The sequence below is a fragment of the Acinetobacter sp. AS167 genome (assembly GCF_037152175.1).
In the GTDB taxonomy this organism is placed as follows: domain Bacteria; phylum Pseudomonadota; class Gammaproteobacteria; order Pseudomonadales; family Moraxellaceae; genus Acinetobacter.
The window spans coordinates 1-57,671 of record NZ_JBBCMP010000001.1 but is presented as its reverse complement, the minus strand read 5'-3'; the positions used below and the strand labels follow the sequence as shown (position 1 = coordinate 57,671).

The 57,671-nt window shown below is 36.3% G+C and carries 52 protein-coding genes, 2 rRNA genes and 1 pseudogene (1 of these 55 running past the window's edge); 23 read left to right on the top strand and 32 right to left on the bottom strand.

Annotated elements, in window-relative coordinates; genetic code table 11:
* A protein-coding gene (locus tag WFN33_RS00280; protein ID WP_336950768.1) for a cyd operon YbgE family protein crosses the window boundary here: on the top strand, positions 1–44 show its final stretch. Its footprint begins 253 nt before the window's first position; 44 of the gene's 297 nt are visible here — the last part of the coding sequence; its start codon lies beyond the left edge, outside the window; its stop codon occupies positions 42–44.
* A 47-nt stretch (positions 45–91) separates the two neighbouring features.
* Here WFN33_RS00280 and WFN33_RS00275 read toward each other — a convergent pair whose 3' ends face one another.
* Positions 92–649 carry a GNAT family N-acetyltransferase gene (locus WFN33_RS00275; protein WP_336950767.1) on the bottom strand — a complete coding sequence of 186 codons (558 nt, stop codon included), beginning with the start codon at positions 647–649 and terminating at the stop codon, positions 92–94.
* A 469-nt stretch (positions 650–1,118) separates the two neighbouring features.
* Positions 1,119–1,784, bottom strand: a complete 666-nt coding sequence (locus tag WFN33_RS00270) for a YccT family protein (protein WP_336950766.1) — start codon at positions 1,782–1,784, stop codon at positions 1,119–1,121.
* A 1,438-nt stretch (positions 1,785–3,222) separates the two neighbouring features.
* On the opposite strand from WFN33_RS00270, the gene WFN33_RS00265 reads away from it, so the two are divergent.
* The 4 genes from WFN33_RS00265 (at position 3,223) to WFN33_RS00250 (ending at position 6,705) form a co-directional block, all read left to right on the top strand.
* Entirely contained in the window at positions 3,223–3,486 is a 264-nt protein-coding gene (locus tag WFN33_RS00265) for a hypothetical protein (RefSeq protein ID WP_336950765.1), read from the top strand.
* A gap of 552 nt (positions 3,487–4,038) precedes the next feature.
* Positions 4,039–5,193 carry a hypothetical protein gene (locus tag WFN33_RS00260; RefSeq protein WP_336950764.1) on the top strand — a complete coding sequence of 385 codons (1,155 nt, stop codon included), beginning with the start codon at positions 4,039–4,041 and terminating at the stop codon, positions 5,191–5,193.
* A gap of 9 nt (positions 5,194–5,202) precedes the next feature.
* Entirely contained in the window at positions 5,203–6,069 is an 867-nt protein-coding gene (gene thiM, locus WFN33_RS00255; protein ID WP_336950763.1) for a hydroxyethylthiazole kinase, read from the top strand.
* A 63-nt stretch (positions 6,070–6,132) separates the two neighbouring features.
* The gene (locus WFN33_RS00250; protein ID WP_336950762.1) at positions 6,133–6,705 is read left to right on the top strand and encodes a DUF4240 domain-containing protein; all 573 of its coding nucleotides are present in this window, start codon (positions 6,133–6,135) and stop codon (positions 6,703–6,705) included.
* A gap of 83 nt (positions 6,706–6,788) precedes the next feature.
* Here the strand turns inward: WFN33_RS00250 and WFN33_RS00245 are convergent, their stop codons facing one another.
* From WFN33_RS00245 to aceI, 6 genes are all read right to left on the bottom strand, one after another.
* On the bottom strand, positions 6,789–7,172 hold the full coding sequence (locus WFN33_RS00245; protein ID WP_336950761.1) for a 5-carboxymethyl-2-hydroxymuconate Delta-isomerase: 384 nt from the start codon (positions 7,170–7,172) through the stop codon (positions 6,789–6,791).
* Between the two features lie 535 nt (positions 7,173–7,707).
* Positions 7,708–9,162 (bottom strand): SulP family inorganic anion transporter, encoded by a 1,455-nt coding sequence (locus tag WFN33_RS00240; RefSeq protein WP_336950760.1) that lies wholly within the window; start codon positions 9,160–9,162, stop codon positions 7,708–7,710.
* A gap of 397 nt (positions 9,163–9,559) precedes the next feature.
* Positions 9,560–9,973 (bottom strand): hypothetical protein, encoded by a 414-nt coding sequence (locus WFN33_RS00235; protein ID WP_262086329.1) that lies wholly within the window; start codon positions 9,971–9,973, stop codon positions 9,560–9,562.
* Between the two features lie 23 nt (positions 9,974–9,996).
* On the bottom strand, positions 9,997–11,712 hold the full coding sequence (locus WFN33_RS00230) for an AAA family ATPase (protein ID WP_336950759.1): 1,716 nt from the start codon (positions 11,710–11,712) through the stop codon (positions 9,997–9,999).
* Positions 11,713–11,843: 131 nt separating this feature from the next.
* Positions 11,844–13,913: a hypothetical protein gene (locus WFN33_RS00225; protein ID WP_336950758.1), complete on the bottom strand. Its 2,070-nt coding sequence runs from the start codon at positions 13,911–13,913 to the stop codon at positions 11,844–11,846.
* 584 nt (positions 13,914–14,497) lie between these two features.
* Positions 14,498–14,923: a chlorhexidine efflux PACE transporter AceI gene (aceI, locus tag WFN33_RS00220; RefSeq protein ID WP_336950757.1), complete on the bottom strand. Its 426-nt coding sequence runs from the start codon at positions 14,921–14,923 to the stop codon at positions 14,498–14,500.
* 147 nt (positions 14,924–15,070) lie between these two features.
* Here aceI and WFN33_RS00215 point away from each other — a divergent pair, with 147 nt between their 5' ends.
* From WFN33_RS00215 to WFN33_RS00200, 4 genes are all read left to right on the top strand, one after another.
* On the top strand, positions 15,071–15,961 hold the full coding sequence (locus WFN33_RS00215; protein WP_034618362.1) for a LysR family transcriptional regulator: 891 nt from the start codon (positions 15,071–15,073) through the stop codon (positions 15,959–15,961).
* 88 nt (positions 15,962–16,049) lie between these two features.
* On the top strand, positions 16,050–17,033 hold the full coding sequence (gene tal, locus WFN33_RS00210) for a transaldolase (protein WP_336950756.1): 984 nt from the start codon (positions 16,050–16,052) through the stop codon (positions 17,031–17,033).
* 153 nt (positions 17,034–17,186) lie between these two features.
* Positions 17,187–17,840, top strand: coding sequence for a leucine efflux protein LeuE (gene leuE, locus WFN33_RS00205; RefSeq protein ID WP_336950755.1), 654 nt, complete (start codon positions 17,187–17,189; stop codon positions 17,838–17,840).
* A gap of 630 nt (positions 17,841–18,470) precedes the next feature.
* Complete coding sequence (locus WFN33_RS00200; protein ID WP_336950754.1) at positions 18,471–19,643, top strand: benzoate/H(+) symporter BenE family transporter; 1,173 nt, start codon at positions 18,471–18,473, stop codon at positions 19,641–19,643.
* Positions 19,644–19,992: 349 nt separating this feature from the next.
* Here the strand turns inward: WFN33_RS00200 and map are convergent, their stop codons facing one another.
* On the bottom strand, positions 19,993–20,787 hold the full coding sequence (map, locus tag WFN33_RS00195; RefSeq protein WP_151802897.1) for a type I methionyl aminopeptidase: 795 nt from the start codon (positions 20,785–20,787) through the stop codon (positions 19,993–19,995).
* Between the two features lie 326 nt (positions 20,788–21,113).
* On the opposite strand from map, the gene brnQ reads away from it, so the two are divergent.
* Both brnQ and WFN33_RS00185 read left to right on the top strand, forming a co-directional pair.
* Positions 21,114–22,406 carry a branched-chain amino acid transport system II carrier protein gene (gene brnQ / locus WFN33_RS00190; protein WP_336950753.1) on the top strand — a complete coding sequence of 431 codons (1,293 nt, stop codon included), beginning with the start codon at positions 21,114–21,116 and terminating at the stop codon, positions 22,404–22,406.
* A gap of 647 nt (positions 22,407–23,053) precedes the next feature.
* Entirely contained in the window at positions 23,054–23,290 is a 237-nt protein-coding gene (locus WFN33_RS00185; protein WP_336950752.1) for a hypothetical protein, read from the top strand.
* Between the two features lie 52 nt (positions 23,291–23,342).
* Here the strand turns inward: WFN33_RS00185 and WFN33_RS00180 are convergent, their stop codons facing one another.
* The gene (locus tag WFN33_RS00180) at positions 23,343–23,801 is read right to left on the bottom strand and encodes a hypothetical protein (protein ID WP_336950751.1); all 459 of its coding nucleotides are present in this window, start codon (positions 23,799–23,801) and stop codon (positions 23,343–23,345) included.
* Between the two features lie 127 nt (positions 23,802–23,928).
* Here WFN33_RS00180 and WFN33_RS00175 point away from each other — a divergent pair, with 127 nt between their 5' ends.
* The gene (locus WFN33_RS00175) at positions 23,929–24,786 is read left to right on the top strand and encodes an alpha/beta hydrolase family protein (protein ID WP_336950750.1); all 858 of its coding nucleotides are present in this window, start codon (positions 23,929–23,931) and stop codon (positions 24,784–24,786) included.
* A 123-nt stretch (positions 24,787–24,909) separates the two neighbouring features.
* On the opposite strand, the gene WFN33_RS00170 is transcribed toward WFN33_RS00175, so the two are convergent.
* Complete coding sequence (locus tag WFN33_RS00170; RefSeq protein WP_336950749.1) at positions 24,910–26,451, bottom strand: TerC family protein; 1,542 nt, start codon at positions 26,449–26,451, stop codon at positions 24,910–24,912.
* Between the two features lie 962 nt (positions 26,452–27,413).
* Here WFN33_RS00170 and WFN33_RS00165 point away from each other — a divergent pair.
* A complete protein-coding gene (locus WFN33_RS00165; RefSeq protein WP_336950748.1) occupies positions 27,414–27,878 on the top strand; it encodes a MarR family winged helix-turn-helix transcriptional regulator in 465 nt (154 codons plus the stop codon).
* Positions 27,879–27,887: 9 nt separating this feature from the next.
* Here WFN33_RS00165 and WFN33_RS00160 read toward each other — a convergent pair whose 3' ends face one another.
* The 5 genes from WFN33_RS00160 to ftsY form a co-directional block, all read right to left on the bottom strand.
* Positions 27,888–28,553 carry an SOS response-associated peptidase family protein gene (locus WFN33_RS00160; protein WP_336950747.1) on the bottom strand — a complete coding sequence of 222 codons (666 nt, stop codon included), beginning with the start codon at positions 28,551–28,553 and terminating at the stop codon, positions 27,888–27,890.
* 143 nt (positions 28,554–28,696) lie between these two features.
* Positions 28,697–29,317, bottom strand: a complete 621-nt coding sequence (locus WFN33_RS00155) for a 2OG-Fe(II) oxygenase (RefSeq protein WP_004719624.1) — start codon at positions 29,315–29,317, stop codon at positions 28,697–28,699.
* A 190-nt stretch (positions 29,318–29,507) separates the two neighbouring features.
* Positions 29,508–31,670: a malate synthase G gene (locus WFN33_RS00150; protein ID WP_336950745.1), complete on the bottom strand. Its 2,163-nt coding sequence runs from the start codon at positions 31,668–31,670 to the stop codon at positions 29,508–29,510.
* Positions 31,671–32,399: 729 nt separating this feature from the next.
* On the bottom strand, positions 32,400–32,993 hold the full coding sequence (locus WFN33_RS00145; protein WP_004719619.1) for a nitroreductase family protein: 594 nt from the start codon (positions 32,991–32,993) through the stop codon (positions 32,400–32,402).
* A gap of 412 nt (positions 32,994–33,405) precedes the next feature.
* Positions 33,406–34,512, bottom strand: a complete 1,107-nt coding sequence (gene ftsY / locus WFN33_RS00140) for a signal recognition particle-docking protein FtsY (RefSeq protein WP_336950744.1) — start codon at positions 34,510–34,512, stop codon at positions 33,406–33,408.
* Between the two features lie 176 nt (positions 34,513–34,688).
* Here ftsY and WFN33_RS00135 point away from each other — a divergent pair, with 176 nt between their 5' ends.
* Complete coding sequence (locus WFN33_RS00135; RefSeq protein WP_419359963.1) at positions 34,689–36,083, top strand: M16 family metallopeptidase; 1,395 nt, start codon at positions 34,689–34,691, stop codon at positions 36,081–36,083.
* A gap of 13 nt (positions 36,084–36,096) precedes the next feature.
* Positions 36,097–37,707 carry a M16 family metallopeptidase gene (locus WFN33_RS00130; RefSeq protein WP_336950743.1) on the top strand — a complete coding sequence of 537 codons (1,611 nt, stop codon included), beginning with the start codon at positions 36,097–36,099 and terminating at the stop codon, positions 37,705–37,707.
* A 10-nt stretch (positions 37,708–37,717) separates the two neighbouring features.
* On the opposite strand, the gene WFN33_RS00125 is transcribed toward WFN33_RS00130, so the two are convergent.
* Positions 37,718–38,044: a hypothetical protein gene (locus WFN33_RS00125; RefSeq protein ID WP_336950742.1), complete on the bottom strand. Its 327-nt coding sequence runs from the start codon at positions 38,042–38,044 to the stop codon at positions 37,718–37,720.
* A 249-nt stretch (positions 38,045–38,293) separates the two neighbouring features.
* Positions 38,294–38,653, bottom strand: a complete 360-nt coding sequence (locus WFN33_RS00120; protein ID WP_004822225.1) for a hypothetical protein — start codon at positions 38,651–38,653, stop codon at positions 38,294–38,296.
* A 222-nt stretch (positions 38,654–38,875) separates the two neighbouring features.
* Between WFN33_RS00120 and WFN33_RS00115 the strand changes: the two genes are divergently transcribed.
* The 3 genes from WFN33_RS00115 to WFN33_RS00105 all read left to right on the top strand — a co-directional run bounded on the left by WFN33_RS00115 (position 38,876) and on the right by WFN33_RS00105 (position 40,244).
* Positions 38,876–39,109 (top strand): hypothetical protein, encoded by a 234-nt coding sequence (locus WFN33_RS00115; RefSeq protein ID WP_004719607.1) that lies wholly within the window; start codon positions 38,876–38,878, stop codon positions 39,107–39,109.
* A 179-nt stretch (positions 39,110–39,288) separates the two neighbouring features.
* Positions 39,289–39,666, top strand: coding sequence for a DUF2750 domain-containing protein (locus WFN33_RS00110; RefSeq protein ID WP_336950740.1), 378 nt, complete (start codon positions 39,289–39,291; stop codon positions 39,664–39,666).
* 146 nt (positions 39,667–39,812) lie between these two features.
* Positions 39,813–40,244, top strand: coding sequence for a CBS domain-containing protein (locus tag WFN33_RS00105; RefSeq protein WP_004822228.1), 432 nt, complete (start codon positions 39,813–39,815; stop codon positions 40,242–40,244).
* Positions 40,245–40,930: 686 nt separating this feature from the next.
* Here the strand turns inward: WFN33_RS00105 and trpB are convergent.
* The 9 genes from trpB to WFN33_RS00060 form a co-directional block, all read right to left on the bottom strand.
* A complete protein-coding gene (gene trpB / locus WFN33_RS00100) occupies positions 40,931–42,139 on the bottom strand; it encodes a tryptophan synthase subunit beta (protein ID WP_336950739.1) in 1,209 nt (402 codons plus the stop codon).
* A gap of 63 nt (positions 42,140–42,202) precedes the next feature.
* Complete coding sequence (locus tag WFN33_RS00095; protein WP_336950738.1) at positions 42,203–43,390, bottom strand: vWA domain-containing protein; 1,188 nt, start codon at positions 43,388–43,390, stop codon at positions 42,203–42,205.
* Between the two features lie 15 nt (positions 43,391–43,405).
* Positions 43,406–44,257, bottom strand: a complete 852-nt coding sequence (locus WFN33_RS00090; RefSeq protein ID WP_336950737.1) for an AAA family ATPase — start codon at positions 44,255–44,257, stop codon at positions 43,406–43,408.
* A 20-nt stretch (positions 44,258–44,277) separates the two neighbouring features.
* A complete protein-coding gene (locus WFN33_RS00085) occupies positions 44,278–44,691 on the bottom strand; it encodes a hypothetical protein (RefSeq protein ID WP_419359960.1) in 414 nt (137 codons plus the stop codon).
* Positions 44,684–44,989: a YcgL domain-containing protein gene (locus WFN33_RS00080; protein ID WP_336950735.1), complete on the bottom strand. Its 306-nt coding sequence runs from the start codon at positions 44,987–44,989 to the stop codon at positions 44,684–44,686. Before WFN33_RS00080 ends, WFN33_RS00085 begins: the two co-directional genes overlap by 8 nt.
* 181 nt (positions 44,990–45,170) lie before the next feature.
* Positions 45,171–46,313, bottom strand: coding sequence for a ribonuclease D (locus tag WFN33_RS00075; protein ID WP_336950734.1), 1,143 nt, complete (start codon positions 46,311–46,313; stop codon positions 45,171–45,173).
* Between the two features lie 347 nt (positions 46,314–46,660).
* On the bottom strand, positions 46,661–47,257 hold the full coding sequence (gene recR, locus WFN33_RS00070; protein ID WP_004822240.1) for a recombination mediator RecR: 597 nt from the start codon (positions 47,255–47,257) through the stop codon (positions 46,661–46,663).
* Positions 47,258–47,267: 10 nt separating this feature from the next.
* A complete protein-coding gene (locus tag WFN33_RS00065) occupies positions 47,268–47,597 on the bottom strand; it encodes a YbaB/EbfC family nucleoid-associated protein (protein WP_004719585.1) in 330 nt (109 codons plus the stop codon).
* 113 nt (positions 47,598–47,710) lie between these two features.
* Complete coding sequence (locus WFN33_RS00060; protein WP_336950732.1) at positions 47,711–48,898, bottom strand: O-succinylhomoserine sulfhydrylase; 1,188 nt, start codon at positions 48,896–48,898, stop codon at positions 47,711–47,713.
* A gap of 141 nt (positions 48,899–49,039) precedes the next feature.
* Between WFN33_RS00060 and WFN33_RS00055 the strand changes: the two genes are divergently transcribed.
* The 5 genes from WFN33_RS00055 (at position 49,040) to WFN33_RS00035 (ending at position 53,134) form a co-directional block, all read left to right on the top strand.
* Positions 49,040–50,131 carry an alpha/beta fold hydrolase gene (locus WFN33_RS00055; RefSeq protein ID WP_336950731.1) on the top strand — a complete coding sequence of 364 codons (1,092 nt, stop codon included), beginning with the start codon at positions 49,040–49,042 and terminating at the stop codon, positions 50,129–50,131.
* Between the two features lie 9 nt (positions 50,132–50,140).
* A complete protein-coding gene (locus tag WFN33_RS00050) occupies positions 50,141–51,013 on the top strand; it encodes an NAD(P)-dependent oxidoreductase (RefSeq protein ID WP_336950730.1) in 873 nt (290 codons plus the stop codon).
* Between the two features lie 81 nt (positions 51,014–51,094).
* Positions 51,095–51,361, top strand: coding sequence for a YARHG domain-containing protein (locus WFN33_RS00045; protein WP_004719576.1), 267 nt, complete (start codon positions 51,095–51,097; stop codon positions 51,359–51,361).
* A 28-nt stretch (positions 51,362–51,389) separates the two neighbouring features.
* Positions 51,390–51,806, top strand: a complete 417-nt coding sequence (locus WFN33_RS00040; protein WP_336950729.1) for an HIT family protein — start codon at positions 51,390–51,392, stop codon at positions 51,804–51,806.
* Between the two features lie 221 nt (positions 51,807–52,027).
* Positions 52,028–53,134 (top strand): porin, encoded by a 1,107-nt coding sequence (locus WFN33_RS00035; protein ID WP_336950728.1) that lies wholly within the window; start codon positions 52,028–52,030, stop codon positions 53,132–53,134.
* Between the two features lie 679 nt (positions 53,135–53,813).
* Here the strand turns inward: WFN33_RS00035 and WFN33_RS00030 are convergent.
* The 5 genes and pseudogenes from WFN33_RS00030 to WFN33_RS00005 all read right to left on the bottom strand — a co-directional run.
* Positions 53,814–54,377: a DUF4256 domain-containing protein gene (locus WFN33_RS00030; protein ID WP_336950727.1), complete on the bottom strand. Its 564-nt coding sequence runs from the start codon at positions 54,375–54,377 to the stop codon at positions 53,814–53,816.
* Between the two features lie 408 nt (positions 54,378–54,785).
* Complete coding sequence (locus WFN33_RS00025) at positions 54,786–55,985, bottom strand: hypothetical protein (RefSeq protein ID WP_336950726.1); 1,200 nt, start codon at positions 55,983–55,985, stop codon at positions 54,786–54,788.
* Between the two features lie 520 nt (positions 55,986–56,505).
* Positions 56,506–56,898 (bottom strand): annotated as a pseudogene (locus WFN33_RS00015) (putative signal transducing protein).
* Positions 56,899–57,304: 406 nt separating this feature from the next.
* Positions 57,305–57,419: ribosomal RNA gene (rrf, locus tag WFN33_RS00010) — 5S ribosomal RNA — on the bottom strand.
* Between the two features lie 167 nt (positions 57,420–57,586).
* Positions 57,587–57,671: ribosomal RNA gene (locus tag WFN33_RS00005) — 23S ribosomal RNA — on the bottom strand; the annotation flags it as partial.

The following is a 57,671-nucleotide window of genomic DNA, read 5'->3' as shown; positions in this document are numbered from 1 at the left end:
GGCCACTCATGCTATGGGGCTATTACACTTGGTTCTTGAGCTAAATCCAAAATTTGAAACAATAAAACCCTGATTTATTTAGGGTTTTATTTTAATTAGATGAAACGCTACTTTTAACACTCTTTCTCATTTCGATTAAATGCAAATCTACAATAGGTAGGCCTACATTTGCAGTTAAAGGATAATCCGCCACTTCACCCGTTTGAACATAGCCACGGCGCTGATAATAAGCAATCAATTCATAACGTACACTTAAAACCCACATAACGAAATGCGTAAAATGGCAAGGGTTGGATAGAACTTTGTCATGCACATACCGTTCAGCAAAATCTAAAACGTATTTGCCAATACCTTGATTCTGTAATTGAGCTGCAATACAAAATGTGCCGATTTCCACATCATGCTGGGTAAAAGTCAGACCAATACATGCGACAATTTGCTCCTCCAATTCAGCAACAAATAACTGAAAATTATCCTGAGTCAATGCTTGTTCTAATTGCTTGGCATTGATACGATCACCCGCGACAATTTCTGATTCACTTGTCCAACTACGACCTTCTTGCTGCCGATAGGCAGAATTAATCAGATCAACTAAATGTGTAATGTCAGATATTCGTACTGTTCTAAAATTAAGCTGATATTTTATCAAGTTTTATTTCTGTCATATTAAAGCTGAGTAAAGTACTTTATAAAACGAAAATGGTAGCGAGAAAAGCCTTATTCTCACTCCATTCCGTCTTACCCATAAAATAATTTATAATCATCAAGATGATGAATATTATATCAATCAAACCATTTATGCTTTTGCACTATTTAATCATATCTGGTGTGTCTATCATGTGGCGACATCAATGTCGCCCATTATCTGTGAAAATGCGGGGGTATTGCACGTCCCCCCTCGCCAAACAAACGCAAAACAAAGTACAGTTTTGTTTGTAGCACAAGATTGGTATTTCCCTACAAAAGTGAGACATTGCCTACACAAAGATATTTAAATTTTCAAGAAAAGATGGGGAAGTGCAAACTCCACAGAACTATAAACTAACTTTTATAAAATTGTATTATTCAGTTAAATACAAAAAAAGACCATCGAAATGGTCTTTCACATGTACTCAAAATTATTGCTCAGCTAACCAAGTCATAAACTTCTGACGTTCCGCCTTACTTGCATTTTGCCAGATTTGAATCAATTGGCGATCTGCTGAATTGGCATCACTTAAGGCTTGAGTGGTCTTAGTAACTGTGGTTGCTGCTGGTGACTGGCTTGTCGTTGTTGCATATACAGCCGCTGGTTGATTTACTGGCGCTTTCTTACTTGAAGTTAAATCAATCACTTTGCCAAATAACCCAGAACCTAACCAAGGCTTCGCTTCAGTATTTACACCAGTCTGTTGTACCACGAGGCGATTTTTATTGTCATAAATCGCAATCGTTGGTTGTTCTGAATACTTTTTTGCATCTTCAAAACGCTGAGGCGGATTCACTAAAGCAATTTTATAAGTTTGACCATCTTTTAAATCTGGCGCTGTCACTGTGACTACACCCGATTTTAAAATATCGTGTTCACCATTTAAATGTTCAAAATATTGCTGGTAACGAACACTTACTGCAACTTGACCTGCATCGACTTTATATTCATTCTTTTTACGGATTAAACCTGAATTCACTTCTTGATCGTTCACCGCCAATACTACAATTTCTTCTGGCGCAGATAAGGTGACTGCTGCAAAAACTGATCCGCTTAGCATTAAAGCTAATGCAGCAACGCCGTATTTAAATGCCATATTGCTCTACTCTTATGTCAAAAATATGTAAAATTTATTGCACTATGCAATGTCGTGATGACAGTTTTATGACAATGGTGATTTGTTCTAATTTTTATAATGAAAATATTTTCATTTTACTTATCACATAATTTCTCATTTACTGGAATAAAATCATTCATCTGCTTGTCCTGAAATCACATTTTAAAATTATTTCTTCTTATCTAAAACTAGATCCTTTGAATAGCACACATTCAGAATAAGCATAACTCTAAAAACAAATTAAAAGGATGTTCCCCATGAATAAGAAAACCATATCCTGATTTAAAGCAATAATAACGAGATATATCATTATTATTACAGCTGTTTGTCGTAGCTTATGCCACACAAACTATATATTGTAGCAACCGGTTACGCCACTCAAGCTAACCCTGTACAACGCTCAAAAAAATACCCGTAGCAAAATTGGCCACAGTTAGGCAATTAGCTATAAATACATATAGTCATCACTAATCAAAATAAAAAATAGTGCTAGCAACCAATGCCTTTATTTTGATGTATTACGATGCACTCAGTCATATAACCTAAAATTCTTCTGGTCAAATCTGAGTGTTTTTTAGTCAATAAGGTCCGTTCTACCTATGAATCAAACTCCTCATTGTCTAATGCTTTGACCCCTCTTTAAATGTCACCAATAGTCAAAACATCATTATTAGAGGGATGAATGTACCGACATTAAAGGCCACCATTGCCCAAGCCAATGATGAATGAATTTAATGGACAAGCCAATGTTATGGCAGATACTGGTGGACTCAGTATCATGCATCAACATTATGATGCGCACAATATCTGACTGGCTATAGACCTACCCTGACACAAGCGTTTCAATTACAAAAATTGCGGATGAAGAAACACTTCGATTAGGCATTTATTCATCAAAATTTAAAAAAATGGCTAAAAATACACCATCAGCTTTGGTATTCATGAACAAGAGAAAATCCTACAACCGATGTGGGATAAGTCATTAATACGCGATTTTGCTAAACTTAACGATTTTATAGTGTCACTCTGTTTAAAAAATTTAGGCTTACGTGGTGATATCCTTGTGGGCATCAATAAATTTAAATTAATGTTCACCCCTATCTCATTATTCCAGCACCACTCACCGCAACCAATCTGGCCAATGTGCAACATCGTATTGCGATTGTACGTAATGGTTTCAATGTACTGAATAAATGGAAACAAAAGATATTCTTTGTGTCATGGAATCCAACCATCAGTTGCATATTGGCAAGGGTAATGGCTTTTAACAACCCTTAGGTGCACGATAAATCCTAAACCGCCACAATGCAAAACATTACACTTTTTTCAAAGCGACTACATTTTGAGCACAGTTCTTGCTTGTTTAATATCGTGTATATCGCACAATAAAAATACTCAACAAAAAATGAGGTGCAACATGATTTTTAAAGACCATATAGTTCGTGTTGAAAACATTAAAACGATGCAAATGCTGGATAAAGCTAAGTTAGATCATCAAGTTATTGCGATGTTTATGACTTGCGAAGGCATTCCTTTAAAAAGCAGTGAAGTGACTGCGCTTTTAAAGGAATATGAAATGCTAGGACAGCACAGAGTTCCAGCTAAAAAAGCCAAGGCATTGCTTCAAGCTAAAATGGAGCATTTTGAGGATTCTGAATTACCGTGTCCTGCTGCTTACTAAGGCATATAACCATTAGGATTATTGTTTAAATCACCTTTTATCGGTAAATAGAATCAATAGATACGTTCTATTTACCGCATTTAAACCATATACAAGCTTCAGTTCTCCAAGGCCCCACATCGTTACTTTTGCAATGGGATTATAAATATTTGCTTTTCAAAATGATAATACAAGTCAGACTGCGCTATTTGTCCTGCAATAATTCTGAATGGTCAATATGTTTTGACGCAACGAAGCGACCAATATAACGGTTCTCAATCGGGTCATTTTGAATATTTTAAGTTCTTTGAGCAAGAAAATACCATAACAGCATTCTACATACGGACCAGAGGGAAAGATTAAAAAATGATCTCATTTAGAAACATCTAAACTTGCACTCAACTGGATTGAATCGTTGAGATTTAGTTTTTTGAATATCATTGAATAACAATACAATGGCTTCAATCATGATCGAATATGTATATTTTATAAAACATTCAATTTAAGCAATCAGCTTTCATCTATATAGATGTGTATAATGAAAAGTCCTTAATAATTTATACATTTATCTCTATGCTTCAAATTCTGCAAAAACAGCTGGATGAAAGTACATTTTGCCCGCTTTGTCAGGCAAGTATGTATTATGTTGAAGCTGAAGAATTTGAGAAAGAAGTCAGTTTTCACCAATGTAGCCATTGCAATCATCAAGTTTTTCAAAACAATCAACGTAACTGTCATTGTGAAACATGTCAAAGCAAACGGCGTAAACTGATTAAAGAAACTCGCTTGCAAGAAACCCGTAAGCTAAAGAAAAAAGATAACTTTGAATTAGGTTTAGACCAGCTCAGTTTTTTACATAAATTATTTTTACTGAGTATTTTAGACAATCAGGTGCATGAAAATACCAACCATCAAGAGTTTATTGATTGGGAAGTAATTAAATATCATCCCATTACACCCAATTACTATTTTCAAAGTCAACTTCTCAATCAGCTGATTAAAGATAATGTTTTTGTCGCCAAAGATTTTAGCGATGATGCCCACCAATACTATATCAACGTTCGTTTGGATGGTTATTCTGAACCGAGTATGTTTAGTATTGCAACACAACTACGCCATTGGTTCTATGAGAATCTAAGCCAAGGTATCCCATTTAAAACATCCGATGAAGTGAAAAATGCACTCTATGTTGTGCTGTATCAAGAAATTGTACAGTTTACCCAACATTATTGCCGCACGTGGGGTATCCAGATTTCGGGTAATAAAAACTTCCAAATCTTCTGTTATCACCTACTCGACACATTGGCCGTTGGGCAAATTTTCTATCTTATTCAAACTGCGCTTGAATATTTATATCAAAAAAAGGCGCTACAAGTTCGTAACGAAAACTTTATAAATACCAATATTCTCAAAAAAACAGTACAACAATATAGAGAACGTGCAATTGCAGAAAAATGGGAAACCTCAACCCTGCCACGCCCACCGAATATTCCATTGAGTAGAATGAGTGAAATACTGTTTTATCGGTTTTTAGGCTACGATGAAGGTATCTTCTTTCAACCTGTGTGGAAATCATGGAAAAAGATCGAACCCCGGTTAAATTTCTATTCACAAAAGCGCTGTATGTATTGTGGCTCAAACGAATTGACAGTTGAGTACGATGCACAAAATTATGTGACATTATTTTGTCGCAGTTGCAAACACCAAGACCACTACTTTACTCAGTAAGGAGCATCTATGAATCATCCTGAAAATATTACCCATTCTCAAACGGATCAACTTCATACACGCACTGATGTCATTTTACAAAAAGTTGTGAATGCTTGGACTGAGTTGCAAACTCAACAGCCCTTAGTCCAGTGTATTACCAATAGTGTCGCAGCAAATTATGCTGCCAACGTCTTGTTAGCTGCTGGGGCTTCACCGGCAATGATTGATAACCCATTTGAGGCTGAAAGCTTTGCGTCTATTGCTGCAGCATTAAGTATCAATGTGGGAACGCCTACGTCTGAACAAATGCAGGCCATGCAGATTTCAGCACAAACTGTAACAAGTAAAAATATACCGTGGGTTCTCGACCCTGTTGGTTATGGTGCATTTCTCAAATGGCGCAGTGAAATGGTCGATCAATTGGTTTTGCTTAAACCGAGTATTATTCGTGGCAATGCTTCAGAGATCAGTACACTTGCCGGTAATCAGGTTGAATCCAAAGGTGTAGACAGTACTGTTTCGAGTAATGAAGTCTATTTGCAAGCTTTAGCACTTTTAACCCATACTGAATGTGTTGCAATTTCTGGTGAATCTGACTTTATTCTTTCTAAACAGCTCAATAGCGTGATTCAGGTTAATGGCGGAAGTTTTTTACAGCCTAAAGTTACGGCAACAGGTTGCGCTTTAGGCGCATTAATTGCAGCGTATAGTGCGGTCACAACAGTCACGATCGCAGCAGTCTCTGCACATATCCATTTTGCGATTGCAGGAAAATTAGCTTTTGAAAAAGCCCAATCTGTTGGGAGCTTTAATGTCGCATTTCTAGATGAAATACATCAAATGAGTGCGGATAAAATTTGGCAATATGCTGATATAGAAGTCTTAAGTCTTTAGAGTACAAATATAAACTTGCTTTTAATCATTAAAATTAAGCTTAAACCGATTATGAAACCACATATGTCATTACAAGAAGAAAAATTGTTTTGGGACGCAATAGACCAGTCGAACCACAACAAAGATGCTCACTGGTCTGACTATGATATTGACCAGCATTTACAAGATCTTGTGCAATATTTATCTCAGTTGGATAAACAACAACTGATTATTTTTGAAAAAACACTTCAGCTCAAACTCTCACAACTCTATAGCGCTGAAATCGCAGAACTCTCGACAATTCTAGAATCTGAATTTACGGAAAAAGATGGTATTTTCAATTTCGATGCTTATCTATCAGATGATGGTTTTATTTATTTTAGATGTTGGTTAATCCTCAAAGGCAAGGATTTCTTTGATGACATACAAGAAGATATTCAAAACTTTGTTAGCAGAAAATATAGTTTTGATATAGGCGACACTTGGGCTGAGGGTCTACTCTATGTTGCTGATGAAGCATATAGCGTTCATTATAAAAATGAAGAAGAGTCTGAGATTCGTGATGCAGTATATTTACAACATCCAGAACATCACTATGATTTTGCAGCAGGCAAGATTGAAAGAGATTTACTCAATGGTGTTGAGTTACAAGCATGATATCCAAAACTGGTTAAAGCAATATGCGAACTTAGAAATAAATAAGTAAAAGATTGGGGCTTATCTTCTAAGCCCCAATCTGATTATTTTTGCACGAAAACTTTTTTATAAATTTCTCGTGGCATTTCAGCAAACTCTACACAGAGCTGAATTTCTAAACCCTGTGCAGAATAATCTTCAAATGACTGTAAAAATTGCGATAAATTTTCAGTCATTAAATCTTTTTGTGGTTCAGTACGACCACTTAGACCTTGTAAACGTACAAAAATAAATGCCTGCTTACTCTGCTCGCCACTTTCATCCCCAAAGCCAATCAAATAATCCGAAACTGATTGAATACGGGATTTAATATCATGTGCTTGCCCCACTAACCCTGTATCGAACAGTGCATGATTTAAGCCCAACATCAATTTCTTTTTATCTAAATTTTGAATATTGTCAGAATAATCAATAAACATTTGTGGCATGGTATTAACCGTTTGAAAGCACTAGATATTGATAAAAATTATAGCATTAATATATAAAAAAACTGTAAAATTAACGCTAAATTAGCATTTTAGCGCTTAGATTTATGAGAACTATAAAAGAAAAAGCAAGTCGTAAAGGTGTTATTTTTTAGCTTACCTTTAGCTCTACAAATTTACTTCCAAATACTAAATTTTCTAAATGATAGGGAATTCGAGATAAATCAAACACTAATCTATATTTCGTTGATTTTAATCTGTAAATATTACTTTAAGTTTGAATCTTTTTTAAAAGCTAGACATTGGGCTTAAGTTAGCATCTTAATTATTTCAAACATTTTTTACACTACATTGATTATATTTTTCAGCTGTATCAATATTCCACAAGCTAAAACCATTCTCACTTGCTGATTTTAGTTTTAGCATTTGTGGCATATATCCCATAAATGAATCTTAGCTAATTCATATTACGAAGTACTTGGATAATTAAGATTATACCGATTTTAGAGACTCTACATAAATATAGAGTCTCGTTAATTTAAATTCTGGCATGTGTACCATACTTATCGATCATAATTGAACTCGCTTCATTTAAACCACGTACTGTGACATTGATTCCATTCTTACGAAATTTGCTTACAACAGAATCCAACATCGCAACAGATGTGACATCCCAAATATGGGAGTGAGTCAAATCGATAATGACATTTGAAATTTTCTCATTGAAGTCAAAGCTTTGCATAAATTTTTCAGAAGAGCTAAAGAAAATCTGACCGCTTAAATCATATAAACGTGCTGATTCTTCAAAAGCAGACTTCACCTGAATATCATTTTCTAATTTAATGGCAAGAAATAGCGCTGAAAGCAAAACGCCACTGAGTACACCTAATGCGAGGTTATGAGTAGCCACGACCACTATGACAGTCATGATCATCACAACATTACTACTTTTAGGATTTGCTTTAAAGCTAGTTAGAGAACGCCATTCAAAGGTACTAATAGAGACCATAATCATTACAGCAACCAATGCAGCCATTGGAATCACTTTGAGCCAGTCACTAATAAACACAACAAGAATAAGAAGAAAAATACCTGCTGAGAATGTTGATAGGCGAGTTAAACCGCCAGATTTCACATTAATCATAGATTGACCGATCATTGCGCAACCCGCCATTCCGCCCATAAAACCAGATGCAATATTGGCGATTCCTTGCCCTTTGCATTCCTGATATTTATCACTTGGTGTATCCGTCATTTCATCCACGATCGTCGCTGTCATCATAGATTCAAGTAAACCAACTGCCGCTAATGCGAATGAATACGGCAAGATAATCTTCAATGTTTCAACATTCAAAGGGATGTCTGGAAGTAAAAATATTGGAAGCGTATCAGGCAAAGCCCCCATATCCCCAACTGTTCGCACATCAAATCCAAGACTCATTGCCAATATCGTAATTGCAATAATACACACAAGCGGTGAAGGCAGTATTTTTCCTAATTTTGGAATGAGCGGAAATAAATAAATGATTACCAAACCTAATGCAACCAAAGCATAAACATGCCACGTCACATTCACAAATTCAGGCAACTGAGCCATAAAAATTAAGATAGCTAAAGCATTCACAAAGCCAATCACTACAGATTTAGAAACAAACCGCATTAACTTCGCTAACTTCAAATAGCCTGCAAATATTTGAATCACACCCGTTAAAATTGTTGCAGCAAGTAAATATTCAAGGCCATGCTCTTTTACTAAAGTGACCATAAGCAATGCCATAGCGCCTGTTGCTGCCGAAATCATTGCTGGACGTCCCCCAACAAACGAAATCACGACGGCGATACAAAATGATGCATATAAACCCACTTTTGGATCTACACCAGCAATAATTGAAAAAGCAATAGCTTCGGGGATGAGTGCAAGCCCCACAACAAGTCCAGCAAGCACATCCCCACGGATGTTAGAGAACCATTGTTCTCGGATATTAGATAACATAAATAGCGCCTATTTTTTTGATTTTTTGATAGGCTAGTGATGTGATATACGACACACAAACGACTACACCACATCACTAGACAGTGATGAGTTATTTACAAATTAGAAGAGGTAAATAAACTTAAGGTGGCGTAAGTGTCATAAAAAAGCACTGGTTTTGAAGGAAGTTAAAGTGCGAGTATAGCATCCAAATTTACTACACAGCTATACGATGCTGAAATTCACTTTAATTTTAGAATAAGAATAACCATGAGATGAAACATTTCTGGACTAGGGCGCTTTATGGTTCTTTATCTCATTCAAAGCACGACATCTATTGTATTCTATTGATAGACCTTAACAAAATCATCAATAAACATCTGTGTTAATGCATTCTTTTTCACTTAAAACGATTGAATCATAAGATCTGAGATGCAACAGTAGCATTGATCACCAATTCTAGATTTTCAAAATCATCAAATTGCTCAAACTCAAAATCGATCTTGATTTTCGCAATCACTTTTAGATAACCGTCACGACTTTCAATAAATGCCAATTGGTATAAATCGACAGGATTATGGATACTTTTAATGGTAAAACACCCATTAAATGCATCACATTCATTTTCATCAAAAACCAACGTCAACCCAAGCAAATCTTTTAAAAATGGAGATGGTAGCTCCAACCCTTCAAAAGAAATATTTGAATCTATCAATTCATGCGCATAATAAAATGGGCACAACTGAAAGCTGAGATTATAACTATTAGAATATTTGCATTTAGACAAAATAGCTAAACGTGGACTTAATAACTTTTTCTCAAATTTAGCCATTAATTCATCACTAAAAACATCTATCACTCAACAAATAACAATGCCAAACGTACCTGATCATAGCCCATTTTGGGACTGGTTAAATCAACGATTGGACGCAATTTAATCGCACCATCATCATTAAAATGACTTGGATCTTGACGTTTCTTCAATTTTTTATAGATCACACGAATTTTTTCTACAACTTCTTCACCAGGATTTGCAATCGAGATATCTAAACCTTGCTCTCGATGTAAACGAGCCAAATGATTGATAATCGTCGCAGGAGTTAATCCACGTTCAACCGCAATATCCTGAATCTCATACCCACTCTCGAACAATTCACGTGTTTCATCAAGTGTTGCCGAGGCATAATTGGTTTTACCACTATTACGCGCCAGCTTCTTCTCATTACGTTCAATCTCAGTGGTATTTAAAGTCCCGCCACAATGACGAATAAAAGCATTGTGCTGTGAAGTTAAATCTGAATCTGCATAATGCACTTCGGCTTCATTAGATAACTCTTGAAAACGGCGATCTGCTTTAATTGCAAGACTATCCAGTTCCAATGCCTGATCATTAAAACCTAACAATCTTAAACCCTGAATCGATTTAAGCCGTGATAAAGCCACATAACCCTGACCTTTTTCAAAAGTATGGCTTAAGTTGATTTCCGCAGCTTCCAAGGTCATCCCTTGTGATTTATGAATAGTAATCGCCCAAGCTAATCGTAATGGTACTTGTTGTAGACTGGCGATGGTTTTACCACCTTCATTGTCAACAGACCATGTTTCTGGCGCAACCAATAAGGTTGTACCATCGGTCATTTTGACTTTAGGCAACATTCCCAGTTCATCGTCCTCTTCAAAACCAATAACTTCACCTAAACTACCGTTGATATAACCCATATCGAAGTTATTTTTAACGAACATGACTTTGGCATGTTTTTTAAGCGTCAACTCGTCAGGCGCACGTACAGAAGATTTCAATGTTTCGATCAGCTTTTCGTTACCATCTGTCACCGCTACAAATTGATGATCATCCCCTTCAATCGCATTGAGATGCTGAAAGTTGATGCTATCCACATCCATATTGTGGGTATACAAACGCGTGTAGGTATCACCAATGTCTTGATTACGGGTATCTTGTAGCGCTTGAATATGCTGTGGCTGAATATTCTGGGCACGAATCGCATTGAGTACGTCATTCAATGCCGAATCATCTTGACGATGCTGCTCTGTCAGGTAGCAAACACGAAATTTTGCTTCAACCCAAGCGGTTGACATAAAACAAAATTTATCTCGATTTAGTTCGCTGTTTTTACCTACAGGTGGCAACTGGAAAAAATCTCCGGCTGCAATCACTTGAATTCCACCGAAAGCATCATCAGATTCTTTAAAATATTTTAAAACTTGATTGACTAAATTTAGCTGTTTGGCATGTAACATTGAAATTTCATCAATGATCAAGACTTGGGCATTTTCTAAATGCTCTTTTAAGTATTTACGCTCTTTCATACGCTTCAAATCATCATCAGTCAGCGTATCTTTGATCCCAATACCTGCCCAAGTATGAATCGTCATACCATTCATATGTGTTGCTGCAATCCCCGTAGATGCTGTAATTGCAACAGGGACTTTGCGTGCTTTTAAATAATTGATGTACTGATTAAGCGTATAGGTTTTTCCTGCACCAGCAGATCCAGTCAAAAAGACATTTTCACCCGCTTTCATAAGTTTGAGTGCAGTTTCTTGTTTCATAACAGCCTTGAATTACCTAAACAGGATGGGACGGCTATAGCCTAACGATTTTTGTATAAAAAGTTAAGCCAAATGCATCACGAAAAGTGAATTAAAGCCAAACAGCCCACTTAAAAATGATCTGCGTCAAACTATAAGTTTCCCAATTCTTCATTGGGTTGAATACTGCTTTTCCATTTTAAATGCTGATTTACATCATCAATAAAAGCTTGAGCTTTCAATATATAGAACTCATCAGGAATAAGATTATTGGGTAAACGCAATTGATCAAAGACCAAACGTCCTAATTTATAATAACAACCCAAAGTCATTTCCTGCGTCGCATCATCAACTTTCGATACATGAAATGCTACATATTCTCGATCTACAATCCGCGCACAATAGGACAATGCCAAACAGTGTTTAAACACCAACGACTCTTGAATAATTCGTTTTAGGCTATTCAGTTCCTCATAGCACCACTCATCAAAATAAATCTTTTGCATTGGTGCAACGCGATCCCAATGATCTACATCTATTTTTTCTTTAAGTGTCGATAAGGTATCAACAAAATAATGATGTTGATGCCAACGCTGTGCTTGCTGATATAGACCAGACCAAGTGACATTTCGCTCTATATCGTGATGATCATTAAATAAATGCATCACATAGTCCAAAACAAAGCTGTCGTATATACTAGGGTTAGATGCACGACCGATCTGCATGTGTTTCAGTTTTTTACGAAAATCATCGACTGTTATATTGTGCTTTTGCAACTGAATAAAGAATTCAGCATGTTGTTGTCGTTGCGGATCAATAAATTTAATCAGTTGTTTGGGCAAGCCCTGAGCAATGTGTTGTACAAACAGCATAAATGCTTGAATGATTCGATTTATCTTAAGGTATATTTTTTTATACATCTGCGGTTGATCTGCCAACATCAACGCAGCAAAATCCAACCATTCTTCGATATATAAATAAGAATGAGAAATCGTTTTCTTATTCGATTTATTTTCAATCTCTGTTTTTAAAAAACTATAACGATTGTTCTTTGGGTTTTTTTGCCATTCATTTGTAATTGCAAAGGAATGGCATTCAATTAAAAATAGCCGTGCTGCAATATTTTTAAAATACTTTAAAACACTTACAGTGACTTCAGGATAAATCTTTGAAGTATCAATCAAACTTAATGCTGTGATTGTGATCCGGACATTGGGGTCCTTTATATGTCGGCTAATCCAATCATTGACCTGTTCATCTTGTTTAAATAGCCAATTTGCAGTGCGCTTAAGACTACAAATTGGAATTTGTGGAACTTGATCCTGTTCCCAATATTCAGCATCTTTTTGTAAAAAGTGCTGCTTGCTCAATAAATCCTGATATTGCCAAAAACCGCGTTTCATATATTTTGCATAAGCAAGCATTTGCGGTTGTTGTTGAGCATGTACCGCCAGCAATTGATAACTTGCAAAATACTGGCTGAGTTCTTTTAAGCGTAATGATTCTGGGTGAAAAATCTTTAAAATACGCAAATAATGCGCTGGAATAAACTGATCTAAAGAAAAAATGGCCTGTTGAAATTTGGGTACCAATGACTGAATCGGTAAAAACTCTTGACCCAATACAGAATTAATCAGCACTAAATGCTTAATGTTAATTTCAACACTTAAAGGAATCGCTTTACCATATTTGGCAAAATCAGAAACATAGGCATAATCAAAATATTCATAGTGCAGCAAAATTTGATCAATACGCTCTGCATCTGCTTCACTAATATTATATAAATACTGCTCTACCCGATTTTCACCATCAACCCACTCAAAAACCTGCTCAATCAGCGTTTGGCGGATGATTTGGGCTTTGGTCTTTAAATCAGTTGGATGTATCTCATGATATTTTGTTGTATAAAAATAAATATTTTCTGAGAAATATTGAACAAAACGATTGATATTAATTTTATTTTCTAAACAACGCGGTAACTTTTCAAAATTTAAATCAAAAATTAAACCCTTTTCTTCATCAAAGTAGATATTGAGTAACTGATTTGCCAGACTGAATTGATGCTGCTGTGGATCAAACTGGAAAAAGTTGTGCGCAGTAATCTCGGACAAATAGTCAAATTGATCAAGATAAATCTTATTTAAATTTGCTGAAACCTGAAGTAATTCTTGAGCAGCAAGCTGGTGTCTATCTGGCAGCTGCTCCTGAACTGTCTGCACCATATTTGCCTCAATCCATCTCTTACATATATTGAATTTATTAGGGTCTGTTGACACTTCTTCTATGTTTGCGACAACGAGTTTTTTTAGACGATTCGAGGCACGAAATATGAAATTTAGTCAGCTAAATGAGTAGTTCGTAACGACGTAGCGACAAAAAAACTCTAGTCCCGAAGGGTTATGGTTAAAATTATCTCAGTCTGTGTTATGAAACTCGAAAATAGTCTCGCTATTCTCTTCGTTTCATGCTTTGCCTGCTCAATTTTAGCCTACAACGCAAGCCATTTATGAAATGTTAACAGACCCTATTGTAGGCGAACAATTTTACAAAACAAATTGAATTCCAATTATCTTTTGCAAAAGTTTGTTTAAACTGAGCTGTGATCGTGTAACGGGTTTTATCTTTATTGATTCTAATTTATCCATTCTTTATTCATTATTTAAAATCTATTTTAATTATATGTTATTTATTCAATTAAATTTTTATAAAAAAGATCCCCTTACTTTTCAAAAAAACTAAGGGGATCTCTATCGCAACACATTTGAAATTTTCACTAAAATTTAAAATAAATGCATTGCAGGCTTAATTAAGAATGTAAAGGCTTTGCCCCCATACGCTCTTCAATCAAGTCATAGCACCATTGGAAAATAAAGGTATAAACCAAAATACAGGTGGTCATTCCAAAATCCAATAAAATTGCTTGCCACAAAGACATATCCATTGCGTAAGCAACCATTGGAATCGTGGCTAACATCAAACCACCCTCAAAACCAATGGCATGTAAAATACGTACACCAATGGTACGTTTAAGTTTTCTCTTACGTTCAAATTGTTCAAAGAAATGGTTAAACACCATATTCCAAACCACTGAAGTCACGGCCATCGCAACACCTAATACACCAGTAACTTCCATTGGCACTTCAAAAATAAAACTTAATGCAATCGCTATGATCACCAACAGGATGACTTCATAGCTTAATGCATGAATAACCCTTCTTTTGGAAATCATCATTTAAAACTACTCTTTTTTGATTCGATGGATGCATTATATTTTTATAATATTGATCAATCGAGTCAGGTTCTTTCAATTTTATTGAAAGGTCGTATGAATTGGAGTAAATTTAATGATTGAAGAATTAAACAGAATGGCGCCAAACGTATGAATATTAACCAAGAACAACTCACCATCTTTAAAACGGTGATGGAAACAGGTTCATTTTCAGCAGCAGCCCGACAGCTTGGCAAAGTCCCCTCCGCTGTCAGTATGTCTATCGCCAACTTGGAAATAGACTTAAATCTAAAACTCTTTAATCGTGTGGGACGTGAACCAATCCCTACGCCTCAAGCTCAACGCTTATATGAAAAAACTGAACAACTGCTAGTAGAAATGAATCAGTGGAAACAACAAGCGATTGCACTTAGCGAAGGCTTGGAATCCTCATTAAATATCGTGGTGGTTTCTGAATTACTGCATACAGACTGGGCTGAATACATTGCACTGTTGGGAGAGCATTTTCCAACTTTAGAAATTAATATCTTCTCAGCACCACAAGAAGATGCGCTGAAAATGCTGATGAATCAGACTGCACAACTGGCATTGATGTTTGAACGTGAAATACTTGAAAGCCGTGAGCAATTTGTCGAATTTAAAAAAGAAGCCTTGGTTCCTGTTTCAGCTATTCATCATCCATTATCAGCACATAAACAAGTTACTTTTGAACAAATCCTACAATCCAGACAAATTGTCGTGGCAAGTCGTGATCGAACCATTAAACCTGAACTGCTTTATTCTAAAAACTATTGGCGGACGGACAATCACCACTCAGCATGTGCTTTAATTTTAAAAGAACTGGGTTGGGGAGTACTTCCCTTAGAAATGTTTAATGAAAATCCTGAGCTTAAACATAAGTTAAAAATCTTGGATTTGCTCGATTTCACACCAAAATTTGAATATTTTGTGGACTTAGTCTGGAGTCGTGAGAGCAATTTAGGCTCAGCTGCTCGTTTTTTGATTAATCACATTCGAAATCAAAGAATTCATACAAAATAATAGGCCTTTCAGTACATTTTCCTCTTTTGCTCAAATCGCATTGTGTTATAAATAAATCACAAATATTTTAACTAAGAAATAATCGGTAATGACACAATCTGCATTAGATCAATTAAAACGCTTAACCACTATCGTTGCTGATACAGGTGATTTAAACGCAATTCAACAATTTCGCCCTTTGGATGCAACGACTAACCCGTCACTCATTACAGCAGCAGCACAACAGCCTGAAAGTCGTGAGCTGATTGAAGATGCCTATGCTCAAGCAAAAAAAGAAGGTTATGAATTAGATGCACTCGTTGAACGCACCATCGATATTCTCACCGTCAAACTGGGTGTCGAAATTTTAAATATTGTAGAAGGTCGTGTCTCAACAGAAGTGGATGCAGCCCTTTCCTATAATACCGAAGAAACCATTGCCAAAGCCAAAGAGCTACTTGCGTTGTATAAAGAATATGGGATAGACCAAGATCGTATTCTGATCAAGATTGCCTCTACATGGGAAGGTATTCAAGCAGCAAAAGTGCTAGAAGCAGAAGGCATTCATTGTAACTTAACGCTTCTTTTTGGTTTACATCAAGCCAAAGCATGTGCAGATGCAAGGGTTACTTTGATTTCTCCATTTGTCGGTCGTATTTTAGATTGGTTTAAAAAAGCTGAAAATGTAGAGAGCTATCCAATTGAGAAAGATCCAGGCGTATTGTCTGTTAAACAAATTTATCATTACTACAAGCAACATCAAATCAAAACTGAAGTGATGGGCGCAAGCTTCCGTAGCATTGACCAAGTTTTAGGTTTAGCAGGTTGCGACCTTTTAACCGTTGCACCGGGTCTGCTAGAAAAATTGAAAAATGATCAACGTCATGTGGTTTCTCAACTTAGCTTAGACACTGAACAGACTGCTCAAGAACATCAAGAGATCTCTAAAGCTGAATTTAAACAACAATTGGAAGCTGATTTAATGGCATTCCAATTATTGCAAAGCGGGATTGACGGTTTTATCAAAGCGCGTGAACAACTTGCATTATTATTGCGCCAATCTTTTGGTCTAGATGCTGATTTTATTGACTAATCTATGTATTTAGAATGATTTATATAAATCTAAATTGTAGATGCGCTTTTGGGTAAAATTGCACTAAAATCGCTCACACTCTAAAGCCGAGTTTGTTATCATAACCACTCGGCTTTTTTATTTCGCTTTTCTTATTTATACAGTGAGAATGTTGTGTTTGGTATTACCGATATAGTGACATATATACTAGGGACTATTTTCATCGTCATTTTACCCGGTCCCAACTCATTGTATGTCATGTCAATTGCCTCTCGATTTGGAATTAAAACGGGCTATATCGGTGCTTTAGGCGTATTTACAGGAGATTTAATTCTGATTCTCTGTACTGTTTTAGGTGCTGCCTCTTTACTACACGCCTTTCCCTGGTTATTTATCATTCTCAAAGTTGTAGGCGCAAGCTATTTGTCTTATCTCGGTATTCGTTTACTGATCGCAAGTATCAAAACTTGGCAAAACAAACCACAAACGCTGCAAACAAATACATCCAATACTGCAACTCACGAACAATTCCATCCATTTCGAACAGCGCTAACCATTAGCTTACTCAACCCAAAAGCAATTTTATTTTATCTCTCGTTCTTTGTTCAGTTTGTTGATCCCGATTACCCTTACCCCGCTTTAAGCTTTGCGGCACTTTCTGTGATTCTGCAAATCATCAGTATGAGTTATTTGACGATCTTGATCTTCTCAGGCGTTAAGCTCGCCACTTTTTTCAATACACGCTACAAAATTGCTGCAGGTTGTGTTGCCTGTGTAGGTTTACTGTTCTGTGCTTTTGGAATAAAGCTTGCTGTTTCAACAATGTAACCTGATTTAGTTAAATAAATCTCCCAATTAAAACATTCTTTTTTGAATCGTTCTTTTGGATAAACTGCGCTTTCTATTCAAGGCAATATCTAATCTTTATCAATGGGTAATCTATAGTCAACCTGTCAAAAAAATCAGACACAAGAATACAACCTCTCTCAATTAATTATTTTTTAATTAAATCAATTATATGAAAAGACTTTTTTGATTATAAAAGCTTGTAATACCACAGCTTACATTCAACGTTTAAATACCTTTGCGTTGGCGATGCCTCCCTTTTTAGAGATAAAAAGGGACAAAAATCTTTTGCTGGGCGAAGGCTATGTCCTGTACCCCCGCCCAACGGCGACATCCATGTCGCCCCACAGTAGGATCACCAACTATAATTCAAAAGTATCAAAAATGAATTGGTGCAAATCACTTATATGAATAATTAGGTGGTTTGACTATACATTGTTTTCAACTAAGATAGTTCTAGATTAAAAAAGCCATATTCTCTCATAATGATAATCTAATCAGTTTTATATTTACTTTTTATATTTAATTCCAATTAACCCTATAAGCTTTAAAATGATCCCTGTATGATGGTTGCATTTTCAACCATTCAATCCAATTTAAAAGCAAGGGATCATGCAAAAGTTACTCCTAGACTTCTCTATACCTGCTGTATTTGCAGGTTTCATTACCTTTTTAATTGGTATCAGTGTTTCGGCTGTACTCGTCATACAAGCAGCTCAATTACTTGGCGCAAACCCTGAACAAATTACCTCTTGGTTTTGGGCACTCGGTTTAGGTATAGGTCTTTCAGGATTAATTCTTTCTTGGAAATTCAAATATCCTGTTGCCACCTCATGGTCAACCGCTGCACTTGCACTCATCATTGCCACTGCCAGCGGCTACTCACTCTATGAAGCCATTGGTGCTTTCTTAGTGAGTGGTTTACTGACCGCCACACTAGGCTTTTTAGGCATATTTGAAAAAATTATTTCGTATATTCCTCAGAGTTTGACCAGTGCCATGCTGGCAGGTGTATTACTCAAGTTTGGTATTGCTCTATTTGCCAGTATGCAAAACGACTGGGCATTTATTCTCAGCCTTTTGACGGTTTATATCGTCACTAAACGGCTATGGGCTCGTTATTGTATTGTGATTACCGTGATCGCAGGAATTATCATTTGTCCATTTTTTATGGAGTTTCATGTTCCAACCTTACAGTGGGGATTGGCAAAACCAGTATGGATGACACCTGAGTTCACATGGTCTGCAATTCTCGGATTGGCACTGCCTTTATTTGTAATCAATATGGCATCTCAGTATTTACCAGGGATTGCGATGATTAAAAGTTATGGCTATAAACCCCATGTTAACCAACTTATTGGTTGGACAGGTACAGCGCAGACTTTGCTTGCACCATTTGGCTGTTATACCGTGAATATTGCTGCAATCAGTGCTGCAGTCAGTCTGGATGACCAAGTTCACCCAGACCCTGCGAAGCGCTATATTGCTGGCATGAGCTGTGGTTTCTTTTATATTTTGATGGGGCTATTTGCGGCAACATTGACAAGTCTATTGATGTCTTTTCCACATCTTTTTATTGTGGCATTAGCGGGGATCGCCTTGTTTGGTACGATTAGCCATAATATTGCGATTGCATTTCATGAAGTCAAAGATCGTGAAGCCGCACTGCTCACCTTCTTATTCAGTGCATCAGGTGTTCAGTTTTTTGGGATTGGTTCCGCTTTTTGGGGACTCCTATTTGGATTCGCTGTTTCGTTTATTTTAAACTTTAAACTTAAAAAATAGCATTTTGATCAATAAGATGAATGGAGGCTCATTCATCTTATTTTAAATTTTCAATTGTCAAATCAAAGCAAATCGAGAAGCGATAGACAAAAAAAAGCTTACCCTAGGATGGGTAAGCTAGAAAGCTTGGAACAACAATAGAAACTACAGCGAGAATCTGGAAGCTATCTTAGCGATTGGTTAATATTTAAACCAATACTTAAAAACACTTATTGGATATTTCTTAAACGGAAATATCCCCAGAAATAGTCACATTTCTATTAAATAAAGTGATAACAATATCATTTTTAAAGATAAAAAAACAATAAATCATCGATCACAATTCATTCAATAGACTAAAGTCTAAAGTTCAAATTTCCGGGTAGCTTCCAGTGCCTTCAGGCCACGGTGTAAGCAACTCAAAGCCCGTATCTGTGACTGCAACCATATGTTCCCATTGCGCTGACAGTGACTTATCCGCAGTGACCACAGTCCAACCATCTTTCAACTCTTTGACACTGGATTTCCCCGCATTAATCATCGGTTCAATGGTAAAAACCATACCCTTTTTAAGCACTAAGCCCTGCCCGGGTTGACCATAATGTAATACGTTAGGTTGCTCATGATAAATCTTACCAATCCCATGACCACAATATTCACGAACGATCGTATAACCTTCACGTTGCCCAACTTGTTGAATCGCATGACCAATATCCCCAAGTGTTGCACCGGGTTTAACCATATGAATTCCAGCCACCATCGCTTCATAAGTCGTTTCAACCAGTCTTTTCGCTTCAGGTTTAACTGTACCCACATAGTACATACGACTGGTATCACCAAAATAACCATCTTTGATAATCGCAACATCTATATTGATAATATCACCATCATTTAAAACCTTGTGTTTTGATGGGATACCGTGACAGACCACTTCATTTGGAGAAATACAGGTGGTTTTGGTATAACCATAATATCCAATATTTGCAGGGATCACTTTCAACGTATTGACAATAAAATCATTGCAAATATCGTCTAAATACTCAGTCGTCACCCCTGGCTTCACATATTCACCAATCATTGCTAAAACTTGAGCAGCTAAACGCCCCGACACTCTTAATTTTTCAAGGTCTTGTTCGGTTTTAATGGTGACTGTAGAAGCTTTCATTGGATCTGTCCGCAAAAGTGAAAAAATATTATATGCCTTTTCAATACGTTTAGGGCAATTTACCGCCTATCATATTCAATAAAAATGCAAAATCAAGCACACAAATTTTAGAATAAGTATAATTTCTCCCTATAATGTTCTTTCACACTCTATATTTTTTAAAAATTTTGATTTTTGAAAATTAACTGTGAATCATCCACATAAATATAATCAATATAACTAATTGGTTAAAATTTATAAAAAATGGGAATATTATCCATAAAATAAAATACAAAAAATAAGCTATTTCTACTAAAATCGCTGTTTTGCTTTTTCAACCACAGTTTATGACTAATCTCCGTACCAAGGATATTATTGCTTTAGGCTTTATGACCTTTGCCTTATTTATTGGGGCAGGCAATATTATTTTTCCACCCATTGTTGCTCAACAAGCCGGTGAACATGTATGGCTCGCAGCGCTTGGTTTTCTAATCACGGCTGTAGGCTTACCTGTTATTACCATTATGGCACTTTCTAAAACTGAAGGTTCTATTGCGATTTTAAGCTCGCCTTTAGGTAAAGTCGCAAGTTTAATACTGACCGTAGTATGTTATCTCTCGGTTGGACCATTATTCGCGACACCACGTACCGCAACTGTTTCTTATGAAATTGGTTTTTCCTCATACTTTGGCAATGGTGGTACAGCATTATTTATTTATAGTGTTATCTATTTTGCATTTGTGACTTTAGTTTCTCTTTATCCAAATAAATTATTGGATACAGTGGGTCATATTCTTGCACCACTAAAAATTGTTGCACTCGCAATTTTAGGTATTGCAGCATTTCTGATCCCTACTGGTTCAATTTCTCCTGCAATCAACAATTACGCAACCAGCCCTGTTTCTGAAGGTTTTGTGAATGGTTATTTAACCATGGACACTTTAGGTGCTTTGGTTTTCGGTATTGTGATTATTCATGCCATCCATTCTCGTGGTGTAACAGACAAAAAACTCGTAACCAAATATGCCATTATTGCAAGTTTGATTTCTGGTGTAGGTTTAACGCTGGTTTATCTCAGCTTATTTAAACTAGGTTTAGGCAGTCATGATGCTGCTCCAAATGCTGAGAATGGCGCAGTGATCCTGCATGCTTATGTTCAACACGCTTTTGGTGACTTAGGCTCTTTATTCCTTACAGCTTTGATTTTTATTGCATGTATGGTTACTGCGATTGGCTTAACCTGCGCATGTGCTGAATACTTCTCTGAATTGACAAAAATTCCATATAAAGCTTTAGTGGTTATTTTGGTGTTATTTTCATTAGTGATTTCAAATCTAGGGTTAACCAAACTGATTGCTTTTTCAGTGCCTGTACTCAGTGCAATTTACCCACCCGCGATTGTGGTCATTCTATTAAGCTTCTTTTGGGGTAAATTCAATAACCCAACCACGGTTATCGCACCTGTCACTGGCATTGCATTTTTATTTGGTCTTATTGAAGGAATTAAGGTCACAAGCTTTAAAGATAGCTTACCTTTGATGATTCAAAACTTACCATTAAATGAACAGAACCTTGCATGGGTGATCCCATCATTGATCGTGTTAATCATCTGTGTCGTAATTGATAAAATTAAAAAATAAAGCTTTTTAATTATCATCCTTAAAATTTGATTTTACCCAAATCTTATTTTAACAGTGATCAATAATTGTCATGTTTACCCCACAGGCCGTTATTGTTTGCGACACAATTTTTAAAACATTTTTTGATCCATCTTAGCACTTCAAGTATTTATAAAATGTACCTAAATAGATCAAATCAAGTTTTGCTCTATGTGTATAAGAACATTTGTCGAAAAATTGAAAAACTCAATTTTCTCTTCATAAAGCTAAATTCAGTAGACGCTTGCATTTTTTTATTGGTTTAACACCTATCTCTTGCTAAAATTGAATTATTTTGAAAAAAAATTGTCTTTTTTTCGATTTTTGCATAAATATTGCATAATTTTTTATCAACTTTAGTCGAAAACACTTTCAAGACCTATTAAGTTATTGTATTTTATTTTGATAACTAGCTCACACTACTTCAACAACTATTACGCCATTTATCAAAAAAATTACACATATTTTCATTTTTTATAAAATAATCATCACTTGTAATAAATATGTCATAATTATTTTGAATAATAGAGCTATTTGCTCTTGAAATAATTATTAGATATGGTACAACTGAATAAACCAATCCAGACTAAAACAATGTGGTTTTTGTCGAGCAGACAGGAGGGATGGAGATGTTATCAATACATTTCAATAAGCAAGTCTTCATTAATTCTTTGAAGACAAATACGAAACTGGTCATCTATCTAAGTACAACGCTTGCACTTTTAATGACACTATTAATTCATGGACTCATTCAAGGAAATTTAAAACCTGAATTTTTTGCCTATGCATTAGTCGTTTCTGCTGCCTTCTATGTTTGGGATGTAGTCGACCATAAATCTCGTAAACTTGCGAAGATTACAGAATAAAAGATGGATGCCATGCATCCATCTTAAATAAGAAAATTATAAAAATTAACTATTAAAATAAAGTAATAAACATTCCAAGTAATAATCCACCAGTCGCAACAATCTCCCCTAACACCAACAATAGCATTGCTATACGTAACAATATTTTCGGTAATTGCACTGTTCCTAATTGATGTGGTTGCTTAAATTGGTTGGTCGTATCTTTCAAGAAACCATGCAAAACATAACTGGCGATTGAAAAACTAAAAAAGAATAAATTGACCAAAACAAATATCAAATTTATTGTTTCAGTCCAGCTTGAACAATAGGCCATCACCGCTAAAATCAAAGTGGCTGGAGCATAAAGCAAACTACTGCGATGTGCGATATCAACATAATAATGCGCTCGGGCAATTTCTGAACGGCTGATTTGGTAATACTTCCAAACGCCTGTCAACATGCCTACCCATAGATAAATTCCACTAAATATTAACGCTAACTTTACCGACAAATCCAAACTCACCAAATCCATTTAAAACACCTTTATTCAAATTACTTAAAATATTTTTTATTGCATTTGACTCAGAAGTCATACTTTTAACAAGTTTCTTTTTGGAACTTGTGTAAAGTAATCATTAAAGCATACTCATAGAATTGTTATGAATACATTTGAAAATTTAACCATAACTTGTGCAGATAGCTATAGCTTAACTGCACGTTTTTATCCGGCAAAACAATCAACTAATCGTTTGCCTATTTTGGTTTGTCCTGCCACAGGTATTACTCAGAGCTTTTATCATCACTTTATAGAGTGGCTTGCTCAACAAGGTTCAGATGTACTGGTTTTCGATTTCCGTGGTATAGGTGACTCCTTACATGGTCCTATTCGTCAGTCCACAGCAAGTATCCAAGATTGGGGACAACTGGATATTCCTGCTGCTATTGAAACTTTGCTGAATAAGACAGGCAAAGAACAAGTCATACTCTTAGGTCATAGTGCTGGGGGGCAATTACTAGGCATTGTTTCCAACTACAAGAAAGTAGCTCAAGTGATTGCAATTTCAGGCTCTACAGGACATGTAAAAGGACTTAAAGGGAGAACCAAACGTATGGCACCTGTCATGTTTAACATGATCTTTCCTATTTCAAGTTTAGTCAAAGGCTATGGTGCTACTAAGTTTTTAGGAATGGGAGAAAATTTACCCAAAAATGTTGCAAAACAATGGGCGGAATTTTGCAGTAAACCCGGTTATGTGATGAACGCTATAGGTAAAACTATTTTCGAGGACTATCACAACGAAATTCAATGCCCAATTACGGTGTATTGGTCATCGGACGATGAGATCGCCACTGAAGCCAATGTCAAAGACCTACTTCGTTTGTATCCAGAAGCCCCCACTGAAATGATAGAGCTTAAACCGAAAGATACAGGTCATAAAGCCATTGGTCATATGTTAATGTTTAGGAAGTCACATCAAAATTTATGGCCAATTATGACAAAAAATATTTTTAATTAATTTTTAGTTTTAAGTACTTAGATAAGTAATCCTATCTAAGTGCTCTTTTTATTCAAAAAAATGCCTCATTAATGAGGCATTTTTTAGTCTTTTATATCTGCTTACGATTTAATCGCAAAACAGTTACGAAAATTGCTCTGGACGGGTAATTTTTACCGTTTTGATCCGATTTTCATCCATTTCGATGACTTCAAACCAAATGCCCTCTTGTTCAATCTGAGTGCCTACTTTTGCTTCGCCTTGGGTTTTATCTAAAATCAAACCTGCCACGCTAAAATAGCCTGAGTCTTCCTGAACTAGATCCAACATACCAAGTTCCAGCTCAAGTTGATACAAATCCAGCATGCCAGAGGCTTTCCAGGTCGTATCATCCAGTTTAATTAATTCCAACTGCTCATCTGCATCAGGGAATTCACCAGCAATTGCTTCAAACACATCCAATGGAGAAATCAAACCCTGGATATTACCAAATTCATTACTCACCAAGACTAAAGAACCCTTAGACGTTCTTAAAGTATGAATAGCATCAATCACTTTCATTTTTTCAAAAATAAAAATCGGACGACTACGTTTAAGCAAGGCTTGTAATTGCTCTGGTTCATCCAGTACATCAATTAACTCTTTAGCGCGTACAACCGTAACCACTTTATCTAATTGTCCACGACACACAGGAAATAAACTATGCGGTACAGCCAAAATTTGCTGACGAATACTCTCTGCATCATCCTCAAGATTAATCCAAGATATTTGATTTCTAGGGGTCATGATTGATGCAACTGAACGTTCTGCAAGCGTTAACACTCCACCGACCATATAACGCTCTTCATCACCAAAGGCTTTTTGTGCTGCTAAAGTCTCAGGGTTTTGTAATAAATCTGCATCAAGTTTGCTTCCCATCAATTTCAAAATTGAGTCAGCAGTACGATGACGCAATGGTGTTTTCGACTGATGTTTTTCAACATTGCGGCTAGAAAACTGGTTAAAAGCTTCTATTAAAATAGCTACACCAATACCCGAATAAATATAACCTTTTGGAATATGGAAACCAAAACCTTCAGCAATTAAGCTCACACCAATCAATAATAAAAAGCTTAAGCACAGAATCACGACAGTAGGATGCTTATTGACAAAAGATGTTAATGGCTTAGAAGCAATCAGCATCACAATAACAGCAATTGTTACTGCTGCCATCATTACGTAAATATTATCGACCATGCCAATCGCAGTAATCACTGAATCGAGAGAGAATACAGCATCTAAAACAATGATTTGGGCAACAACAGCCCAAAAGCTTGCATAAACGACAGCCCCTGAACTTTTAACCTCGGGCTTACCCTCTATTTTTTCATGCAGTTCAGTGACAGCTTTATAGACGAGGAATAACCCGCCAAATAATAGAATTAAATCCCGTCCTGAGAAAGAGAGACCACCAATTTCAATCAGAGGTTTAGTTAATGTCACTAACCAAGAAATAATAGACAGTAAACCTAAACGCATTATTAATGCTAGAGATAAGCCGATGATACGTGCTTTATCTCTTTGTTCAGGAGGAAGTTTATCTGCAAGAATGGCAATAAAAACTAAGTTATCAATACCCAGTACAATTTCTAAAACTATTAGGGTTAAAAGACCAACCCAAATTCCAGGGTCTAATAAAAATTCCATTATTAGATCTCCTGCTTATTATTATAAATATATAAATTGGAGAAAAATAAATTCGACCTACAAGACGACGGATCCATGAATGATACCTTTTCAACTAAATTGCTATAATTATGCACAATATCTTAGGCTTGTAATTATTTTTCATAAAAAATTTACATTTATTTAAGTTTATATATATGTATAGCCGACTGATACCTGCAAATTTCCTGTATTTCTAATCATCATTTTACAAATATAGTCTTTAACAGATATCGATACATCATATTCAAATTATTTTTCAATCAATATTACAGAAATGTCATTGGTATTTTCGTAAAAAATTACGTATAACTATGTTTGTAGAAGCCTTTAAATTAGTAGACTATATTAATCATAACTATATTTAATCAATTATTTTCAATTAGATATAAGGGCAACTAACGGAGTAAAAAATTGATAAATTTATATAATAAATTTTAACAAAAAAAAATATTTAGAGCTAAGCGAAGTTGATTTCTTTTATTTTTCAGTTAAAATAACATAAGATGTTATTTTTTTTAACTAATGAGCTTGCTTTTAACAACATCTTCTTGGTAATTTTCATAATTAGGCAAGCTGAAATACTTAGGATCGTACTATGACACAAGGACTTTCATTAACATTTAATAAAATCTGCCTTTGGGGTTGGTTTAAAACTTTCTATTCCACGGCGACACTAGAGAATGAATTATATTCATTCTAAATTGCATGAAGAAGCGACTAAGTTTTCGCAAAGTATTACTGATTTCCATCTATCTATAGACAGTCGTACAATGCCTTTACTAAATACTTTAACTTAAGTTTAGTTCAAGCAAAATTTACATTTCGTCGATTTTACTTGTTTTTTTCTTTAAGTGATCTATCACATATTGATTCAAGTATTCAAAGTAAAATATGATTACCGCTTAAGATATGGCAATAATTACAAAAACAGGGACCCTTAAATGACTAAAAAATATGCAAAATTTTTACCTGCAGCTGAAAATTTTAATATCGAAAATTTCCCATACTACTGGATCACTCAAGTACATTCGCAGTATGTTTTAAATTTAGATCACGTACTTAAAAAGTATGGGGTAGACCATTCTAGACGACGATTGTTGGTTGCATTAGAAGCCAAACCAGATGCAAGTGTCTCTGAGCTCTCAGAAATGATCGTTTCAAAAATGTCGACGATAACTAAAATTGTTTATCGCTTAAAAGAGGAAGGATTTGTTGATACTTACTCGTGTGAAAATGATGCGCGTATCACAAGAGTACATTTAACAGAAGCTGGACAACAAATGACGCAAAAAATAAATGACTTAATGAGTGTTGTACTTGAAAAGTCATTTGAAGGTCTAACGCCACTTCAAATTGAAAAAACCATGGAAAACTTAAAAATTATTTTTAAGAACCTTGCACATTAATATTTAAGGCTATTCATCGAAGATGTTCAACTGTGGCGAGTTTTTGTTATTCGATCTTTTGGGGCAATAAAAACACTCAAACTCAGCCACAGGGAACCCTTCGATAAAACTCAAAATATTGGGCTGCGGTAAGCCCAACCATTCATCAAGTCGATGATGTGGAATAACTACCACCGAACGTTTGTCTGTTCGAGGTTCATGAAACTCACTCATCATCGGATGCAGGTGGGCATCCATACTAATCATGGCGGCTGAACGAACAACTTCACCAGTTTTTAATCGAGTAATCTCATAAAGTGCAGCAATATAAAAAGCCTGACCATCTTTACGCCGTACACCCCATCGTTGTGGTCGACCATTGATATATTTGGATTCATAGAACTCTGTCACGGCGATCACACCAAATTGGCACTTGCTAAAAGCCTCGACAAAACTGCGTTTTTCCATCAGAGTTTCATTTCTTGCATTATATGTATGTTTTGCAACATCTTTATCCTCAGCCCATTTTGGCACTAAACCAAAGTTGACTAAACGCCATTCAATCCCTTGATTGGATTTAAATAGCAACGGCGTTTGAAAGCTGGGAAATATTTCTTCTTCATACGGGAAAGGAACTGCAGGCAAGCCAAGCTGCTGAACTTGTATTAAGCTGATCGGTTTAAAATTAGCACACATGATAATAAGATTTAAGATACTGACTTATAATTGTTGAATTTATCTATCGCGCTATCTATTGATAACAACATTAGACATTGATAAAAAATTGAAACAGTTCACAATTTCAATTGAGGATAAACCGAAGTTTACCCTCATTGCTTTTATCCAAAAATCTTTTTCACTTTGGCGCTTAAACCATGAAAAAACTTATGTTTTGCATTGGCTTTTTCGCTAGTCAAAAAATTAATTTGAATGGATTGGCGTTGCCCTTCATAAGGAATATAGCCATGCCAACCATTATCAGTCACTTTAAATGCAACCAGTGAACCTGGTCCTGCATTGATTTCTGTCACATAGTTATTGATGTCTTTATCGTCATTGAGAATACGTAAACGTCCATTCGGCGCATCCCAAGATTCATTTAAATAGATTAAAACCGTCAACAATTTGCTTTTTGAATCACTGTGAATCCGGCCATCTTTTTGACGAGAGTAGCCACGTAAAGTAATCATCATCGGATGTTCCATAACGTTGACATCAAATTTATCTGTTAAAATTTGACGAAATTCTGGTGTATCCAATGATTTTAGAAAGCGATCAAAATTAGGCTTGATTTCTACATCTTCGATGTTAAAGCTTCCGCCTTGTTCAATTTTAGGAAAGTCTTGGATTACTGCCTGGACTTCACTATCTGCCAAAGCATTTTCAACTACAAAATACGGATATGGCGTACTCGCAACTTCAGCATTCTTCAACGCATCTAATTTCAGAATTGATGTCATTTATAATTCAGCTTAATGATTAATTCCCTTAAATTGTATCAGAGATTTTATATCATTGGCTTAAAACTCAAAGTCACGTCTACAAATTTTATATATGGAAGCATAGCAACAGTTAAAATAAACAATAAAAAGAATAAAGCCCCCGAAGAGGCTTTGTTGATAATCAAACAAAATAAATTAGACGATAAAATTAATCGCCTGTATAACCTTTTAACTTTAAGCGATATGCATGTAATAATGGCTCAGTATAGCCAGACGGTTGTTCACCACCTTTGAATACTAAATCATAAGCAGCTTTATATGCATAACCATCAAAACCAGGCGCCATGTTGCTATATTCAGGATCGTTGGCATTTTGTTCATCAACAATTTTCGCCATACGCTGCATAACTTCTTCAACTTGCGCTTTAGTCACAATCCCATGACGCAACCAGTTTGCAACGTGTTGAGAAGAAATACGCAAAGTTGCACGGTCTTCCATTAAACCGACATTGTTAATGTCTGGCACTTTAGAACAACCTACACCTAAATCAACCCAACGAACAACATAACCCAAGATCCCTTGAAGGTTATTTTCAAGTTCTTTGGTCTTCTCTTCTTCAGTCCAGTTTGTATCTGTCGCTAAAGGCGGTGTCAACAAGTCATCTAACGGAAGTGCTTCAGTTTTCAATAACTCTTGTTGGCGTGCTGAGACATTACATTGGTGATAATGAATCGCGTGAATCACTGCACCTGATGGTGAAGGAACCCATGCACAGCTCGCACCCGCTTCAGGATGTTCAATTTTGGTTTTATACATGTCTAAAAGCATGTCAGGTTTAGGCCACATACCTTTACCAATCTGCGCTTTGCCACGTAAACCTGCTTGTAGACCCACCATAACATTACGGTTTTCATAAGCTGGGAACCAAATTTGGCTTTTCACTTCGCCTTTACGAACGAACGGACCTGCTTCCATAAAGGTATGAATTTCATCACCTGTACGATCCATGAAACCAGTATTGATGAAAATTGTACGGTCTTTTGCTTGTGCAATACAGTTTTTCAAGTTTACAGATGTACGGCGCTCTTCATCCATAATCCCGATTTTCAAAGTTTTCGCTGGTAAACCAAGCGCTTGTTCAGCACGTTCAAACAATTCGACAGCAAATGCAACTTCTTCTGGACCATGCATTTTTGGTTTAACGATATACATTGACCCTTTACGTGAGTTTTTGTTTTCGTTTTGACCTTTGATGTCTGCGAAAGTCAGTAATGGTGTGATTAAAGCATCCATAATACCCTCGTAGATTTCAGCACCATCTACAAGGATTGCAGGGTTTGTCATTAAATGACCAACGTTACGAAGAAGCATCAATGAACGACCATGAAGTGTTGTTTCACCACCAATCAAGTTCTTATGCGTACGATCTTTATTTAATGTACGCGTAACGGTTTTACCGTTCTTCTCAATTGATTCTTCAAGCGTACCTTTCATTAGACCTAACCAGTTACGGTAGCCTTCTACTTTCTCTTCTGCATCTACAGCAGCAATCGAATCTTCTAAATCTTGAATCGTGGTAACAGCAGCTTCTAAAACAAGATCTTTTACACCCGCTGCATCAGTTTTGCCTACTGGGCTATTTGCATCAATTTCAATAACAACGTGTAAGCCATTATTTAAAAGTACAATTTCAACGGGTGCAGATTCGTCACCATTGAAACCGACAAATTGTGATTCTTTCGCCAAAGTCGAGGTTGAACCATCTTTGAGTGTGACAACAAGTTTTTTGCCCTCAACAGCATATTTTGTTGCATCTGCATGTGAACCATTCGCCAATGGGAATGTTTCATTTAAGAAATTCTTTGCAAATGCGATAACTTTATCGCCACGAACTGGGTTATAGCCTTTACCTTTTTCTGCGCCACCTTCTTCAGATATCACGTCAAAACCGTAAAGTGCATCGTATAAAGAACCCCAACGCGCATTTGCCGCATTTAAGCAATAACGTGCATTCCGCACAGGTACCACCAATTGCGAACCAGCCAATAATGCGATTTCTTCATCTACATTTTCTGTACTGATTTGAAAATCTTCTACTTCTGGTAATAAGTAGCCAATTTCTTTTAGGAAAGCTTTATAAGCTTGAAGTTCAAATTTATTGTTGCGGTGCCATTCATCAATTTTAGCCTGAATCTCGTCACGCTTCGCTAAAAGCGCCTTATTCTTAGGACTAAGATCGACAACAACTTGCTCAAAGTTTTTCCAGTATGTTTCACTATCTAAACCAGAACCTGGTAGTGCTTCATTTTCGATGAAATCGTAAAGTTCTTTAGCAATCGCTAACTTGCCTTTTTGAATACGTGCAGTCATTGTCTTTCCTGATATTGCTACTTTTTATAACAAGAGTTTCTAGTATACCGATTTAAACCATGCTGAATAGTACTATCACATTGCTAAATAGTGATCATTTTAATTAAAAAAATAGCTATATTAACTTAAAAAATAACGATCAAAAATACAGCAACACCATCAACTAAATCATCAACTTAAATCGCTTTTTAACAGTGTATAAATTTTTTAAAATGTCTAAATTAGACCAAAGTGCTGAATCAACCCTAATTTCTCCATTTTTTATACACTTTTATTCCTTGAGCAAAGATTAAGCCATGAATAGCGCTAAATGTCGATAAAACCAATCCATAATTCTGTGTAAAGAATTGTTCGACTCACTTATATTTTTTTCTGTTTGTTCAAATCTCATCTTATTGTTTCAATTTAGATGATTAGAATCTTTAGCAACAAGGTGGAATCACATAATTTTTTAAAGCACTTATGCTTTTTTACATTATTTAATCCTACAAGGTGTAGCTGGGGTATCCCCTACACAAATTAAATTTAAAGTTTCATTCTAATACGTGGCTGTGCAAACACATTTGTCTCTTTTAATCATACAGCGTCTATCTATTATCTGGCGACAAGCACGGATAAAGTGCTACACATAAAAAACCTGTTTAAAATTTTCATTCTAAACAGGTTTCTGGAATAGCAAGGTCTAAGCTAAATAAGAGATAGACCTCAACTTAAAACTAAATGCTTCACTTAATTAAAAGTTTTAAAACGTGTTGCATCATCAATAAATGTTTTTTCGCCCGCTGGTGCTTCGATTGAACCAAATACTAATTGTGCGCGAAGTTTCCAGTCTGCAGGTACATCAAATGTTGCTGCCACTTCTTCATCTACGATTGGATTATAGTGTTGTAAAGAAGCACCTATACCCGCTTCAGCCAATGCAGTCCAAGTTGCAAATTGAGCAATACCTGTTGAATGCTCAGACCATACTGGGAAATTGTCTGCATATAATGGGAATTGTTCTTGTAAAGCTTTAATCACACTTAAATCTTCATAAAACAACACTGAACCAGCACCAGCGATAAAGCTGTTAATCTTACCCGAAGTTCCTTCAAATGCTTCAGCTGGAACGATTTTACGTAAAGTTTCTAAAACGATTGTCCAGAATTTAACATGTGAATCACCAAATAAAATCACAGCACGAGAAGACTGTGAGTTAAATGAAGATGGGCTATGCTTGATTGCATCTTTGATGATTTCTTCAATTTTCGCTTGGTCTAAGCTTAAATCTCTACCAATTGCATAAATTGTACGGCGTTGTTTGATTTGATTTAAAAATGACATGGTGTTAATCCTTCTATGACCAAATGGGTCGTGTTATTTAACATGGTTTGAGTGTATTGCATCATTCTTAGTTTCGTCATGCTTATATACATAACAATGTGTTCTATATTTAGAACAATATGTGAAATTGGGTCTTTTAAAATGCCATTGTGTTTCTGTAACCCCTTTTTAAGGTACTTTGTACTTTAAAACGATAAGAATATGTCAAATTTCCTATGGGCTTTTCATTACTTATTTTGTGGTAAAAATATGCAAATTTCGACATACGATTCTAGACATAGTATTAAAATACAACTCAATGACATTCTTATAATGCCTTCTTCCAATAACATACTATCAAGAGCCCCAGTCTTAAAAAAATAAAAAACTCCGCATAAAGCGGAGTCTCATTGAAGATAAATAGTTTTCTAAATTACTTATCTGTTTCAAATAATGCTGCGACAAACGATTTTGCAGAGAATGGACGTAAATCATCTATCTTTTCCCCGACACCAATATATCGAATTGGTACATGGGTACGGCTGGCAATATTAAACAACACACCACCCTTTGCAGTTCCATCTAATTTGGTAATGGTTAAACCAGTTAAACCTACAGCTTCATCAAACATTTCAACTTGGTTAATCGCATTTTGACCAGTACCAGCATCCACCACCAACATCACTTCATGTGGCGCAGTTGCATCAATTTTTTGCATAACACGTTTTACTTTGGTCAATTCAGACATCAAGTTACTTTTGTTATGCAAACGCCCTGCTGTATCGGCAATTAAAACATCCACACCTTTGGCACGAGCACTTTCAAAGGCATCAAAAATGACTGAAGCACTATCTGCACCATGGCCTTGAGCCACGACAGCAATATTGTTACGTTCACCCCAGATTTGAAGTTGTTCAGTTGCTGCTGCACGGAAGGTATCTCCTGCTGCAAGCATGACTTTCTTGCCTTCGCCTTGTAAACGTTTGGCTAATTTACCAATCGTGGTTGTTTTACCTACACCATTTACACCCACCACTAAAATCACAAATGGATTTTTATTGGGATCGATATGCAATGGTTTTACACGAGGCGCAAGTAAAGCAACTAGCTCTTCTTGTAGCGCTTTATACAATGAATGTGAGTAAATTAAATCACCACGTTCCGTACGCTCAGTCAAGTTCGTAATAATGGTTTTAGTCGCCTCTACCCCGATATCAGCAACCAAAAGTTGCTCTTCTACCTCTTCAAGCAACTCATCATCAATTTCTTTACCACCAATCAGGATATTAACCATACCATCGGCAAGGCTTTTACGCGATTTGGTCAAACCTTCTTTCATGCGACTAAAAAAGCCACCTTTGGATTTTTCATCAGCTGATTCAATCTGTGCGGCTTGGCTTTCAGTTTGAATAGGTTCCGCTTTAGGTGTTTCTACATTATTTTCAATAATAGGCACATTGACGGCTGGTAAACTAGGTAATGTGACATCGTCATCCCCGATATCCGCATCAATCAAGAATTTATTTTGCTGTTCTTGCATGCCGATTCCTTGAAAAGCATAGCGTTAAAAAAGAATGAGTTTAGCATAGATTGCATCATTTTTAGAGTTAAAGCAGCGATAAAACAAGCAAACCAAAATGCAACATTCTAACCTTGCTTTAAATCATTAATTTTTTAAGAATAGTTCTAAATTTAAAATAATTTTTTGGGTTATCTGTGTATATTCTGAAATCTAGATTCTTTAATCTTCTTAGACAATCCAAAGTTATCATTGCGCCAATCTTCTTTTTATCATTAAGCACGATAAATACTCAACTTCAGGCAGCACCTCAAAGCCAACTTTCAAGGACTACTTTCGAAACCACACTTAAAAATGGTTTAAAAGTGATTATCAGAGAAGATCATCGCTCTCCAATTGTCATGACTCAAATTTGGTATGGTGTTGGCAGTAGTGATGAGTCTGGTAATGTGCTTGGTATTTCCCATGTACTTGAACATATGATGTTTAAAGGAACTAAAAAGGTTCCAGATGATGAGTTTGCACGTTTAAGTCGTATTTATGGTGGCCGCACCAACGCTGCCACATATACAAATTACACCAACTATTATCAGCTTTACCCCAAGAAGTATTTTCCATTGGCTTTGGAACTTGAAGCAGACCGTATGACAAATCTGGTCCTCAAACAACAAGACTTTGATCCTGAAATCAAAGTGGTTATGGAGGAAAGACGACAACGGACAGATGATAATCCACGAAATCTAGCCTACGAACGTTTTAAATGGATCGCCTATCCAACCAGTCACCACCGTCAACCTGTGATTGGCTTTATGAAAAACCTACAGAATATTCGTCTGGATGATCTTAAACATTGGTATCAAACATGGTACACGCCCAATAATGCGACTTTAGTCATTGTAGGAGATGTCAATGCAGAACAGGCACTTAAACAAGTTGAAAAATATTTTGCAGCAATTCCCAAAAAGGAACTTCCAGACCGTAATGATGTTTTAGAGTTTGACCGAATGGGGTATCGGCATATGGAAGTGCAGTTGCCAGTACAAGTGCCCAACTTATTTATGGCTTGGAATGTCAAATCCATTGCCACAGCAAAAAACCCACAAGATGCCTACGCACTAACCATTATCCAGTCCTTACTGGATGGCGGAATCTCCGCTCGTTTACAAGACCGTCTGATTCGAGATAAGAAAGTGCTGACCGCAATCAGTGTCAGTTATGACCCCTATAATCGTGGCGACAGTTTATTTATGATCTCCGCGATCCCAAGTGATGATGTTTCTCTGGATGAGGCACAAAAAGCGATTGAAAAAGAGATGAATTTATTTAAAACAGAATTGGTCAATCAAACTGAACTCGATCGTGTCAAAAACAACTTCGTTTCAAATTTAATCTATAGTCAGGATGATATTGGTGGACAAGCCAATATGATTGGGAATTTGGAAGTAAATGGCCTAAGTTTTCGTTTAATGGATGAATTACCTAAACATTATGACAAAGTGACACCACAAGATTTACAACGAATTGCCAATATTTATTTTGTCAAAGCCAATCTGAGTAGTTTGTATTTAATGCCTGAAAGTACAAAAGAATAAAAAAGGATCTCTCATGAATTTTAATCCATTCTCGACCTATTCGATAAAAATACCCTTGTTTGTGTTCATCAGCTTACTCTACTCCCCCCTTAACCATGCGGAGGTTGAATTAGACAATCATGATGAAACGGAGGTTGTTGTAGATGATTCAACACTTAAAGCAAATTCGACCTTACAAAGCTTAAAAAATTTAGATAAACATCAACTGTATCAAGCGCCATTTGTTCAAGACCTCTCCAACAACCAAAAAGTCAGGACACTTTTTGTTTCAGCCACCGACCTGCCTATTGTGGATATTCAACTCACCTTTAATGCAGGTTCGTCACAAGATGAAGCACTAGGAAAAGGCTTGTATGGTATGGCAAATATGGCAGCCAAGCTGATCACTGAAGGGACAGATCAATATACAGCAAAACAAATTGCGTCAACATTTGAAGGATTAGGTGCTCAATTTAGTGTTACGGCGTACCGTGATATGTTTGTCGTCCGACTTCGGGTCTTATCAGATCCTGAAAAATTAAACCCTGCCATCAATACCATGCTACATGTGCTGAATCATGCACAATTTAATCCATCGGGTTTAAATCTTATATTAAACAATACCAAAGTTGGGCAGAAGCAAATTCAAGAAAATCCAAGTCGGATTATGAATATTCGCTTTTATCGTGCTCTGTATGGACAACATCCTTATGCCGAGCCCACTGTTGGCACCAATGGGAGCCTAAAAAAAATTACTCCAGAACTACTTAGAGCGTATCGACAAAAACTGCTTGTTGCCCAAAACATGAATATTGCTATTACTGGTAATTTAACTTCAGCCGATGCAACTCAACTGGCCAATTTAATCAGTCAAAACCTCACCCAAGGTGAAGCTGCACAAGCACTTCCTGAACCACAAGATCAAGATGATTTTAATATCCATTACATCCCGTTTAACTCAACCCAAGCCAACGTAATGATGGGACACTTGGCGATTCAGCGCAGTGATCCAGATCGTGTTGCACTAGAAGTCGCCAATCAAATGTTTGGCGGAAGTGGATTTAATTCCATTTTAATGAAAGAACTTCGAGTTAAACGGGGTTATACCTATGGAGCTTATAGCAATTTGACCTCCACATTGGCTCAAGGTTTCTTCAGCTTGAGTTATTCCACTGAACAAAATCAATTGATGGAGAGTATCAAAGTTACACATCAGGCCTTACGCGATTTTGTAAAAAATCCAATACAAAGAAAACAGCTCGAAGAAACTAAGGAAGGCATGTTACGTTCTTTCCCAATGACCTTCAGCTCCAATGCCAATATCAATGCACAAATCGCATCGATTGGCTTTTATCAACTTCCTGCGGATTATTTAACCCAATATCAAAAGCAATTGAGTCAAGTTACCACCAAACAAGTTCAAAAAGCTATTCAAAAACATCTTCGTGCAGACCGTCTCACTTTGGTTGTTGTTGCACCGATACTGGATCAGAATGCGTTAAAAGACATGTTGAAGGCTGATTTAACCACCCCAGAGCAATCCAGTTCAAATCAAAACCAGCAAATGGATACGCATACCATGCCGGATGTCCCGACTTTGATCATTCAAAAAACTATTCGTACGCAAGCTGGATCAGTCAAATAAATATTATCCATTATTGCGGATCTTTACTATCCACAGCTGGATATCGTTTTACTTGTTGATTTTCAAAATGGTAGGCACGTAATAGACGTAAATATTCAACCACATAAATACGATCTTGGCTGCGTAATTGATTGGCAATCTTTTGTGTCTTTGGATTGCTTGCTTGTTGTGAATATTGCAAAACATATTTGTATTGATTTGGATTAATTGGGCGTGTTAAAGCCAGTATTGCAAGAAAAATCATCAATGCGATGATTACAGCAACAAAACAATTCAAGATTTTTTCCACAGGGAATGAATAGAATAATTTTTGAAAATAATCTTTGAATTTTTGCATGAACTACCTCTAATTACAGATAGTTTATCATCCTGACCATAAAAATATAGGGCTTTCTTCAAGACATCTGAAGATCGGTTGTAAGATGATCTTTAAGATCAAAATTGATAGATAGTACGACAGCGCTTAATAATCCCAGCATAGATATCATAGCGTGTAGAGATGAAAGTTTAAGCCCTCTTCTCATATTCAAGAAAAGGGCTTGAGTAAAGTTAAGCAACTCGTGAATCACTTCAATATTAGTACCAATTAAAGGATCGTTGCACGTAAGAATGCGAAATACAAAATAATCGCGATAATTGCCAATGCAATGCTGACAGCAAAGATACTCACTCCACCCTCTGCATGCGCAGGGTGCAAATCATCATCATCAGCAAGACGCCTCAATTCGCCATCATAGATTCGGTAAAAACCTGCTTTTTGCACTGGATTTAAGTTTCGGGTATAATCGTACACGCGTTTACGCTGGGCTAAACAATAATCCCCAAGATGGATTTCTTGATGATAAATTGCCTCATCCAGTTGTTTACGGTGATACTGAGCTAATTCTACGATCTGAGACTCAGCAGCGGGTACATCAAAAATAAAGCCATCTATAGTGTTTGTCATTTTGCTCTCCCTTTGTCTTAATTCTCATATTGATTTTAATAAATATTATTTCTGATTAATGTTTAATCATGTAATCTTATCTTCGTCAAGCATAGATTTCAAATCACTTGACAAACAAGGCTAATTGTAATATTAGTTTAATAAAGTTAAGTTAGATTAGTTAAGTATAAGCTCCGTTGGGGAGCTATGTTAAAAGATCATAATTACAATAAGGAGTTATATATGATTCATCAGATCTCTCACCAAGACTTAGAACATGTTTATGCAGATGCTGTAAATACAATCCAATGTGAAATGAACTTTGTAGAAGCAGTAAAAGCATTAGAAGATGCGGCGAAGGCTGGCCATGGTAAAGCAGCAATGTTTCTTGCAGAACTTTACTACCAAGGTTTCCGCGTTGAACGTGATTCTCTAAAAGCCCAATATTGGCAAAAGATGGCAACCATGCAAGCATAATAAAACGTCACTTAGGTGGCGTTTTTTTTGCCCTATCATTTTTATTTTTTAATAAATCATTACGTTTTCAATACATTTTTTATTGTTTTAATAAATGCTTACGATTGAGCATAAAGCACCAACAGTTCTTATAAGAATTTCAACTACAATAGGCAATGTACTAAATAAGATTATTAATTATGAAAAAGTATATTCATCTTCAGCCCATTTCGAATGAATTGTTTATTAAAATTTCTATTTTAAAATCACTCATGTATTGTGGTGTACTTTGGGGACTTTACCATGATGGCTGGGCAATGAAGTCTGGTTCAAATGAAGTTTATTTTCCTTTTTGGCTAAACGCTGTTCAAGCCCATCAGTATGCAAAGATTCATTGGCCCCACTACACCCCACGTAGAATAACACCTAAAGATTTTAGAGACTCGCTGTTACCCACGTTAACACGGCTCAATATCATGCCAGCATTGTTTAATTCTTCATCTCGAAAATTTAAACTCTCAACGTCTCAAATGGAACATTTCTTTTTTCATAGTCATGTTCAATTTCAAACGACTTAAAGGCGAAGATATATTTTTATCGGTTTAAAATTGTTGTAAAAAATAAACTTTATATTTTATGACTGCCAAGTATTTGCAAAGTTAAAAAATACAGTTAATTTAAAGGTGTGCAGATTGGTAAGTACCCTAGAAAAGGAAGAATAATTATGACGACAGTAGCACAAGTAATCCAAGATAAGATTGGTCGTGAAATTTATACGATTTCACCCTCTGCCACAGTATTAGAAGCCATTACACTTATGGCAAACAAAGGTATTGGTGCTGTGGTTGTCACTCAAGATACAAAGGTCGTTGGAATTCTTTCTGAACGCGACTATACACGTAAAATTGCGCTTATGCAGCGTACATCTGACCATACAACAGTCGCTGAAATTATGACCTCTAGAGTGATTTCTGTGACCCGTGGCCATACCGTTGAAGAATGTTTAAATTTAATGACTGACGGACACCTACGCCATTTACCTGTAATTGAAGGCGAAACACTGGTTGGGTTTGTTTCTATTGGCGATTTAGTCAAAGCTACGATGGAAGATCAAAGAAAATTGATTGAACAGTTAAGACAATATATTTCAGGTTAAGTTAAATTATAAAAATACAACCCTCCCTCCATGTGGAGGGTTTTTTCTTGTGCTTAGAAAACTAACAGCTAAGTTATAATCAAAACTGCCTATTTATTCAAACAAATGACTTCCATCAAGTCATTGATCAGAAATGAAGCACATTTTTTGTATGGACTTTTAAAAACTGTTGGGGGATCAATTCATTTTGGGTATTTTTGAACCCTAGATGGTTATCCTTCTAAGGGGCGACTAGGATGTTTCCGTTGAGGGACCTAAAGGACGTACCCCTCGCCTAACATCAGCAGAAACAAAACACTACTTGGTTTGCAGCGCAAAGTTTAGCAACTCCTACGAAAAGTGAGGCATCGCCTACGCAAAGGCATTTAAGCTTTGAATGTATGGTGTGGCATTGCAAGCGTGTTTATATTCAAATAAATTATTTTTCTCATGCAATTGATTTATTTGAATATTAATTAATAGAAATTCTACTCTTATGTCTGAATTTTTTACAGATTAGCTATAAAATATCAAATTTTTTTATTTTAATATATTACAAATAATCATCTATTTTGAGTTGCATGTCTTTAATTAATATAGCTATAAACAATTTACTTCATTAAGCAGAAGCTAAACCTGAATTTCAAATTTAACGACAAAATAAAAACCTAGCCAATGCTAGGTTTTTAGATCAAATCAATTTTTAATCAGTTTAGATTTAACTTTCCAGCAACATAGTCGGCATCTTTGTCACCACGTCCAGAAAGGTTTACAACAATTTTAATTTCTTTCGCTAATTTAGGCGCTTCGCGAATTGCCCACGCCACAGCATGAGAACTTTCTAATGCAGGAACAATCCCTTCTATTCGTGAAAGGGTCATAAACGCATCTAAACACTCTTGATCGGTTGCTGTAGAGTAATCCACGCGGCCTAAATCTTTTAAAAAGCTATGTTGAGGGCCTACACCTGGATAATCTAAACCAGATGCAATCGAGTGCACAGGCAAGGGTTCGCCCTGTTCATCTTCAAGCACATAACATGCCATACCATGAATCTGACTTGGTTTACCTAAAGTCAATGTTGCTGAATGCTGTTGAGTATCCAGACCATGACCTGCTGGTTCCACACCAACAAGTTTAACCTCTGCATCATTTAAAAATGCAGTGAATGCGCCAATTGCATTTGAGCCACCGCCTACACATGCAACTACATAATCAGGTTGTGCGCCAAAGCGATCTTGGGCTTGAACTTTAATTTCATTGCCAATAATAGATTGGAAATCACGTACCATTTTTGGGAAAGGATGCGGTCCAACCACAGAACCAATCGCATAAATAAAGTTTTTAGGATCTTTTAAATACTCTTCAAATGCACTATCTACAGCATCTTTGAGTGTTGCAGTACCTTGAGTGACTGAAACCAGTTTTGCACCTAAAATCTTCATTTTCACGACATTGGGATGCTCTTTTTCAATATCCACCTGTCCCATATGAATTTCACATGGAATACCGACCAAAGCACACGCTGTTGCAAGTGCAACGCCATGTTGACCAGCACCTGTTTCTGCGATTACTTTGGTTTTACCCATATATTTGGCAAGCAAAGCTTCGCCCAAACAATGGTTAATTTTATGTGCGCCTGTATGATTTAAGTCTTCACGCTTTAAATAGATTTGTGCACCACCCAATTGATCAGAAAGGCGTCTTGCATGGTATAAAGGACTAGGACGACCTACATAATTGGCAAATAAATCAGCCAATTCATTTTGAAATTCAGGCGTTTTACGAATTTCTTCATATGCAATATTGATTTCATCCATTGCTTCTTTTAAATGAGGTGGAATAAATTGACCACCATATTCACCAAAAAAGCCTTGTTCATTTGGTAATGCAATACCATTTATTTGATGATCCATTTCTTTCCCTATTTAATAAATTAGCTGTTGAATTTATGAATAACAACTTTGCTTGAGAATAATTTATCGTGACAAATATTTCGTCATATCCTCAATACCTTTAAGGGTCATTGGAAACATATGATCGTCGAATAATTGTTTAATAAGTGCGATGGTTTGCGTGTAATGCCAGTAACCTTGCTCTTCTGGATTTAACCATGCTGTTTTTTCAAAATGATTGCGTAAGCGACGTAACCATACATCCCCAGCTTCATCATTCATATATTCGACAGAACCACCAACCGATTTCAGCTCATAAGGTGCCATACTTGCATCACCTACCACAATTACACGATAGTCTTTCCCGTAGGTATTAAATAAATCCCATGTATTCATGCGGGTAGACGAACGACGATGATTATCTTTCCACACATAGTCATATAGACAGTTATGGAAATAGAAATACTCTAAAGTTTTAAATTCAGTTTTTGCCGCGCTAAACAGTTTTTCACATTGCGCAATGTGTGAATCCATCGATCCACCCACATCAAACAACATCAAAACTTTAATACGGTTACGCCGTTCAGGCACCATTTGTACATCTAGAATGCCCTGTTTGGCAGTTTCATAAATAGTGCTGTTAATATCTAATTCTTCTGCAGCACCTTGACGAGCAAACTTACGTAAACGACGTAAAGCCATTTGCATTTGTCGAGTACCCAAAATTTGTTCATCATCCAAATTTTGAAACTTACGCTGTTCCCAAACTTTTACGGCTGAATTTTTGCGACTCGGGCCGCCAATTCTCACGCCTTCAGGATGGTCACCAAAAGCACCGAACGGTGAAGTTCCACCTGTGCCAACCATACGGTTGCCGCCTTGATGTTTTTTGTGTTGTTCACGCAAGCGCTCTTCCAACATCTTCATCAGTTCTTCAAGCGAACCTGCTTTCAGCAATTCAGCACGTTGTTCTGGTGTTAAATGTTTTTCAAGTAACTCTAAATCAAACCAGTCTTTGGGAAGTTTTTGAACTTTACTGAGCAGATCATCGATATCAAAAGTATGAATACCTTCAAAATAATCTTTCATGGCACGGTCAAATTTGTCAAAGAAGCGTTCATCTTTGACCATGACTGTTTTTACTAATTGATAAAAATCATCTTGATCGGCAAAAACTAATCCTTCACTAATTGCTTGGTTGAGATCAATGAGTTCACGTGTTGAAACTGGAACACCATATTTCCTGAGGGTATAAAATAATCGCACAAACATGTTGCGATCTCCTCATTAACGACGTGACATAAAGGCTAAGCGTTCAAGCAACTGTACATCTTGCTCATTTTTAATCAATGCGCCATATAAAGGTGGAATCGCTTTTGATTTATCATGATTACGCAAAATGTCTTCAGGCATATCATCTGCCATTAACAAGCTTAACCAGTCAATTAATTCAGATGTTGAAGGAGGTTTCTTTAAGCCAGGCACTTGGCGTAATTTAAAGAAGACTTGTAATGCTTCTGAAACCAGTGTTCCGGAGATATCAGGAAAATGAACTGCGATAATTTCACGCATCGTTTCTTCATCAGGAAATTCAATATAATGGAAAAAACAACGACGTAAAAACGCGTCTGGCAGTTCTTTTTCATTATTTGAAGTAATGATCACAATCGGACGTTGAGTTGCAGTAATGGTCTCACCTGTTTCATAGACAAAAAATGACATTTTGTCTAATTCATGTAGCAAGTCATTTGGAAATTCAATATCGGCTTTGTCTATTTCATCAATCAACAATACACAGCGCTCTTCGCTGGTAAATGCATCCCACAACTTACCTGGTTTGATGTAGTTTTTAATATCGTAAACACGGTCATCACCCAACTGGCTATCACGTAAACGAGAAACTGCATCATATTCATACAAACCTTGCTGTGCTTTGGTTGTAGATTTAATATGCCAAGTAATTAATTTAAGACCTAGACTCTCAGCAACTTGTTCAGCCAATAAGGTTTTACCTGTACCAGGTTCGCCTTTGACTAATAATGGCTTTTGCAATGCTCGAGCTGCTTTTACAGCCAGTTTTAAACTATCCGTTGCGATATACTGTTCAGTACCTGTGAATTGTTGAGAATCTACAGACATAACTTACCTTTATTTTTTATTTAAAGTGGTGAAATATTTTTTGCTACAGCGCTTGCTTGGGCATTTTTCGTAGTTTTGTATTTAGACCAAAAAAATCCAATGACTAAACCAATACCCATAACAAATGTAATTAAGGCAAGATTTGACCAAATCAATGGTGAATCCTTGGTAAGAATACCAAATAACAGTCCAAAAATTGCTGGCGCAATCGCTGAGTTTGGTCCTTCAGAAATGGTCGGGGTTGCTAGAACGGCAAATACAATGATCCATGTAATACCGCCAAGTGGCGATGGCAATCGCTTTGAAATCGAATACCAGCACCATAAAATCAACAGCGTCCCAAGAATATAGACGGATATTGCAATATTATCTTCTGGGATAGAATCAAATAGATCTAAAAAATTTGCCCATATTCCTGATAACTGATCAAGCACCACGTAGTCCCTCTGGTTCAACCGCATTTGGGTTAATTAAACCTTCTGGCGGCATTTGAATAAAGAAGCCTTTTGTATTAAGTGAATCGATTACATGTAACACATTTACACGTGCCAATGGTCTAGTTTCACTTAGTTCAAGATGCATTACATGCGTAGCCCGACCAAAGGCAATACGTAGAGGCTCAGAAAGAGCCGCTAAGGGATCTGCACTTTCATCTTTATTTGGATGATTTGGACGAGCCACATAAAGATACATTTCATCTTTTTTGCTCGATTTATAAATATCACAATGCATTTTAAACAACAGCTTCAGTAAAACTTAGTTGACAGCATACATGAAAAAAACAATGGAGACATTATCGAAAGTTAACGCATCAGTCGTTATTTAGGTTCAATTGCTAATTCTTTGATCAATAGTAACGCAATAGTCTTGAAGATTATTCCCCTAAACAATAGCTCAAAAGAACCAGTTCCAATCACTCATTTACTTTCATCTGCATACTTAAAAATTTAATATCTTCTTGTAGTAAATGGATAAGCGGCTGAGTGAGCAATTCATAGCGCCATCCCAGTAAATACCCAGGTAAATCTTGCTCATTACCATGAAATACCACATGATGATACAAGGCATTCAGCCATTTTTTACGCATAAGTACTTCTTTGGGTACTTGCATTTCAAATGAAACCTGAGAAATCAACTCATCTACTTCAACCGTGATTCCCTGAGATGAATGTTTGATTGGGCGAGCAATACGAAGTGGCCACTCATCTGTTTCAGGCAGGAATTTCAATAAATCTAAAATTGTTTTTCCATGCTCACGAACAATATTGGGACGTATCCCCTTAACAGAAGACAATTGAAAATTATTTTTTGGATTGACTTCAACTAAATCAATCATTGTGGCACTTTTGAGAATAAAGCTACGCGGTTGATTCAGTGCTTTAACCATTTCTTCACGCCAAACACTCAACTGTTGCAATTGCATTAGCTGTTTTCTGGAATGACGGTAATTACCAATATCACAATACAATTTGTCTTTCGGGGTTTCAGAAGCAATTTCAAAGGTCAAATTTTGGCAATCTTCAAGCACATGCGAGTATAAACTTTTTTCGACCAATTCAGCTTTTACTTTTTCAGCCAGACGCATAATGTATAAAACATCATTAGCAGCATAATTCATTTGCTCATCCGTTAGTGGTCGCGCCAACCAATCTGAACGTGTCTGATCTTTATCAATATCGATATCTAAGACTAATTTCAAAGCATTTTGATAACTGACTTGTAGACCATGGCCTAAAAAAGACAGCCCAACTTGCGTATCGAACACATTATTCAGGTTTTTTTTATCTGCATAATGATAAATTAAATCAATATCTTCCCCACAGGCATGAAAAACATTTTGCTGTGCTTTAAAAAGCTCAAACCAAAATTGATCTAAATTTAGAGTTGTACCGTCGAGCAAGAATACTTGACCATTGACATTAATTTGGAATACACCGAGTTTTGGCCAAAGTGTGTCGACTTTAATAAATTCAGTATCTAGACCATAAGTCGAAGTATGTTGCATCAAATTCAACACATGTTCGAGATCGGTCTGTTGATTAATAAATTGAAACATGTCAGTTTAAGTCAAAATGTTACATTCAAATGAAATATGATTTTACCTTAATATATAAAATTTAAATATAATATTTTTAAACTAATTCTCCGTAAACACCTTATTTTTCAATAAAGTTTCTTGTGAATATTTATTTTATATATAGGTTTTACAACTTAATAAAAGCATATTTTAAAGTAATAAATAACCAGGCTAATCATTGATTTAGCTTGAGTGTACATAAAAAATTTAGAATGAATGTAAATAATTTTTAAATTAAACAGAGTTTGTTGATCTTTTAATCGTTATCGCATTTGCGCTAAACATCCAAGCCCAACAAACTCTAAATGCTACAAAACCTAAGATCACTATTTCATTTTCATACGATTATGAACAGCCTGACTTAATGTATGACTATCCACATATTCCAATTCACCACCTTGTGGAACACCTTGTGCGATTCGTGTCATTTGCAAAGACAAATGTTTTGTTGCTTCTACAAGATAATGTGCAGTCGCTTGCCCTTCTACAGTTGCATTAGTGGCTAAAATTACTTCAGTAATTTTACCATCAGTTAAACGTTGCACTAAATATGGAATACCTATCTCTTCAGGACCAATACCATCTAAAGGCGACAAATGTCCACCAAGTACATGATATTTTCCTCTAAAGCTACCAGACTGCTCTATTGCCATCACATCTGCTGGGGACTCAACCACACAAAGCAGTTGATCATCCCGATCATTTGAGCAACAAATATCACAGACTTCATTTTCAGTTAAAGAATGACAAACACTACACTCATGAATATAAGAGGTTGCTTCATTTAGCGCATGCGCCAAACCAATAGCACCTTCTTTATTTTTCATGATCAAATGGAGTGCCATACGTTGAGCCGATTTCGGCCCAACACTAGGTAAGATTCGTAAAGCTTGTACGAGTTGGTCAAAACGGTCGCTAAACACCTATGATTCCTTAGAACAAACCTGAAAGACCTGGTGGTAAACCCATACCTGAATTAGCTTCTTTCATCTTCGCTTCTGTAATAACTTCAGCTTGGCGAGCCGCGTCATTCATTGCTGCTGCTATCAAGTCTTCAATCATATCTGGATCGTCTTGTAACAAATCTGGACTGATTTCGATACGCTTAACAACATTCCGGCAAGTCATTGTTACTTTTACTAAACCGCCACCAGCTTCAGCATTCACTTCAGTTTGGGCAAGTTGTTCTTTTGCCTTTTTAACGTTGCTTTCCATATCTTTCTGCATACGTTGCGCTTGCTGCATAAGCATATTAATGTTCATAAAATACTCCGAACAAAAGTCCTAAATTAAATCTCTGTCTTGCACTTTCATGACTAGTTTTTTTAAATGCCTAGAAGAAAATGAAACAAACTCTTTCACAAATTATGCTTATCTTAAATTAAATCTAATCCATGAGAAAGGTCACGAATAATATCATCGACATCTTCTAAACCAACAGACAAACGGATTAAACCTTCACGAATACCCGCTGCTGCTTTAGCTTCAGGAGAAAGCTTACCATGAGTCGTTGTCGCAGGATGAGTAATTGTTGACTTAGCATCACCCAGATTGCCTGTAATTGAGATAAATTGTGTGTGGTCAATAACTTTCCATGCACCTTCTCGCTCACCTTTCACTTCAAAAGAAACGATTCCGCCAAAACCAGTTTGTTGTTTGGCTGCTAACTCATGCCCAACATGGTCTGCTAATCCAGCAAAATAAACCTTTTCCACTTTTGGATGAGCAACCAGCCACTCGGCAATTTTTTGTGCACTTTCAGAATGCGCTTTCATGCGTAGTTTTAAGGTTTCTAAACCCTTCAAAAAGACCCATGCATTGAATGGACTCATCGATGGGCCAGCGGTACGAACATAACCAAATACTTCTTCAAGTAATTTGTGATTTCCGACCACAGCCCCACCCAGTGCACGACCTTGTCCATCTAGATATTTGGTGGCAGAGTAAATCACTAAATCTGCACCAAATTGTAATGGGCGCTGTAAAATTGGTGTGCAAAAACTGTTATCGATAGCCAATAAAGCATCATTTGCATGTGCTAAATCTGATAGTGCTTGAATATCAGCGACTTCAGCCAAGGGATTTGAAGGTGACTCAACAAACAGTAAGCGAGTTTCAGGACGAACCGCGTCTTGCCAAGCTGTTAAATCAGTTAAATCAACAAAAGTCACTGCGACATTAAATTTGGCGACATATTTTTCAAATAATGCAACAGTAGAACCAAAAACAGCACGCGAACAAATCACATGATCACCTGCTTTTAAGAACGACATTGCAACTGCCATAATGGCAGCCATACCCGAACTTGTTGCCACAGCCCGTTCACCACCTTCGAGTGCAGCTAAACGCGTTTCAAACATTGCTACTGTTGGATTGGTAAAACGTGAATAAATATTGCCTGGTTCAGCACCAGAGAATTTTGCTGCTGCTTCCGCTGCATTTTCATACACAAATGACGAAGTGAGGAAAATCGGCTCACTATGTTCACCTTCAAAACTGCGTGTATGACCTGTACGAATCGCTAAAGTATCAAGTTGGTATTCAATGTCGTCGTGCTGGCTCATTTCAACTACTCAGTCCAAAAACTGCCTTTGTAAAATATTGCCAACATTTTGAGCGTCCTATGTATTTAAGGTCAAGGTAAAATCGTAAATTATCACATACACTTCGCTTAAATCTGCATAAAAATGAGACAAACACCGCTTATGACACAAGTATCAGCTAAGTTCCAACAGCGCAAATCCAAATTGAAGAATCTAACCACACGTATCTTCAATGGTAAGTCATTGGTTTTATCTCAAAGTACCCCTTATAAAATTATTGCAGAGCATCATCAAACCAAAGTGCGTTACTATGCAGCTGTTGAAAAAAAATTTAAGGAACCTTTGGTTTTTACAGCACCATTGTCTATCAATATGGCAATCTATGATCTCTACCCTTATCGTTCACTCATTAAATATTTTACTGAACAAGGTTATGATGTTTATCTATTGGACTGGGGAAAACTCAGTTATCAAGATCGCAACTTAAACTTCTTATATTTTATTGATGAAGCCATGCCGTTATGCATTAATAAAATTCGAGAGCATGCTCAAAGTGAGCAAATATCCCTTCATGGGTGGAGTATGGCTGGCATTTTTGTATTACTTTACACGGCATTACGCCAACCCAATTATGTTAAAAACTTAATTATCTTGGCCAGTCCAATTGACAGTTACGCCTCGGGTGGCATTGGTAAACTTTATCAAAAAATAAATAATTTGATTATAAAGAGTCAAAAACTGAAAGATACTTTATATAAAGGTGGTTTACCGAAAAAACTGATACATACCCCCGGCTTACTCAATGCCATTGGTTTTAAGATTTTAGATCCAAAGGGTTGGTATGAGGGTCATAAACAATTGTTGCTAAATTTAGACGACAAAGAACTCTTGCATGAACACGCCACCCTTGGAAATTTTTTAAATCACATGGTGGATTACCCCGGTGGTGTCAATCAAGACATGTTATTTAATGTTTGGCTGCAAAATCCACTGAAAAATGGGGCAATTCAGCTCAGTAACCATAAAATTGAACTTAGAAATATCGACTGTTCACTGATGATTGGAGCTGGAAAAAATGATCAAATGGTCACCGCAGATGCAGTTAAGCCTTTAAGTGAATTGACAAAGAGTAGTGATGTCACGTTTACTCTTATTCCTGGGGGACATTTAGGGCTAATGTCTAGTCAAAAAAGTGCAGATGAATTTTGGCCTACTCTGTCCAGATGGTTAGAACAAAGATCGACAAAAATTTAAGAGATAGATATGAAGACTACAGTTGCATTTATTGGTTTAGGCGCAATGGGCTATCGTATGGCAGCACATTTACCCAAATATTTTGATACCGTATATGTATGGAATCGAAATTTTGCAAAGGCTAAGCAACATGCAACTCAGTTTGGTACTCAAGCGGTCGAACTTAATCAAGCAGTACAAGCTGATATTATTTTTTCATGTTTACCGACTAGCCAAGATATTGATGATTTAATCCAAGATTTAAAGATCAAAAATGGCGCGATTTGGGTCGATTGTACCAGTGGTGTACCTGATGCTGCGCGTAAACAGTCTGAGTATCTTCTCAAAAATAATATTCACTTTTTGGATGCACCTGTAAGTGGTCAAACCATTGGCGCTGAAAATGCAACACTGACCTTCATGGTCGGCGGTTCGGCAGAAGCGTTTCAAATTGCCCTACCTGCAATGCAAGCGATGGGTAAATTAATTAAACGTGTTGGTGACTCAGGTGCAGGCTTTGCAGTAAAAGCTGTAAATAATATGATGATGGCGGTTCATTTATGTGCGGCTGCTGAAGGATTTACCACACTGAAAGCACATGGAGTAGATTTAAATGAAGCACTTGATTGTATCAATGCATCCAGTGGTAAAAGTGGTGTGACTGAAACCGCACTACCACAACGTATCCTCAATCGTAGCTTTCCACTGACCTTTGCTTTACCCTTATTGGCAAAAGATACCGGTATTGCCATTGATTTAGTTCGTGATGCAAGATTATCAGCACCTATTCTTGGTTTAACACAAAGCTTAATTACCGTAGCCAATAGTCTTTCAGAGCCAGATAGCGATTTTTCTACCGCCGTAAAAATGTATGAATCATGGAGCAAAATTACATTAGATTAATTTTTCGTCATTGAATAATCACAACTAAACCTTATAATCAGATTAAGTGACATGTAAATATGTCAATTTCGAGGTCGTATCATGAATAAATATGTAATTGCTACACTTTCTAGTTTATCTATTTTAGTCGCTAGTCACGCTTTTGCTGATAACACCCAAGAATGTAAAAAATTGCAAGATGATTACAATGTCATTTATGCATCAAAAGGGTTCTGTTTTAAAGATCCTGAAGCAAAAGCAAAATATAATAATGACAATTGTTATACAAGTAAGCCTAAATTTTCTGAAAAAGAGCAGCAAAAACTTGACTCTATCAAGGAACGTCAGAAAGAATTGAACTGTAAATAATCACATTCACACTTTCAAGGAAATAAACATGGCTTATGATGATCAGAATATATTTGCACGAATTTTACGTGGTGAACTTCCTGCAATTAAAGTTTATGAAGATGATCATGTGCTTGCATTTATGGATATCATGCCGCAAGCCGATGGGCACACTCTGATTATTCCGAAGGCTCCAGCTATCACATTGCTCGACTTAGATCCTGAAATTGCAGCTTATACAATCAAGATCGTGCAAAAAATAGCGCAAGCAATTGAAACAGCTTTGAATACTCAAGGTATTGTATTGATGCAACTTTCTGGGGCTTCTGCTGGACAAACCGTACCTCATGTACACTTTCATTTAATTCCGAGCTCGGTGCATGAATTAGGTCGTCACGCTATTCAAATGGGTGATCAGGAAAAAATTAAAGGGTTTGCTGAAAAAATTAAGATTGCACTGGCTTAATTAAAAATCTTTTTAGAATCAATGGGGCTAATTAGGCCTCATTTTTTTATTTAAATTACACAAATGTTAAATTCACGTCATTAAATTGTCATTTTTTCTTCACTGATATGTAACAAAGTTTACAGATACTGCATGCAAGTTAGTAAGTAGTGCACAAATCCACACTTACTGAATAAAAAAAGTAACTGCAAACCCATTGAACATGTTTTGGAGAAATCTCAATGAAAAAAGTGCTACTCGCTGCAGCAATCGCCACCCTTAGCATAAGCGCAGCTCAAGCAGCGCCAACATTGTATGGTAAATTCAACGTAACTTTAGATCAAATCGATAATAATGGCTTTAAAGACGAAAGCGTAACTAAAGTAAACTCTAACGCTTCTCGCATTGGTGTTAAAGGCGAAGAGAAATTAACAGATAAATTGTCTGCAGTTTACTTGGCAGAATGGCAAATCAGTGCTGATGGTGATGGCGATGCTTTTACTAACCGTAACCGTTTCGTGGGGATTAAATCAGACGGTATCGCAACTTTAAAAGTGGGTCAGTTTGATTCATATTTCAAAAATGCTGCTGGTAACAACCAAGATATCTTCAACGATCACAATGAACTCGATATGACTGCGATTTTAGTTGGTGAAGATCGTTTAAAAAACGTGATCGGTTTTGAAACTGATAAAAAATTATTGGCTGGTTTAGCTTTCAACATCATGTTCCAGCAAGGTGAAGAATCATCTGCTTTAAAAAATGATGCTAAAGGTCAAAAAGGTAGTCGTGATAGTTTCGGTGATGGTATCTCTACCTCACTTACTTATGACAACAAAGACTACGGTTTAGCTGCTGCTGTTGCAGGTAACTTCGGTGTTGCATCTAAATATAATGCATATAACTCTGAATTAGGTAGTAACACAATCTACTCTGACGCAATCCGTGTTACAGGTTCTGTAGACTTGAAACCTGCGGGTCTTGATGGCTTAGTATTCGGTGCATTATGGCAAACAGCCAAACCAACTGATGACACTGTTGCAACCACTTCTGGTACTACAGTAACATCGTTCAAAGGCTTGAAAGAAAATGCTTATGGCATCACTGCTGCATATGCGATTCCTTCTACACCAATTAAGCTAAAAGCTGAATATATTTCTGCAACAACAGAACTCGATGGGCGTGATGATCGTAAACAAGACCTTTACGGAATTGGCGCAGACTACAACATCAATAAACAAGCTCGCTTCTATGGTGTTGTTGGTCAACAAAAACGTGATTGGTCAACGACATCTACCCCAGAGAAAAAGAAAACTGTTATTGGCTTAGGTATGGAATATAACTTCTAATCCTAATCTTTATAAAAACGGTAAGTCATCTTGCCGTTTTTTATTTCGACTCAACAATAAAAAACTAATTTTATAAAATTCATATTCATTAATGAAGTAACCATAATACAAATTCAGCATTTTTATAAATAGCACATACGTTTAATCATCCATGACAGACCTGTCATTTAGCAACATCAATTTCATCATTGGATAGGCATACAGTTTCTTAAACGAAAACTAAAAATCATTAAATTTATGTTTTGTATGAACTCCTAGAAACTGTTGGCTATCGATTCATTTTTTGTACTTTTGAATCATAGACGGTTATCCTACTGTGGGGCGACATGGATGCCGCCGTTGGGGGGAGGTACAGGAGGTACCCTCGCCCATGAGCAAAAACAAAGCACTGCTTTGTTTGAAGCGCAAGGTTTGGCATCCTCTACAAAGTGAGGCATCGCCTACACAAAACTATTTAAACTTTAATGTAAAGTGCGGTATTGCAAGCTTTTTTATAATCAAACACTTTATTTACTCATGCAATTGATTTAATTAAAAATATAAATTAAGAGAAATTATATTCTTGTGTCTGAGTTTTCGACAAGCTGACTATAGGCTATGACAGGAGTTATATTGTAAACAAAAAAATAAAAACAAGCTCGATAGAATCTTAGGATTTCACTATCTCAGTTTTAAACGGTTAAAGTTTGATATAGGTTCGAAAACCACGACTCGCATAATATGAAGCAGCACCATTATGATAAGTAAATGTACGCCCATAACGCTGATCACAAAAGATCGCGCCACCTTGCTCACGTAATACTCTTGGTGTCTCGACCCAACTGGATGTTTTTAAGTCAAAATTGAATATTTGTTGTAGGGTATAATACTGTTGTTCAGTCATTAGCGCTAAAGCATGCTTCTGCACCCAATCGATCACCGTATCTTCAGGAGGATGATCCTTGCGGCTGAGTAACGCCTCTCGATCATAACACATGCTGCGCCGCCCTTTTGGCGACTCAATTGTACAATCAAAAAAATACAGACCTTCTGTATTCGGTAAAACAACCACATCAGGCTCACCGCCAGTCATTTCCATTTGTTGTAAAGCCGGTAGCTTTTCAGGACAAAGCAAAAGTTGTCTTTGTATAAAATCCCAGCTCACTTGTGCATGTCGTTCTATATGCTGTTGAAAGCGCTGTTCTAAAGTTTTTAATAGATTTTCAATTTGTAACGGACTATGTTTTTCTTGCTGTTTTGTCATTTTATTTTACTGCCTTATTTTAAGTCTTTATTAGCATAGCATTATCTCTCAAGCCTAACCAAATCCAATTTTTAGACATACGGAATTGCAATAATTAAACAGTGTGGCACTGATAATTCAATGAATTTCTCTGCATATGCAATTCCTTTTATACCAATTCAACTAAAGTTAAATATATTTTGCAATGACAAAAAAATGGCCATGGCGATCATAAGTTATGGAATTAGCGTTGACTACAATATCAATAAGCAAGCTCGCTTCTACGCAATTATTAATTAAAAAAAGTAATGAGACAGTTGCATATAGAGAACAAAAACTGTTATCAACTTAGCTATGGAATATAACTTCTAATCCTAATCTTAAAAATAGCAAGAAATCTTGTCATTTTTTACTTAACCATAAAATATTTTAAAAATCTCGTATTTCATCAAACCAAGTATTCACTGTTTCTTGATCTATATCTAATGTTGAAGCTTCAACCAGTTGCTGTATAGCAAGACCAATATCTTCTCTTTCAACAGTTTCAATATTGGGCAATGTATTAACCATCGCTACAAGTTCAATAATTACCTCCTCCACATCTTGCTTCGTCTTCGCCTTGGAGATTTCTTTTAAAGCAAATTTATATGCTTTGATCGCTATTTTTGCATTACAGCTTTCCCAATTTTCAAATGGAATCCCATATTCATTGGTAAACCATATTGAACTCCTCAATTTAGACACCGAAGAATAATCCAATTGCTTTTCTTTAGCTAAATGCTTTAATTCAGCATTTAACCTTTTCCCTATTTTTTCATCAATATTCCATCCAATGAAGGAGGTTAAATTTTCCCAAGTATTTAAAGCTGGAAAGCCTTCCAAATTTACGGCATAGCGTATCCCAATACGTTCAAGTCGGTGAAGTTGTTTTAAACTTGTTGTATTGGTTATATTCCCAGTTAAGTTTAGATTTTTTAAGTTAGGAAACTGTAATAAACTTCCACAATCAAAAGCTTGGCCTAAAGGTTTAACAGTTAAATCTAACGAAGTTATTGCCGCTAAATTTTTCATAACAGGAAGATGGTATGCCGATATCATTGGATCTTGGTTTGTTGTTGGCTCTATTCTAATATGGGGATATGGTGCGGTGGTAATAATTTCAAAATGCTCAATATGACCAGCCAAATGAAGCGAATATAACGCCTTCTTATTCTCATCATCAGGATGACTTAAATCCAGTATGATTGGATGTTCGTCTGCTTTGATTGAAAAGTTATGAATTTGAGCATGACTTAAATCTAGACAAATCGCTTGCGTAGGTCGCCAAGAAAAACCTTCTATTACTCTTTTCTTCGACCATTCAATAAAACCCTGATCATTTCCCCAATAATAAAAAAATCTCGGCCAATTTCCATAAGGATACAAATGCGGATTTTGTTGACCATGTGGCGTATAAAAAATATTAAAAGCATCCCAATTGATTACAGCATTTTCATCGACAAGAACATCAACCTTTTTCTTGTCCATTCCGATTCGACCAATTGAGAAGCTTCCTTGCCCTGCTGGAATTTTTATCTGATGGCTATTTGTACCTATTAAAGAAACATAAATGGGAGTATTTCTATCCATGTTCATCCATTATTTGTAAATTGTAGTGTTCAGATTTCAGCAAATATAAGTACTTATGATTGTGCAAATAAACTCTACATAGAATATATCAAGTTTAAAGCTTAGCCTTTGTTTCATTTTAACAAAAATATGAACATGTTAGGTTTAGCTCTATATTTCAACTTTCCGAATTTAGATACTTAGATGGTCTAAATGACCTTGATGATCTATTTTGACCACAATCAGCTGATCAGATAATTTCTGATTAACAGTATAATCAAAGATGGTAAAATATGATGTATCATATTTTCCATCTGGATAAAGCCCACGCCCTGTTAAATATAATTTGGTAAAAATAAAAAATCATCACCTAATTCTTTAATATGAAAATCCACATTTTCTTTACCCCCCTCCAACTTCAAAATCCTGTTGAATGATGCATTGGTTTTATTGATCAAATTTTGCGATATTTTCTAGAAAGTGATTTATTTGATCTAAAGTTTGCTTATTTAAAATATCTTGCCAATTTACCAATATAGCGCTAGCTCCAAAAATGTTGGCACTCTTTACACTTCGTTCCATTTTTATAAAAAAAGAGTGGAAAACCAAGCAATAAAAAAACCAAATAAGCGGGACGTTTTCCTTGTGTATATGACTGTATATCACTACTACCACAATTTGGGCAACTTTCACTTGCTCCAAACTGTTGTTCTAATTCTTGGCTAAAATCTTGGGTAAGTAATCCTTTAGCCTCTTCTGCATAGCTTTCAGGAACTAACAGTCGCACACCACCCAAAGCATTGGAGTAAAGTCAATCCATGTTAATGGTGTGTTCATTTTCAATACGTGCTGGAATTTCAGCTGCTTCTAATTGTATTTTGGCAATCTGAGCCTCGTAAGGAAATGAATATGTTTCAGCGACCACCCATTGCATAAGAACACCTAACAGAAATAAAATTGAATTTTAAGCTCAATTCATTTAACTGTATATTGCATAAATTTATTCAGTTGATGCTTTCATTTTTTAAGCTATGTCAAAGCAAAGCAAATTTCATAAAAAATAAGGAAATACGTTGAAGGATAGATAGGTTTTAAATTCCTGTACAAATTCTTCCGAGCTAATAGAAAAATTATTATGAATTATTTAAATTTCATCTTTTATCCTATTCTGCTTAAGTCACCCATAACTATAGTTTGTCGGAACTCTATCCTACTTTTCTATATTTTGAGGAGGATATAAAACAACAAAATTTACATCTTATTCTTACTATTTATTATTTTCTTTCACACATAAAAAAACACCCCGTTCTCGTTAGAGACCGGGGTGTTTTAGATTTAAAAGCTGGCGATGACTTACTCTCACATGGGTAACCCCACACTACCATCAGCGCTAAGAGGTTTCACTTCTGAGTTCGGGAAGGGATCAGGTGGTTCACTCTTGCTATTGTCGCCAGCAAACTGTTATGGACTTGTTCGGGTCTTATTTAAATGCCTTACTTCGTACCAAATGAGTTTAACAGAACATTTGAGTTGAATATTTTAACTAGCTTTACAACTAAATCAAGTATGTTTGATCTTTTATGAATCAAATGATGCTTCGTATACAACTGCTTGGGTGTTGTATAGTCAAGCCTCACGAGCAATTAGTATTGGTCAGCTTCATGCGTCACCGCACTTCCACATCCAACCTATCAACGTCGTAGTCTT

Coding starts and splice junctions, on each gene's coding strand:
- WFN33_RS00270 (WP_336950766.1), bottom strand. CDS start 1,784: ATGGCATTTAAATACGGCGTTGCTGCATTAGCTTTAATGCTAAGCGGA.
- WFN33_RS00265 (WP_336950765.1), top strand. CDS start 3,223: ATGATTTTTAAAGACCATATAGTTCGTGTTGAAAACATTAAAACGATG.
- WFN33_RS00260 (WP_336950764.1), top strand. CDS start 4,039: ATGCTTCAAATTCTGCAAAAACAGCTGGATGAAAGTACATTTTGCCCG.
- thiM (WP_336950763.1), top strand. CDS start 5,203: ATGAATCATCCTGAAAATATTACCCATTCTCAAACGGATCAACTTCAT.
- WFN33_RS00250 (WP_336950762.1), top strand. CDS start 6,133: ATGTCATTACAAGAAGAAAAATTGTTTTGGGACGCAATAGACCAGTCG.
- WFN33_RS00245 (WP_336950761.1), bottom strand. CDS start 7,172: ATGCCACAAATGTTTATTGATTATTCTGACAATATTCAAAATTTAGAT.
- WFN33_RS00240 (WP_336950760.1), bottom strand. CDS start 9,162: ATGTTATCTAATATCCGAGAACAATGGTTCTCTAACATCCGTGGGGAT.
- WFN33_RS00235 (WP_262086329.1), bottom strand. CDS start 9,973: ATGGCTAAATTTGAGAAAAAGTTATTAAGTCCACGTTTAGCTATTTTG.
- WFN33_RS00230 (WP_336950759.1), bottom strand. CDS start 11,712: ATGAAACAAGAAACTGCACTCAAACTTATGAAAGCGGGTGAAAATGTC.
- WFN33_RS00225 (WP_336950758.1), bottom strand. CDS start 13,913: ATGGTGCAGACAGTTCAGGAGCAGCTGCCAGATAGACACCAGCTTGCT.
- aceI (WP_336950757.1), bottom strand. CDS start 14,923: ATGATGATTTCCAAAAGAAGGGTTATTCATGCATTAAGCTATGAAGTC.
- WFN33_RS00215 (WP_034618362.1), top strand. CDS start 15,071: ATGAATATTAACCAAGAACAACTCACCATCTTTAAAACGGTGATGGAA.
- tal (WP_336950756.1), top strand. CDS start 16,050: ATGACACAATCTGCATTAGATCAATTAAAACGCTTAACCACTATCGTT.
- WFN33_RS00200 (WP_336950754.1), top strand. CDS start 18,471: ATGCAAAAGTTACTCCTAGACTTCTCTATACCTGCTGTATTTGCAGGT.
- map (WP_151802897.1), bottom strand. CDS start 20,787: ATGAAAGCTTCTACAGTCACCATTAAAACCGAACAAGACCTTGAAAAA.
- brnQ (WP_336950753.1), top strand. CDS start 21,114: ATGACTAATCTCCGTACCAAGGATATTATTGCTTTAGGCTTTATGACC.
- WFN33_RS00185 (WP_336950752.1), top strand. CDS start 23,054: ATGTTATCAATACATTTCAATAAGCAAGTCTTCATTAATTCTTTGAAG.
- WFN33_RS00180 (WP_336950751.1), bottom strand. CDS start 23,801: ATGGATTTGGTGAGTTTGGATTTGTCGGTAAAGTTAGCGTTAATATTT.
- WFN33_RS00175 (WP_336950750.1), top strand. CDS start 23,929: ATGAATACATTTGAAAATTTAACCATAACTTGTGCAGATAGCTATAGC.
- WFN33_RS00170 (WP_336950749.1), bottom strand. CDS start 26,451: ATGGAATTTTTATTAGACCCTGGAATTTGGGTTGGTCTTTTAACCCTA.
- WFN33_RS00165 (WP_336950748.1), top strand. CDS start 27,414: ATGACTAAAAAATATGCAAAATTTTTACCTGCAGCTGAAAATTTTAAT.
- WFN33_RS00160 (WP_336950747.1), bottom strand. CDS start 28,553: ATGTGTGCTAATTTTAAACCGATCAGCTTAATACAAGTTCAGCAGCTT.
- WFN33_RS00155 (WP_004719624.1), bottom strand. CDS start 29,317: ATGACATCAATTCTGAAATTAGATGCGTTGAAGAATGCTGAAGTTGCG.
- WFN33_RS00150 (WP_336950745.1), bottom strand. CDS start 31,670: ATGACTGCACGTATTCAAAAAGGCAAGTTAGCGATTGCTAAAGAACTT.
- WFN33_RS00145 (WP_004719619.1), bottom strand. CDS start 32,993: ATGTCATTTTTAAATCAAATCAAACAACGCCGTACAATTTATGCAATT.
- ftsY (WP_336950744.1), bottom strand. CDS start 34,512: ATGCAAGAACAGCAAAATAAATTCTTGATTGATGCGGATATCGGGGAT.
- WFN33_RS00130 (WP_336950743.1), top strand. CDS start 36,097: ATGAATTTTAATCCATTCTCGACCTATTCGATAAAAATACCCTTGTTT.
- WFN33_RS00125 (WP_336950742.1), bottom strand. CDS start 38,044: ATGCAAAAATTCAAAGATTATTTTCAAAAATTATTCTATTCATTCCCT.
- WFN33_RS00120 (WP_004822225.1), bottom strand. CDS start 38,653: ATGACAAACACTATAGATGGCTTTATTTTTGATGTACCCGCTGCTGAG.
- WFN33_RS00115 (WP_004719607.1), top strand. CDS start 38,876: ATGATTCATCAGATCTCTCACCAAGACTTAGAACATGTTTATGCAGAT.
- WFN33_RS00110 (WP_336950740.1), top strand. CDS start 39,289: ATGAAAAAGTATATTCATCTTCAGCCCATTTCGAATGAATTGTTTATT.
- WFN33_RS00105 (WP_004822228.1), top strand. CDS start 39,813: ATGACGACAGTAGCACAAGTAATCCAAGATAAGATTGGTCGTGAAATT.
- trpB (WP_336950739.1), bottom strand. CDS start 42,139: ATGGATCATCAAATAAATGGTATTGCATTACCAAATGAACAAGGCTTT.
- WFN33_RS00095 (WP_336950738.1), bottom strand. CDS start 43,390: ATGTTTGTGCGATTATTTTATACCCTCAGGAAATATGGTGTTCCAGTT.
- WFN33_RS00090 (WP_336950737.1), bottom strand. CDS start 44,257: ATGTCTGTAGATTCTCAACAATTCACAGGTACTGAACAGTATATCGCA.
- WFN33_RS00080 (WP_336950735.1), bottom strand. CDS start 44,989: ATGCATTGTGATATTTATAAATCGAGCAAAAAAGATGAAATGTATCTT.
- WFN33_RS00075 (WP_336950734.1), bottom strand. CDS start 46,313: ATGTTTCAATTTATTAATCAACAGACCGATCTCGAACATGTGTTGAAT.
- WFN33_RS00065 (WP_004719585.1), bottom strand. CDS start 47,597: ATGAACATTAATATGCTTATGCAGCAAGCGCAACGTATGCAGAAAGAT.
- WFN33_RS00060 (WP_336950732.1), bottom strand. CDS start 48,898: ATGAGCCAGCACGACGACATTGAATACCAACTTGATACTTTAGCGATT.
- WFN33_RS00055 (WP_336950731.1), top strand. CDS start 49,040: ATGACACAAGTATCAGCTAAGTTCCAACAGCGCAAATCCAAATTGAAG.
- WFN33_RS00050 (WP_336950730.1), top strand. CDS start 50,141: ATGAAGACTACAGTTGCATTTATTGGTTTAGGCGCAATGGGCTATCGT.
- WFN33_RS00045 (WP_004719576.1), top strand. CDS start 51,095: ATGAATAAATATGTAATTGCTACACTTTCTAGTTTATCTATTTTAGTC.
- WFN33_RS00040 (WP_336950729.1), top strand. CDS start 51,390: ATGGCTTATGATGATCAGAATATATTTGCACGAATTTTACGTGGTGAA.
- WFN33_RS00035 (WP_336950728.1), top strand. CDS start 52,028: ATGAAAAAAGTGCTACTCGCTGCAGCAATCGCCACCCTTAGCATAAGC.
- WFN33_RS00030 (WP_336950727.1), bottom strand. CDS start 54,377: ATGACAAAACAGCAAGAAAAACATAGTCCGTTACAAATTGAAAATCTA.
- WFN33_RS00025 (WP_336950726.1), bottom strand. CDS start 55,985: ATGGATAGAAATACTCCCATTTATGTTTCTTTAATAGGTACAAATAGC.